Genomic DNA, 47,988 nt, shown 5'->3' on the forward strand with positions numbered 1-47,988 from the left:
CGAGCACCACCGCGTAGGGCTGCTGGTCGCCGGAGGCGACCGCCGCGGCGGCGGTGACGTCGTGGCCGTGCACCGGCCGGCCGCTGACGAAGCGGCGGTTCCCGGCGAGCAGCTCCACCAGGGCGGAGCGGGGCGTGCGCCGGCCCCCGCCGGCCGACGTTCCGTGCGGCGACGACATGTCTCCCAGCCTGGTCACCGATCCGGCCGCGCGCGGGCGGGTTGCGAATCTTCTCACCACCACGGTTGGCGTGATGTCATGACGGGTAGCCCGTGTTACCGCCGGGTACTGCCCGGGACGAGGTGACCGGGCGGCCGGGGAGGTGGCGATGTCAAAGCAACTGGAGGTGCGTCTTCCCGACGGGGTGAGCCTGCACGTCGAGGCGACCGGGCCGGCGGACGCCCAGGTCACCGCGATCCTGCTGCACGGCTGGACGCTGGACGGGCGGGCCTGGCACCGGCAGCTGGCCGGGCTGCGGGAGCACTTCGGCGACAGCGTCCGGGTGGTCACCTACGACGCCCGCGGCCACGGCCGGTCCAGCTGCATGGCGCTGCGCACCGCCACCCTGGCCCAGCTCGGCGACGACCTGGCCGCGGTGGTGGACGAGGTCGCCCCCGCCGGCCCGGTGGTGCTGGTGGGGCACTCGATGGGCGGGATGACGGTGATGGAGTACGCCCACCGCCACCCGGAGCACTTCGCCGCCCGTACCGCCGGGCTGGTCTTCGTCTCGACCACTGCGGAGGGGCACACGCACACCGCCTACGGGTTGTCCCCGCGCATCGCCCGGCTGATCCGGCTCGCCGAGACCACCGGCGCCGGGGTGCTGGCCCGGTGCGGCTCCTGGCGCCCGCCGCGGGCGCTGTTGCGCGCGCTCCGGCCGAGCATCCGCTGGATGCTCTTCGGCGACCGCTGCGAACCGAGCGACATCCGGCTGGTCACCTCGGCGGTGGCCCGGGCCTCGCTGCGTTCGATCGGCGGGTTCCGCGCCTCGATCGGCGACCAGCACCGGCTGGCGACGCTGGCCGCGCTGGCCCACCTGCCGGCGGCGGCGCTGGTCGGCGACCGGGACCGGCTCACCCCGCCGCCGTGCGCGGAGTCGATCGCGGCCGCCCTGCCGGCGACCGAGCTGACCGTCTGCCCCGGCGCCGGGCACATGCTGATGATGGAACGGCCGGACGAGGTGACCGGCGCGCTCGCCGGGGTGCTGCGCCGGGTCCTGGCCGACGTCCCGGAGGCCGCACCCGCCGCCTGAGCGGCGCCGGGCGGGGTGTCCGACGTCGCGGGACGCGGCATGGCCCCGACATGGGGCGGGACCGTGCCCGTACCCTCATTCCGCCCGACGCGCGCCCGCGTCCGGGCGACCCCGTCCCACAGGAGCCCGTACGGTGACCGACCAGACCACCCTGGAGCAGGAGATCGCCGCCGAGCAGCGGCATCTCGACCGGGTGTACGCCCGCCTCGCCGAACTGCGTCGCTCGGCCGCCCGCGCGGAGCGGGACGGCTACCGCCAGGCCCGGGTCGGCAACTTCGGCGCGCTGGTCGAACGGGACGCCATGGTCTTCCACGCCGCCCGGCGCCGGCACGTCCTGGACGCCGAGCACGAGGGGCTGGTCTTCGGCCGGCTCGACCTGCGCGACCGGCAGGTGCTGCACGTCGGGCGGCTCGGGGTGCGCGGCGAGGACGCCGAGACCCTGGTGGTCGACTGGCGCGCCCCGGCGGCCGCCGCGTTCTACCAGGCCACCCCGGCCGAGCCGCTGGGCGTGGTCCGCCGGCGCACGATCAGCTCCTCGGCCGAGAAGGTGACCCGGATCGAGGACGACCTGCTGGACCCGGGGGCGGCGCCGCCGGACATGGCGGTGGTGGGCGACGGCGGGCTGCTGGCCACCCTGTCCCGGGCCACCGGCCGGGGCATGCGGGACATCGTGGCGACCATCCAGCGGGAGCAGGACGAGGCGATCCGCTCCCCCGGCTCGGGGGTCACGATCGTCTCCGGCGGCCCGGGCACCGGCAAGACCGCGGTCGCCCTGCACCGGGCGGCGTACCTGCTCTACTCCGACCGCAGCCGGTACGCCGGCGGCGGCATCCTGGTGGTCGGCCCGTCCTCGGTCTTCGTGGAGTACATCGCGTCGGTGCTCCCGTCGCTCGGAGAGGAGACCGCCACCCTGCACTCCCTGGGTTCGCTCTTCCCGGGCATGTCGACGACCCGGACCGATCCGCCGGAGGTGGCGGCGGTGAAGGGCTCGCTGCGGATGCGCCGGGTGCTGGAGCGGGCGGTCCGCGACGCCGTGCCGGACGGGCCCGACGAGCTGCGCCTGCTCTACCGGGGGCAGCTGCTGCGGTTGGAGCGGCGGGAGCTGGACGGCATCCGGGACCGGGCGCTGTCCCGGGGCGGCCGCCGCAACGAGGTGCGCCGGGTCGGCTTCGACGGGGTGTTCGGGGCGCTCTGGGCCCAGGCCCGGCGGCTGAACATCGGCCGGCTGCCCGAGCAGCGCGCCTTCGAGGACGAGATCGTCGACCGGCCGGAGTTCCGGGAGTTCCTGAAGGCGTGGTGGCCGCGGCTGCACCCGCGGCACGTGCTGGACTGGCTGGCCCGGCCGGAGCGGCTGCGCCGGTACGCCGGCGGCATCCTCTCCCGGGCGGAGATCGCGCTGCTGGACGGGGCGTACCGGACGCTGGGCACCGAGGGGCTGACGGTGGCCGACATCGCCCTGCTGGACGAGCTGGACGCGCTGCTGGGCAAGCCGATGAAGCCGGCGAGGCAGAAGCGGGACCCGTTCCAGCTGGCCGGCGGGGTACGCGAGCTGAGCACCTTCGCCGACCGGCAGCGCGCGGCCCGGGCCGCGGCGCGGGAGCGCCCGGAGGACTACCGGGACTTCGCGCACGTGGTGGTCGACGAGGCGCAGGACGTGTCGCCGATGCAGTGGCGCATGATCGGCCGGCGGGGGCGGCTGGCGTCGTGGACGGTGGTGGGCGACCCGGCGCAGACGGCGTGGACGGGTGACCCGCAGGAGTTGGACCGGGCCCGGGACCAGGCGCTGGGGCGGCGTCGGCGGCACCGGTTCAGCCTCACCACCAACTACCGCAACTCGGCGGAGATCTTCGCGGTGGCGGCGGCGGAGATCCGCCGGCTGCACCCGGATCTGGAGCTGCCGACCGCGGTCCGCTCGACCGGCGTGGAGCCGGTGGAGCGGACGGTGCCGGCGGCCGAGCTGCCGGCGGCGACCGTCGAGGCGGTGGACACGCTGCTCGCGGAGGTGGAGGGCACGGTCGGGGTGATCACGCCGGTGCCGCGTCGGGACGAGGTGGCCGGCTGGCTGGGCGACCGCGGCTCCCGGCTCCAGGTGGTGACCAGCCTCCAGGCCAAGGGCATGGAGTACGACGGCGTCGTGCTGGTCCGTCCGGGCGAGATCCGGGCCGATCCGGGTTCGGGGGTACGGACGCTCTACGTGGCGCTCTCCCGGGCCACCCAGCGGCTCACCACGATCGACGTCGCCGGCTGACCGGCGGCGGTTCGGGGCTTACTTGCACACATAGCGATGTGAGCATAGATTGGTCCGAGGCCCTGGCGGCGACGGAAGGTGTGGGCGTGGGCGCAGGTCATGACCACCACCACGGGTCGGTCGCGAACGCCGCGCACCGCCACCGGGGCCGACTCTGGGCGGCCTTCGCGCTGCTCGCCGCCCTCATGGTGGTCGAGGCGGTCGCCGCGTTCGGCACCGGTTCGCTGGCCCTGCTCTCCGACGCCGGGCACATGTTCACCGACGTGCTCGGCATCGGCATGGCCCTGGCGGCGATCACCGCGACCCGGCGGGCCGACCGCGACCCGCAACGCACCTTCGGGCTCTACCGGCTGGAGGTGCTCGCCGCGCTGGCCAACGCGGTGCTGCTCAGCGGCGTCGCGATCTACGTGCTGGTCGAGGCGGTCCGCCGGTTCGGCGACCCGCACGAGGTGCTCACCGGCCCGATGCTGGCGGTCGCGGTGCTCGGCCTGCTGGCCAACGTGGCTGCGTTCGCCCTGCTGCGCGCGGGGGCGCAGGAGAGCATCAACCTGCGCGGGGCGTACCTGGAGGTGATCGGCGACCTGCTCGGCTCACTCGGCGTGATCGGGGCCGCGCTGCTGATCGGCGGCACCGGCTGGTGGTGGGTGGACCCGGCGGTGGCGGTGGCGATCGGCCTGTTCATCCTCCCCCGCACCTGGCGGCTCGGGCGGGCGGCGGTCCGCATCCTCGTGCAGGCCGCCCCGGAACACCTCCAGGTGACCGCCGTGCACGACCGGCTGGCCGCCGTCCCCGGCGTGGCCGAGGTGCACGACCTGCACGTCTGGACCCTGACCTCCGGCATGGACGTCGCCTCCGCGCACCTCACCATGACCCCCGGCGCCGAGGTGGGCACCGTGCTCGCCGCCGCCCGCAGCGCCCTGCATGAGGACTTCCGGATCGACCACGCCACCCTCCAGATCGAGCCCGGCGCCGCGCCCGGCGCGTGCGGCCCATCGCACTGGTAGTGCGTCCGCGCCCAAAAAATTGGGCGTTGAATGCCGGATTAGGCCACCTTTAACAGCAATCTCAGCAGTACCGTGAGTCACGAAGCGGGCGGGTGTCACACCCGTACCGGTAGGCTCGGCCCCGGCCTCCGCCCGGCGGCGCCCCAACGGTGCCGGCGGTGGCCGTCGCCTAATCGCCCGCAGGGGCGAGCCGGGGAACCATGTTCCTGGGGTGTATCCGCGTCAGCGGTAGGGATCTTCCGTCCCGAACCCGTCAGCTAACCCGGTCGGCGGCTGACGGAAGGGATGTGCATGCACGTACGAAAGACCACCGCGCGGCTCGTGGCCGCGGTCGTCGCGACGCTCGCGCTCGGCGTGTCGTCCGCGCCGATCGCCTCGCCGGCCACCGCCGCACCGACCACCCGGCTCGCCGCCCCCGACGACGAGGGCGGCACCCCCGCGCTCCGCGCCCAGCTCGAGACGGCCAGCAAGGGCTGGCTCGACGCCAAGGCGGCGCTGGAGCGCTCGACCAAGCGCCAGCAGGAGCTCAACACCCAGCTCAAGACCGTCGAGTCGGAGTTGACCGTGCGCAGCGGCAAGGTCGGCGAGATCGCCGGCGTGGCGTACCGCACGGGCCGGCTCGGGCCGATGTCCGCGCTGCTCAACAGCTCCAGCCCGGAGGGCTTCCTGGACCGGGCCGCGGCGCTGGAGACGGTCGCCACCAACGAGGACCGGGAACTGCGCGACCTGCTGCGCACCCGCGACGAGGCCAACCGCACCCGCGCCGAGCTGAACAAGGAGATCGTCGAGCAGCGCAAGCAGATCACGGTGATGGCCAAGCGCAAGCAGCAGGCCGAACGGGCCCTCGCCGTGGCCGCCGCCGACAAGCCCGCCGCCACCAGCGGCGGCGGCTCCGCCCGGGGCACCTCCACGTCGAACGCCAAGGCGGCGCCGCGCAACCCGGACGGCTCCTGGCCGTCCGAGTCGTGCAGCGTCAACGACCCCACCCCCGCCAACGGCTGCATCACCCCGCGCACGCACAACGCGCTCAAGCAGGCTCAGGCCGCCGGCTACACCCGGTACGTCTCCTGCTACCGCCCCAGCGGCTCCGGCGAGCACCCGAAGGGCCGGGCGTGCGACTTCGCCGCCCAGAAGAACGGCTTCGGCGGGGACGCCACCGGCGGCGACCGGACGTACGGCAACAACCTGGCGGCGTACTTCATCCGCAACGCCGACCGCCTCGGCGTCCTGTACGTGATCTGGTACCGCCAGATCTGGCTACCCAGCAGCGGCTGGAAGTCCTACAGCGGCGCGAACGGCGACCCCTCCAGCGACCACACCAACCACGTACACCTCTCCATGTACTGACCCCTGCCCCCGGTGTGGATCATGCGGTTGTGGTGCGGTGCGCAAGCCCCGTAGCGGGGCGGGGACGCCCACCACACCTGCATGATCCACCCGCGGGGGTGGTGGGGTCAGGTCAGGGGGTGTCGGGGGTCAGGGCGGGGCCCAGGCGGGTGGCCAGGGCCAGGTGGGCGGCGCGGGCCTGGCGGAAGGCGTAGCCGAAGAGGGGGGCCGGGGCGGCCAGGGTGATCTCCACGTCGATCCGGAGCACGCCGGACTCCTCCCGCAGCCGGGTGTGGTTGCGGACCGTCGTGCCGGGCTGCTGCCGGGCGACCGTGACGATCTCGTCCTCGGTGACCACCAGGACGTCCGCCTGGTAGGTGACCGGGAAACGCAGCGGGCCCAACTCCAACCGGTCGGTGATGGCGTAGCTGGCCCGGGCGCCGGGGCGGGCCGGCAGCCGGCGCACCCGGACGATCAACGGATGCAGCTCCCCCTGGCGGGCGGGGTCACTCAGCAGCGCCACCGCGTCCGCGCGCGAGCAGCGTGCCTGCACCGTGTAGCTGAACGTCTCCCGCCGGACCACCGCGCCTCCCCACCCTCGTCGGTCGCCCGATCGTCCCAGTACCGGGGAGGACTGGCAACGGGGACCCGCCGCGGGGCCGGGACACCACCCGCACGGTGTACGTCGCGGTGGTGAGGCGAGGCCGACCCACGGCAGTGGAGGCGGCGCCGGTCAGGCGCCGGGAAGGACCTCCGGGGTCGCGTGGCCGGCGAAGTAGGGCTCGGGGGCGCCGAAGAGGCCGAGCAGCCCGGTGACCCAGAGCTGGCGGTGCACGAAGCGGCTCGGCTCGGTGACCACCAGCTTGACGCCGCTGACCTCGGCGGTCTGGAACCCGGCCACCATGGCGCTGATGCCGACCGAGTCGATGAAGGTGACGAGCCGCATGTTCAGCTCGATCCGGGACGGCAGCCCCTTGGCGAGCACCTCGGCGATGGCCTCCCGCACTTCGTACGCGGTGTCGACGTCGACCTCACCCCGCGGGGCGATCTCGATGACACCACCCGGCATGACCGACTTCACGATCGACAGGCTCACGCGAGCACCTCCACTCGCCCGTCCACGGGCGCCTCATCAGTACGCGGGCCGCGACCGAGAGTATTCCCCCAACGGCCTCGGTCGCCACCCCTCGGGATGAGCAATTCGCGGATCCGGACCGACCGGGCCACCCTGTTCGGCATCGTTCCTGGTTCCGTCCGCTCCGGTGAGCGACCGATCCGGGCCGCTCCAACCGTCCCAGGGTACCGGGCGCCGTCCACCCGGTTCCCGATCCGGTCGCTGCGGGCGAGCCCCCTGCCGCCCGGCGCGGGCCCGGCCCGGGTTGCCCCGGCCGCCTAGCCTCGGCGGGAGAAGCGTCACCACGACGAAGGGACGTTCGATGATCAAGAAACTGCTCGGCCTGGCCGGTGTCGGCGCGCTGCTCGCCCTCGTGCTGGCCTGCGGCTTCGGCGGCGGGGGCGGGGACGACGACGATGACGACGACGATTTCGCCCGCGCGACCGCGGTGGTCGTGGTCCGCTGAGGGCACGGCGTGAGTTTGCGGCGCGGCCCGGCTGGGCACTGGCGAGTGTGAGCGGACCATGACGCGCGCCGCAGATGACGTCGAAGTCCGAAGTGGCCGCAGGCTTCGGCACCCCGAGGAGGTAACCACGATGTTCGGCAGCAACCTGCTGGAGCGCCGCAGCAAGCCGGAGCGGATCGCGGACCAGGCATGGCAGCACCTCGTGTCGGCGGTCGGCTCGGCCGGCGACAGCGTCCGGGACGCCGCGAAGTCGGTCCGGGGCGGCGGCCCCGGCCTCGGCGACGCCGGCGACCTGGTCGGCTCGGCGGCCGACGAGGCCCGGCGCCGGGCGACGCTGGCCTTCGACGCGCTGGCCGGACGCCGACCCGCCCTGCCCTGGACCCTGCTGATCAGCGCCGCGCTGGTCGGCGCCGCGATCGGCTGGGCCGCCGGCACCGCCGCGCGGGCCGCCGGCAGCCGTGACAGCCGGGCCGTCGACGACATCGAGTTCGTCGACGTGGACCGGCCGAACTCGCCGGTCGGCCTGGACGGCTGACGCTTCACCGCACGGACACGCCCCGGCCGACGGACCAGTCGGCCGGGGCGTGTCGTGTTCCCGGGCCGGCACCCCCGACCCCCGCTCCTGAGACTCAGTCGAGGTGGAAGACGATCCCGTCGCCGACCACCGTGCGCCGGATCCCCAACCCGTCCACCGGCCGGTCCCCCGCCCCGCGCCAGCGGGTGTCCGCGGCGTACCCGGGCAGCAGCACCACCGTGCGCACCCCCGCCGCGCGCAGGTACCCGACCGAGCCGACGTCCGGGAAGGTGGCGCTGGCCGCCCTGATCCGCTCCTGCGACTCGGGAGTGAACGAGGCGAGACCGTTGACCACCCGGGGGAACCCGTCGGTCGACCAGAGCATCACGTGGAACTCGCGGGTCCCCTCGCTGGGCAGCACCAGGGCCGGGCCGGTCAGCCCGCGCAGGGCCACCGGCTGAGCCGGCACCGGCACGTGCGGGGTGCGGTTGACCCCCTCCAGCAGCACCAGCGCCACCGGCAGCACCAGCACCAGCCGGGTCGCCCGCCCCCACCGCCCGACCGGCCCCGCCGCCGGCTCCCGGACGGTCAGCGCCCCGGCGGCGAGGACGCCGAGCAGCAGCGTGGTCCAGAGCACCAGCCGGCCCGGGGTGCGGATGCCGTCCCAGCCCGGCGCGTACCGCACCAGCGTCACGTAGCCCGGATCGCCGTCACCGCCCAGCGTCGTGCCGGCCGCCAGGGCCACGCTGACCAGCACCCCGGCGGCGAGCGCGATCCGGTGCCGGACCCGCCAGGCGGAGAAGACCAGGCCGGCCAGCGCCAGGCCGATCAGCACCACGCCGGGGAGCAGCGTCATCTCACCCGGGAAGCCGAGCGCCGCCCGGGCCGTACCGTGCCGCTCACCCCAGAGCCAGGACTGCGGCGGGGCGGTCAGGAAGCCGATCGGCGGCGGGGAGAACATCGCGATCTGGGCGACCGTCCGCCGCCCGGCCGGATGGCGGGCCACCACCTCGAAGTAGGGCGCCGCCATCAGCAGGGTCACCCCGACGAAGCCGACGACGCCCGCCAGGTCGGCCAGGAGCAGGCCGCGCGGGACCGCCGGCCGGGCGCGGCGCCGCCACCAACGCCAGCCGAACCCGGCCACCACGGCGAGGCAGAGCAGACCCAGCACGTACGCGAAGGGCAGGCCGATGCCGAAGCCGAGGGTGACCTGCCAGGCGGCGACCGCCCAACCGCCGGCCGCCCAGCCCGGCCGGACACGGTCCGGCCGGTGGCCGTGCCGCAGCGACCAGCCGTGCCCCCGGGCGAGCATGGCCAGCGCGAGGGCGATCCCACCGACGCAGAGCACGTGCAGGTGCCCGGCCTGGGCCAGCTTCCAGGGCGCGTACGCGAAGGACGCCCCCGCCACCGCCGACCCGGCCCGCCCGGCCCCCAGCTGCCGGCTCAGCGCGTACGCCCCGACGAACGCCAGCGCGTGCACCAGCACGTAGAGCAGGTTGTAGCGGACCACCGCCGCGACCGGCCCCTCCCCCACCATCGCGAACGGGGCGAAGCCGAGCAGGGTGTCGGAGTAGGCGTAGGTGTACGGCTCGGGGAAGAACGTGTTCGAGTGCCACACCCGCGCCGGGTCGGTCCGCAGGGCGTGCCCGCCCCAGGCGATCTGCCACGCCTGCAACGTCGGGTCCCCGGTGTCCTGCGGGATGGTGCTCGCCGGGTGACGCAGCGTCGGCCAGGTCAGCGCCGCGGCCAGGGCGAGGGCGGCGAGCCCGACGAGGCTCCACTCGTGCCGGGCCACCCGCCACGCGCCGCGGCCGACCCGCCGGATGACGACGGCGGAACGCTCACCCCTCACCCGCACGCTCCTCCCTCGCCGCTGGCCAGATCGTGCCCGAGCCAACCCCCGGTTGTCGACGCCCGACCAGCCGGCCCGCCGTGGCGTGCCCCGGGTCACCCGGCCGGGGCGAGGGCGGCTCACCCCGGCCGGCGGCAGCATCGCGCTCGGCGGGGGCGTACGCCCGCCCCGTACCGCATCCCGGGAAGGAGCGCACGCATGGCCACCGCGACCACCGTGACCCGTACCGACCAGGACATCCAGACCGACGTGCTCGACGAGCTGGCCTGGGACCCCCGGGTGAGCCCCACCGACGTCGGGGTCACCGTCGCCGAGGGGGTGGTGACGCTGACCGGCTGGGTGGACAGCTACGCCGCCAAGTGGGCGGCCGAGCGGGCCGCGCACCGGGTCACCCGGGTCCGCGCGGTCGCCAACGACCTCACCGTCCGGATCACGCCCTCCGCCGAGCGCACCGACCCGGAGCTCGCCGCGGCGGCCGGCCGGGCGCTGGAGTGGGACGCGTTCGTGCCGGTGGAGAACCTGGAGGTGACCGTCGCCGGCGGGTGGGTGACGCTGCGCGGCGAGGTGGAGTGGGAGTACCAGCGCCGGGCCGCCGAGCGGGTGGTGGGCCGGTTGACCGGCGTGCGCGGGGTGAGCAACGGCGTCACCGTACGGCCGGCCACGCCGCCCACCGGCGAGGAGCTGCCCGACCGGATCGTCGACGCCCTGCTCCGCAGCGGGGCCGCCGAGCCGGACCAGGTCACCGTCCGGGTGTACGGCGACACGGTCCTCCTCGACGGGCTGGTCCGGTCGGTGCCGGAGCGGGACGCGGTGGAGCGCGTCGCCTGGTCCGCCCCCGGCATCCGGGAGGTGCACAACCACCTGACGGTGGCCCGCTGAGACCACCCGGGCCGGGTGAACCGCGCTCACCCGGCCGGGCGGGAAGGTGGGAGACATGACTGATTCCGACGGGCTGATCCGACCCGGGCGCCGGGCCCCCGAGTTCGCCCTGCCGGCCACCCCCGACGGTCGACGGGCGCGGAGGGTGGTGGCCGGATGAGCACGCCGCTACAGGTCACCGCGAAGCTGCGGGTGCCGGTGACCGAGGCCGACCACGTGCGCGGGCCGGTGGACGCTCCGGTCACGGTCGTCGAGTACGGCGACTTCCAGTGCCGCTTCTCGGGGGCGGCGTACCCGAACCTGGTCGAGGTGCTGCGCCAGCGGGCGGAGACGGTCCGGCTGGTCTACCGGCACTTCCCGATCGCCAACGTGCACCCGTACGCGGAGCACGCGGCCGAGGTGGCGGAGGCGGCCGGCCGGCGGGGCCGGTTCTGGGAGATGCACGACTGGCTCTACGAGCACCAGGACCAGCTGGACCCGGTGCACCTGTCGCTCGGCGTGGAGCAGCTCGGCCTGCCGCAGGACGAGCTCGGCGCGGAGGTCGGCCGGCAGGCGCACGCCGACCGGGTCCGGCACGACTTCGTGGGGGGCATCCGCAGCGGGGTGAGCGGCACCCCGACCCTCTTCGTCAACGAGCTCCGCCACGAGGGCGGGTACGACCTCGCGGAGCTGCTCGCCGCGGTGGACGCCGCCGCCTCCGCCTGACCGGTCCCACACCGCCCACCGCCCCGACCCCGGCGGTGGGCGGTCGCGCCGCGGTGGCGACGGGCCGCTCAGAGCAGCCGCAGCTCCCGGGCCCGCCGGACCGCCTCCCGCCGGCGGGTCGCGTCGAGCTTGCGGTAGATGTTGCGCACGTGCGTCTTGACGGTGTTGACCGACAGGGACAGCTCGCTGGCGATCTCCACGTTGGACAGGATGCTCTGCAGGTAACGCAGGATGGTCAGCTCCCGCTCGGTGAGCGGCTCGTCCAGCGCCCCGCCCGGCCCCGTCGGCACCCGCTCGGGCGGCTCGTCGGCGCCCTGTACCAGCTCGCTGACCGTCGGCCAGTGCGCGGTGCCGGAGTCGAGGTGGGTGGCGAGCAGGTCCCGCACCACCGGCTCGGCGCGGGTGAACACCCGCCGGTAGCCCTCCGGCCCGGCCAGGTCGAGCACCCGCTCCAGCAGCCGTCCGGCCCGCCGCTCGTCGCCGCCGCGCCGGGCCAGCACCGCGTCGAGCACCCCGGCGCCGAGGCGGACCGGCAGGGGCCAGCCCTCGGCGGCCGGCGCGTCCCAGGCCGGCAGCGCGTACCCGGCCGCCCGGACGTCGCCGGCGCGCAGCTCCACCCGGGCCAGGGCGAGCGCCAGCACCGGCGGGGCGTCGGGTTCCCGGGCCCGGTCGGCGAGCAGCCGCCGGGCCGTGTCCACGTCGCCCTGCTCGCCCCGCAGGTCGCCTTCGAGGGCGAGCAGCCGGTCGGCGATCTCCCCGCCGGTGAGCTCAGCCCGGGCCCGGGACACCACCTGGGTCGCCGCGGCCGGCTCCCCGGCGTCGCGCAGCAGCGCCGCCCGGCACAGCGCCGCCGCGGCGGCGACGGTCGCCGTAGCGCCGACCGGGCCGGTGAGGGCCAGGTGCGCGGTCGCCTCCTCCGGCTCGTCGCGGTGCAGCGCCACCAGGGCGAGCGCCAGGTGCGCGTGGGCGCAGTCGGCCCGCCCCGACCAGCCCTGGCAGGGCGGCATGCCCAGCGCCTCCCGGGCGGTCCGCTCGGCGGCGCGCAGCTCACCGGCGAGGGCGTGCAGCAGCGCGAGCCGGGACACGCAGACCAGCGCGGTCCGCGACCGGCCGGTCCGCCGGGCGGCGGCCAGCGCCGCGCCGAACCGGGCCGCGGCGGCGCGCAGGTCGCCCTCGGCGAGATCGACCAGACCGAGCGCGGTGCCGGCCACCGCGCCCACGTCGGAGTCCTCCCCGGTACGCGGGTCGGGGTCGGTCGGCTCCGCCCCGCCGGCGGGCGGGCCGGTCGGCGGCCCGGCTGCCGGCTCCGGTCCGCCGGCCGGACCGCGGGTGGCGAGCAGCCGGGCGGCGGCGGCGCGTACCTCCCCGTGGTCGCCGGCGAGCCGGGCCAGGGTGAGTTCCAGCGCCACCGCCAGCCGACGGAACCGGTCCCGGCGCGGGGCGGGCAGCCCGCCGGCCTGCCCGACCGCGTCCCGCAGCCGGGTGGCGGCGGCCTCCCCGTCGCCCGCGTACCCCCGCTCGGCCGCGCACGCCAGCGCCAGCTCCGGGTCCCGCCGGACCGCGTCCACCGGCGGCGCGGGAGGCGGCGGGCCCGGCGCGGCCTCCCGCTCGTACGGGGTCAGCTCCGGCCATCGGGTGAGCAGCAGCTCGGTGGCCCGGTCCCACTCCCCGGCGGTCAGCGCGTGCCGCAGCGCCTCCGCCGGCCGGTCGTGGCCGGCGTACCAGGCGGCGGCCCGCAGGTGCAGGTCGCGCCGGTCGTCGTCGGCCAGCCCGCCGAACTCCTCGCGGAGCAGGTCGGCCAGGAGCGGGTGGGGCCGGTACCAGGGCGGGTCGCTGTCGTCGCGGTCCAGGAAGCCGCTCTCCCGGGCCAGCCCGGCCAGCACCTGCCCACCGTCGCCGCGGCCGGTCAGCGCGTCGGCAAGGTCGGCGCGGACGGCGGACGCCACCGCCGTACGGCGCAGCAACTCCCGGGCCGACGCCGGCAACCCGCCGAGCACCTCTGTCCGCAGGTACGCGGCGACGTCCGGGTGGTCACCGCCGAACCGGGCCGCCCAGCCCTCCGGGTCGGGGCGGTCCCGGGCGGCCAGCGCGGCGAACCGCAACCCGGCCGGCCAGCCACCGGTGCGTTCCCGCAACCGGCCCACCGCCGTCGCCGGCAGCGGGGCGCCGTGCGCGACCAGCAGGTCGGCCACCTCGTCGTCGGTGAAGGCCAGCTCGTCGGGGCCGATCTCGGTCAGCTCGCCGGCCAGCCGCAGCCGGTGCAGGGCCGGCGGCAGGTCGGTGCGGACGCCGACGACCAGCCGCAGCCGCCCGTCGGCGTGCCGCAGCAGGAACTCCAGCCCGGTCAGCGCGTCGTCGACCCGGTGCAGGTCGTCGAGGACGAGCAGCACCGGCCGCTCCCGGCCGGCCAGCGCCGCGGCGAGCGGCTCCAGCTGGTCGGGGCCGTCGTCCGGTGCGCCCGGCGGCGGCCCGGTCTCCCCCACCGCGCCGCGCAGCGCCGCCACCAGGTACGTCCAGAGCCGGTCGCCGGTGTCGCCCACCTCCACCGAGACCCAGGCCGGTCCGGGTGGCGGGGCCGCCCGCGCCCAGGAGGCGAGCAGGGTGGTCTTGCCCCAGCCGGCCGGGGCGCGGACCAGGGTGACCGGCCCGGTGACGCCGGCGTCGAGGCGGCCGGCGAGCCGCGGCCGGAACAGCACCGGCTCGGGCAGCGCGGGCGGGGTCAGCCGGGACGCGAGCAGCGGTGCACCGGCCTCGGCGATCCCGTTGCTGCTGCGCTGCTGCGGCATCCGTCCCACCCCCGTCGGCGCCGTTCCTCCCCCTGGCCCGGCGGCGGTTACCCGGACCGGACCGGTTCACCCCTTCCGGGGGAACCGGTTTCACCCGGGTCGCGCCGAGGCTGGTGGCACGTGGGCGACCGGCCGCGCGGAACCGGCCGCCCGTTCGACCCGGCGCGGGAGGGGCGGGTGGTACGGATGGGAAGGCTCACCGGTGGCGTACTGGCCCTGGCCGCCGCGGCGCTCGGGGCTGCCGCGCGGCGCGCGGTGGTCGTACCCGGGCGGGGTTGGCCCCGCGCGGCGGGTGCGGACCCGCGACCGGCCCGGTGGCAGGTGGTGACCGTGGACCGGCCGGCGGCGGAGGTGCTGCCCGGCGGCCGGTGGCCGGAGCCGCTGCGCCGGCTGGACGGCGCCGTGGAGGTGCACCTGCGGCCGGCGCCCGGCGGGCGCGGCACCGAGCTGGCCGCCCGGCCGCTCGGCGGGGTGGCCAGCCCGCCCGGCATGGCCGCGCACCTGGTCGGCGACGACCCGGGCCTGTTCCTGCGCGACGTGCTGCGCCGGGTCAAGCAGCTCGCCGAGACCGGTGAGCTGCTGCGCGCCGACCGGTCCCCGCCGGACGGCCGGGTGGTCCCCGGATGAGGGCGCTCTGCTGGGAGGGCGTCGACTCCCTCGCGGTACGCCAGGTGCCCGACCCGGAGCTGCGCAACGCCCACGACATGATCGTCCGGGTCCGGCGCAGCGCCACCTGCGGGGCCGACCTGCCGCTGCTCGGCGGCCGGCTGCCCTTCCTCGCCGCCGGTGACGTGCTCGGGCACGAGTTCCTCGGCGAGGTGGCCGAGGTCGGCCCCGAGGTACGCCGGCACCGGGTCGGCGACCGGGTGGTGGTGAGCGCCGCGATCGCCTGCGGCAGCTGCTGGTACTGCCGCCGCGGGCTGCACTCGTGCTGCGACAACGGCGGCACCGCCCCGGCGGTCACCGAGTCGGCGTGGGGCCAGCCGACCGGCGGGTGCTACGGCGCTCCCCGGGCGATGGGCGGCTTCGCCGGCAGCCACGCCGAGTACGTCCGGGTCCCCTACGCCGACGTCGGGGCGTTCGCCGTCCCGGAGCCGGTCAGCGACGACCGGGCGGTCTTCGCCGCGGACGCTGCGCCGGCCGGCTGGATGGGTGCCGAGCTGGGTGAGGTGCGCCCCGGGGACGTGGTGGCGGTCTGGGGGGCGGGCGCGGTGGGGCAGCTGACCGCGCAGGCCGCCGCGCTGCTCGGCGCGGACCGGGTGATCGTCATCGACCGGCACCCCGAGCGACTGCGGATGGCCGAACGGCACGCCGGCGCGGAGACGCTCAACTACGAGCAGACCGACGTCCCCGCCGAGCTGCGGGAACGCAGCGGCGGGCGGGGCCCGGACGTCTGCGTGGAGGCGGTCGGCGCGGACGGCTCCTCCCCGACGCCCCCGTCGTTGGCGCAGCGGTTCGCCGGCCGGCGGGCTGGCCCGGTCGATGATCCGTTCGCCGTCCGGGAGGCGGTGCACGCCTGCCGCAAGGGCGGCACCGTCTTCGTCTCCGGCACCTTCAGCGGCTTCGTGGACACCTTCCCGCTGGGCGCGGTGATGAACAAGGGGTTGACCCTGCGCAGCGCCCGCCAGCACGGGCAGCGGTGGATCCCGATGCTGCTGGACCGGATGGCCCGCGACGAGCTGCGCACCGAACACCTGGCCACCCACCGTCTCCCGCTGGAGCAGGGCGCCGCCGGGTACGAGCTGTTCCGGGACCGCGCGGACGGCTGCGTACGCGCCGTCTTCACTCCGCACGGGTGATCGCCGGTCGTGGATGGCACACTCGGCGGATGCGTGACGACCGCTCGTACGACATCGTCCTGTTCGGCGCGACCGGCTTCACCGGGGCGCTCACCGCCGAGTACCTGGCCCGACACGCCCCGGCCGACCTGCGCTGGGCGCTGGCCGGGCGGAACCGGACCAAGCTGGCGACGGTCCGCGACCGGCTCGCCGACATCGATCCGGCGCTGGCCGAGCTGCCGCTGCTCATCGCCGACGTCACCGACCCGGCCTCCCTGGACGCGGTGGCGCGCAGCGCCCGGGTGGTGGCCAGCACCGTCGGCCCGTACATCCATTACGGGGAGCCGCTCGTCGCCGCCTGCGCCGCCGCCGGCACCGACTACCTGGACATCACCGGCGAACCGGAGTTCGTCGACCTGATGTACGTGCGGCACCACGCCGAGGCGGTGCGTACCGGGGCGCGGCTGGTGCACGCCTGCGGCTTCGACTCGGTCCCGCACGACCTGGGCGCCTGGTACACGGTGAAGCAGTTGCCGCCGGACGTGCCAATCACCGTCGACGGGTACGTCCGGGCCGGCGGGCGGTTCTCCGCCGGGACGTACCACTCGGCGCTCACCGCGTTCTCCCGGACCGGCGAGACGAGCCGGGCGGCGAGGGAGCGCAAGGCGGTCGAGCCGCGGCCGGAGGGCCGCCGGGTGCGGGCGGTGCCCGGCAGGGTGGGCCGGTCGAGGGAGATCGGGATGTGGGCGGTGCCGCTGCCCACCATCGACCCGCAGGTGGTCCGCCGCTCGGCGGCGGCCCGCCCCGAGTACGGCCCGGACTTCCGCTACCGGCACTTCGCCGCGGTGAAGCGGCTGCCGACGGTGCTGGTCAGCGGCGCCGGGCTGGCCGGCCTGGTCGGTCTGGTGAAGCTGCCGCCGACCCGGCGTTGGCTGCTCGGCCGGCTCTCCTCCGGCCAGGGGCCGACCCCCGAGCAGCGGGCGAAGTCCTGGTTCCGGGTCCGCTTCGTCGGCTCCGGGGGCGGCCGGAAGGTGTTCACCGAGGTCTCCGGCGGCGACCCCGGGTACGACGAGACGGCGAAGATGCTCGCCGAGTCGGCGCTCTGCCTGGCCCTCGACGACCTGCCGCCCACCCGCGGCCAGGTCACCCCGGTCACCGCGATGGGCGACGCGCTGCTGGACCGGCTGGTGAAGGCGGGGATGACTTTCCGGGTGCTGGACGCGCCCCGCTGACCGGTCAGCCCGGCTCGTCGCCCGGTGGCGGGTTGTAGGTGTGCACCCGCTCCTGCCCGGAGAGGGCCGCGATGGCGTCCATGATCTCGTCGGTCACCTGGCGACGGGCCCGGGCCGAGCCGGCCATCCCCCGGTGCGCGGGGAACTCCAGCGGCCGGCCGAACCGGACCGCCGGCTGGCCGGTGCCGGGCAGCACCGCGGCCGGTGAACCGAGCCGGTCGGTGCCGGCCACCGCCACCGGCACCACCGGGGCGCCGGAGGCCAGCGCCAGCCAGGCCACCCCGGTCCGGCCGCGGTGGAGCCGGCCGTCGCGGGAGCGGGTGCCCTCCGGGTAGATGCCGAACGCGCCGCCGGCCTCGAGCACGCCGAGGGCGGCGTCGAGCGACGACTGGAACTCGCGGTTGGCGCCCCGCCGCACCGGGATGGCGCCGAGGCCGGTGAAGAACTGCCGACGCAGGAGCCCGGTGACGCCCCGGCCGTCGAAGTACTCCGCCTTGGCCAGGAACGCCACCGGGCGGGGTGCGGCCAGCGGGATGAGCACGCTGTCCTGGAAGGACAGGTGGTTGCTGGCGAGGATGACCGGGCCGGTGGCGGGGACGTGCGGTGCGCCGTCCACGGTGGGCCGCCAGGCCAGCCGCATCAGCGGGCGCAGCACGGCGCGGGCGGTGACGGCGGCTCGGGGCACGGCGGGTCTCCTGGGATAAGGGGGCTGCGGGCACTATAGCGAACGAACGTTCGGACGCTATGCCCCTTGATCGTGACTACACTGTGCCGATGAGTCCGCGCTCGTCCCTGGCCGAAGCAGCCCGCACCCGCTCCGCCATCCTGGCGCGCGGCGTCGCCGTCGCCTCGGTGGAGGGGCTGGCCGGGCTGACCATCGGCCGGCTCGCCGCCGACCTGGGGATGAGCAAGTCGGGGCTGCTCGGCCCGTTCGGCAGCAAGGAGAGCCTCCAGCTCCAGGTGGTCGAGGCCGCCGCCGACATCTTCTGGCGGGAGGTCTGGGAACCGGTGGCGGACCGGCCGCCCGGGCTGGCCCGGCTGGCCGCCGTCTGCGGCAGCTGGGTGGGCTACCTCGCCCGCCCGGCCTTCCCGGGCGGCTGCTTCTTCGTCGCCGCCGCCAGCGAGTACGACGACCGGCCCGGCCCGGTCCGCGACCTCGTCCTCGGGTACGCCGACCGGTGGCACCGGGAACTGCGCGATCAGGCCCGCCGGGCGGTGGCCGACGGTGACCTGCCCGCCGGCACCGACCCGGAGCAGCTGGTCTTCGAGCTGACCGGGCTCACCCTGGCCCTGCACCAGGCGCTGCGGCTGCGCCACGACCCGCACGCGGTGCCGCGCGCCTGCCAGGGCATGGCGCGCCTGCTCGGCGTCCCGGTCCACGCCGCGGCTTGACCCTCGACCAGGTTGAGACATCAGGATCACCGGCGTGGAGAGCGAACTGCGCAGCATCGGCGAACTGGCCCGGGCCAGCGGCCTGACGGTCAGCGCCCTGCGGTTCTACGACCGCTGCGGGGTGCTGACCCCGGCGCTGGTCGACCCGGTCACCGGCTACCGCTGGTACACCGACGAGCAGGTCGCGCCGGCCCGGCTGGTGGCCGGCCTGCGCCGGGTCGGCATGCCGCTGGCGGAGATCGGCACCGCGCTGCGGCACCGCGCCGAGCCGGCGGTGGTCGGGCGGCTGCTCGACGCGCACCTGCGCCGGCTGGAGGACGGCCTGGCCGACGCCCGCCGCGAACTCTCCCGGATCCGCACCCTGGTCGACCCCGAGGAGAACCCGATGACCACCCGACTCGTACTGTCCCGCGTGGAGCTGGCCGCCGCCGTGGACGCCGTCCGCTTCGCCGTCGGCGACGATCCCGAACTGCCGGTGCTGTCCAGCGTGCTCTTCGACGTCGCCCCGGGCGGCGTCGAGCTGGTCGCCACCGACCGGCACCGGTTGGCGGTGGCGCGTACCGCTGCGCGGGTGGACGGCCCGGCGGCGCGGGTGGTGGTCCCGGTGGCGGCGGTCGACGAGATCCGCGCGCTGCTGGACACCGGCGGCGGGACCACCGCGGAGGCGGAGCTGACGGTGGCCGGGGCGCGCGTCACCGTCACGGTCGCGGGCCACGACGTCACCACCACCGCCCTGCCGTACGACTTCCCCGACCACCGCCGGCTGCTGCGGCGGGCGGCCGGCGACCCGCCCGGCCGGCAGGTCCCCGTCGACGCGGCCGCCCTGCGGGCCGCGCTACGGCACGGCGGCGCCCCCACCGTCACCCGGGAGTACAACGGCGCACCGCTGGCGGTGACCGTGCTCGGCCTGGACGACCGGGACGGGTTGCGGCTGCTCGGGCCGGACGACCTGGCCGCGGACCCGGGCGAGCTGCGGATCGGGGTGAACGGCGGCTTCCTGCTCGACGCGCTGGACGCCGCCGGCGGTTCGCAGCTGCTGCTGGAGCTGGACGGCCCGATCGCCCCGCTGGCCATCCGCCGCCCCCACGACGAGGACGCCTTCTCCATCCTGATGCCCATCCGGCTCTGACCACCCACCCGGCGCTGCCGCTGCCCCGGCTCCGGCCCGCACCCCAGCTCTGGCTCCGCCCTTCGCGGCCGGCCGCTCCACCGCCGCGCCCCGCACCCGGCCGCGCATCTCGTGACGCGTGGTCACCGTCCGCCGGGTGCCAGAAAGGCAACGCCCCGATGGCCGGAGCGGCGACACGCGAGCCACCCGGCACTGCGACCGACGGGCACCAGACCCGGGGCGCCCCCGGCGAGCGCCGCCGCCAGGAGCACCAGCGGCGGCGGCTCTTCCGGGCCGGGCCGGGCGCGGGGGGCCGCGACGGTAGCATCTGTGGGTCCCACCTGAAGTCCCCGGACGGAGGCGTACGGAGCAGCATGCTCGACATGGAGTTGATCCGGAAGGATCGCGAGGCGGTGGCGACCGCGCTGGCGAAGCGTCTGGATCCCGCCGAGGTCAACCGGGCCCTGGACGAGATCCAGCGGCTCGACCAGGAGCGCCGCGCCCTGATCAGTGCGATCGACGGCGAGCGGCAGCGCCGCAAGGCCGAGGCGCGGGCGTACGCGCAGGCGAAGCGGTCCGGCGTCGAGCCGGAGGTCTCCGCGCCGGAGGCCGGCCGCAAGCAGCTCGCCGATCTGGAGTCCGAGCTGGACGAGGTGCAGTCCCGGCTGCGCACGACGATGAGCGAGCTGCCCAACCTCCCCGCCGACGACGTCCTGCCGGGCGGCAAGGAGGCCAACCGGGTGGTGAAGACCTTCGGTGCGCCGCCGGCCATCGAGAAGGTCCGCGACCATGTGGAGCTGAGCCGCGCGCTGGGCCTGGTCGACCACGAGCGCGGGGTCAAGCTCGGCGGCTCCGGCTTCTGGATGTACACCGGCATGGGCGCCCGGCTGGAGTGGGCCCTGATCAACTGGTTCATCGACGAGCACGTCAAGGCCGGCTACGAGTTCCTGCTCCCGCCGCACCTGCTGCTGGACACCGCCGGCTTCGCCGCCGGCCAGTTCCCCAAGTTCTACGACGACGTCTACCACCTGGACCGGGAGTCGGCCCCCCGCGGGCAGTTCCTGCTGCCCACCTCGGAGACGGCGATCCTCGGGGCGTACCAGGACGAGATCCTGGAGACGGCGAAGCTGCCGTTGAAGGCGTTCGCCTACACCCCGTGCTACCGGCGCGAGGCGGCCGGCTCGCACTCCGACGAACGCGGCACCGTCCGGGGCCACCAGTTCAACAAGGTGGAGATCTTCCAGTTCACCCTGCCGGAGCAGGCGGACACGGCGCTGGAGCAGATGCTCGCCCACGCCGAGAGCCTGGTCGAGAAGCTGGGGCTGCACTACCAGCGCACCCTGCTCTCCGCCGGTGACGCCAGCGCGTCGATGAAGAAGACCCTCGACATCGAGGTCTGGATGCCGAGCACCGGCAAGTACAAGGAGGTCTCGTCGGTCTCCTGGGCCGGCGACTACCAGGCCCGCCGGGCGGCCATCCGCTACCGCGAGCCGGGTGGCAAGCAGACCCGCTTCGTGCACACCCTCAACGGCTCGGCGCTGGCCACCAGCCGGCTCTTCCCGGCCATCCTGGAGCAGTTCCAGCAGCCCGACGGTTCGGTGCTGCTGCCGGAGGTGCTCCACGACCGGCTGGGCACGGACCGGCTCACGCCGGTCCGCTGACCGTTCCGGCGTCGGCGGGGGTCGGGTTTCCCGGCCCCCGCCGCGTCGTCTCCGCCGCCGGCTCCCGGTCCGCCCCGGCCGCCGCCGCAGCGGCCGGGGACCTCCACCGCGCCAGGGGCGTCGGCAGGCGACCCCCGGCCAGCAGGAGGAGGGCGAGCAGGGCGACGGCGAGGACGGCCGGGCCGGCCGTGTCGAGGGCCGTGACCAGGGCCTGCTGGACCCGGGCCGCGCCGGCCACCACCGGGTCGCCGAAGGCGTCCCGCCGACCCTGGGCCAGCCGGACCTCGTACCAGCCGTACCAGGCGACGTAGCCGCCGGCGAGCAGCAGCACCAGGCCGCTGAGCCGGGGCACCCACGCGCCGGCGCCCCGCAGCCGGGCCACCACCCGGCCGCGCAGCAGCGCCACGGCGAGCGCGGCCACCGCGACCACCAGGCCCATCCCGATCGCGTACGCGACGAAGAGCGCCAACCCGCGCAGCGTCGAGCCGGCCTGCACGCTGGTCACCACGATCGCCAGGAACGGGGCGATGGTGCAGGTCAGCGACGCCAGCGCGTACGCCATGCCGAACAGCGCCATCGACGCCCAGGAGCGGGTCAGCCGGGGCGCCCGGGTGAACCCGCGCGGGCCGGGCAGCCGCCGGCCGGCCAGCAGCCAGCAGCCGAGCGCCACCAGTCCCAGCCCGAGGGTGAGGGTCAGCCAGGGCAGCCGCGGCCGGAGCCAGCCGCCCAGCGGCGCCAGGGCCAGCCCGAACGCGCCGAACACCACGACGTACCCGGTGGTCAGCCCGGCCGCGGCGGTGAGCGCCCGGCCGACCGCGCCGCGGGTGTCGGGCGCGCCGGCGACCAGCAGCGACAGGTACGCCGGCAGCATCGCGAAGCCGCACGGGTTGACCGCGCCGAGCATGCCGGCGGTCAGCGCGAGCAGCAGCGGAGTGGTCATCAGCCGGCCAGCGCGGCGACCCGGCGGCTGAGGTCCTCGCCGTCCAGGAAGCCCTGGTGGATCAGCTTGCCGTCCCGGTCGACGATCAGGAAGGTGCTCTGCTCGACCACCTCGAAGCGGCGCCAGAGCGCCCCGGCCCGGTCGTCGAGCTGCGGGGTGCCGGCCAGGTCGAACTCCCGCACGAAGTCCTTCATCGCCTTCTGCTCGCCGAGCCCGGCCACCCCGACGATCGGCACGGTGTCCCGGTACTTCGGGGCGAGTTCGGCGACCGTCCACGCCTGGCTGGCGCAGGTGGCGCACCAGGGGGCCCAGAACCAGAGCACCACCGGCTTGCCGGCGAGGTCGGCGGCGGAGAACTGCGTACCGTCGAGGGTCCTGGCGGTGAAGCGCAGCGTGTCCGGCACCCGGGCCGGGGGCGACGCGACGGCGCTCGGCGTGGGGCCCGCCGGGGTGGCGCCGGCGGGCGACGCCGACCCGGTCGGGACGACGACCTCGGCGGACGGGTCGGCCGGGTCGGCGTCGACGGCGCAGGCCGTGCCGGCCAGCAGGGTGCCGGCCAGCGCGAGGGTGACGGCGGCCAGCCGCGCGGGCGGCCGTCCACCCCACCGGTTCCTCCGGTACGACGACCGCATCCGCGTCTCCTCTCGGTGGTGGTGCGCTACTCGGCCTTCGCCAGCCGCAGGGCGAGTTCGGGGCAGACCTTGACCGCCTTCATCGCGCCCTCCTTGAGCCAGGTCGGCACGGGGGTGGGCGGGAAGGCGGGGTATCCGTTGGAGTCGAGCCGGATGAAGTCCGGGACGACGTGCGCGCAGAGCCCGTGGCCGTCGCAGCGGGACCAGTCCAGGGTGAGCTTCTGCGGGTCGGCGTCGGGCGCGCCCGGGAGCCCCATGACGCCCCTGGTCCGCTTGCCGCACCCCTCGCCGGTGGTGTGCAGCCGCAGGTCCTCGGCGAAGACCTCCATCGCGGAGAGCGCGAACCGGGCCGTACCGTCGGGGTGGCTGCACGCGCCGCGGCCCTTGACGTTGCCGGCGGCGGCCCGGACGACCTCCACCGGCGCGCTGCCGGAGACCGCCAGGTCGAGGGAGCGGGCCAGGTCGGGCAGGCCCATCCGGCACGGCCCGCACTGGCCGGCGGACTCCCCGGCGAGGTAGCGGACGACCTGGGCGGCCTCGCCGAGTGGGCAGGTGTCGTCGCCGATCGGCACGATGATGCCGGCGCCGAGCGTGCCGCCGACCTTGGTGAGCCCCTTGCGGGACACCTCGGCCCGGTTTGCCGCGTCCTGGGTGATCCACTTGCCGTGGTAGCCGCCCATCAGGATGCCCGGTGAGTCCGGCACCTCGCAGAGGTCGAGGATCTCCCGCAGCGGGGTGCCGGCGGCGCACTCGACCACGGCCGGTCGTTTCGCGGCACCGGTGACGGTGAGCAGCAACGTGCCGGGCTCCTCGTCGGTGCCGAGCGCCGCGTACTCGTAGGGCCCGAGCCGCGCGGCGACGGCGAGCTGGGCGTACGTCTCGGCGTTGGAGAGCAGGGTGGGCAGCCCGCCGACGCCGGAGTCGCTGGAGCGCTTCTTGGTGCCGGGCGGGATGTGGGGCAGCCCGTTGATCCCGTTGACCAGCGCACCGCCCTCACCGGAGATGAACCGGTGCGGCACGGTGACGATGCTGGTCGGCACCGGCATCCGGCGCTCCTGGAGGGCCTCGGTGAGGGAGTCCCGGCCGACCACGTCGTCGGCGAGCCCGATCACGATCTCCTCGGCGTCCAGTGCGTACGCCGCCAGCGCGGCGCCGTCGAGGATCAGGTGCGGGGCCCGGGTGAGCAGCACCTTGTCCTTCCAGCTGGCCGGCTCCCCCTCGCTGGCGTTGACCACCACCACGGCGGAGAGGTTCTGCCGCTCGCAGGACTCCAGCACCGCCTTCAGCTTCCGGTGGAGCGGGAAGCCCGCGCCGCCCTTGCCCTTGAGCTGGATGGCCTCGGCCAGCCGGAGCAGGTTGCCCGGCTCCATCGGGCCGATCGGGCCGTGCACCTCCTCGTGCGCCAGCAGGTCGAGCCGGCCGAACTCGGCGAAGCCGGCGGTGAGCCGGGGCTCGCCGACGCAGGCCACCGGGGGCACCTTGGTCCGCATCACTTCGCCTCACCCCGCAGCCCGGCCCAGTACGCGCCGTCGACGGCGTCGGCGTCGGCCCGCCGGCGCTTGCGGCGACTGTCGCTGGAGGCCTTCAGCTTCCGGCGGGAGGCGAGGTCGACCAGGGTCGGGGTGTCGTCGACGGGCAGGTCGTCGGCGACGTAGCGGGCCGGCGGGCGCCAGTAGTCCGGCTCCTCCGGCACCTCCTCGTCGACGCTGTGCCGACCGGCTCCGCTGCGCGGGGTGGCGGAGATCGGCTCGGCGGAGACCGGCAGCGCGTTCTCCCAGCGGCGCGGGCTGTCCCACGGCTCCTCCGGCTCGGCATCCCGGGGTGGCGAGGAGTAGCGGGCGACCAGGTCGTCGTCCTCCCGTCGGGCCCGGCGTCCCACGGAGACCGGGGCGACGTCCTCGTCGGACCGGTACCGCCGACCACCGGAGACCGGGGCGACATCCTCGTCGGACCGGTACCGCCGACCACCGGAGACCGGCGCGACGTCCTCGTCCAGCCGGGACCGGCGGCCACCCGAGACCGGCGCCACGTCCTCCTCCGACCGGGACCGCCGGCCACCGGAGACGGGAGCGACGTCCTCGTCGCGCCGGCGGCGGCTCGACCGTTCCCCGTCCCGGCGCGCGGGCGGCTCGGCGTCGCGGCGGGCGGCCGGTTCCAGGTCGGCCTCACGGCGCCGGGCGGGTTCGGCGTCGCGGCGGCGGCCACCGCGGACGGGTTCGCGCAGGGTGCCCGGCTCGGGCACCACCGGCACGGTGAACCGCTCCGGGTCGCGCCGGCGGGCGGTGCCGGTGGGGGTGCTCCACGAGGTGGCGGTGGTCTCGGCCCAGCCGCCCCGGCTCTCCCGCTCCTCAGTCTCCGCCTTCCTGCGGCCGAGCCCGGCGAGCAGCGTCCGGCTCTTGCCCTCCTCGGTCGCCCGGGCCGTCATCGCCTTGTTCAGCACGGCGGCCTGGTGCTGCTCCCGGCTGCGCTTGCCGAGGTGGACCGAGAGCCGGACCAGCAGCGCCAGCACCACCAACAGCACGCAGACCAGGTAGCTCAGCGTCACCCAGGGCGCCGCGGCGCGGCCGGCGTTGAGCCCGTGGACCAGCGCGAACGGCCAGGAGAGGTACGCCATCGAGTGCAGCGCCCGCCAGACCCACTTCGGGCCGACGCCGGCGAAGCGGGCCCGGATGATGCCGGTCCAGAGCACGCTCACCAGGAGGAAGGCGGCCACGGTGCCGAGCCCGACGTAGAGCCCGCTGCCGCCGACGAAGGGCACCAGGGCGTCGGTGGGTCCGGCCCGCCCGATGGCGACCTTGGTGATGACGTGGAAGACCAGCCCGGCCACGCCGAGGATGCCGGTGGCCCGGTGCGCCGACTGGAGCAGCACCCGGTGCGGGATCTTCAGCACCAGCCGGTCGGTGGCGAGCAGCCCCATCATCACGGTGAGGCTGAGCGAGACCAGGGCCACCACCCCGGCGAAGAACTCGGTGAAGAAGAAACCGTACGCGTACATCGCCCCGCCGGCGCCGGTGAGTTCCACGCCCGCCCACAGCAGGGCGAGCGCGGACACGCTCAGCAGCACCACCGCGGGCTTGGACGGGGTCCGGACACCACGGCTGGTGCTGGTGGTCCGGACGGCCGGCCCCTTCTGGTTCTCCTTTGCCCGGGCCATCTGCTCCTCGATCATGTCTCACGGCGGCGCACCACCGGCCGACCCTGCTCCCTCATCCAGTACGGACGGTCGGCACGTACGGATCAGTGTGGGTGGGAATTTCTCGGGCGAACCGTCGAACCGTCCCGGTCCGGGGTGCGTGTAGCGCCCTACGCAACGATGCATATCCATCCGTTGACAGTCGCTGCAACACGCTTGTAATGTTGCCGAAAATTTTCAGCCTGACTGCAAGAACCCGTCAGCTGAAGCCCTCCCCCGCGCTGCCACCATCCCCCGACCCTCAGGAGTACCGATGCATCGACGTCGATGCCGCGCGGCGGTCCTCGCCCTCGGCCTGATCGCCAGCCTGCTGGTGCCCACCGCCGTGGCGGCGCCCCCGGCCGCCGCGGCTCCCGCCGGCACCAAGAAGGTCATCGCCAACCTGTTCGAGTGGAACTGGCCCTCGGTGGCCAGCGAGTGCACCAACGTGCTGGGCCCCAAGGGCTACGGCTGGGTCCAGGTCTCGCCGCCGCAGGAACACGTCCGGGGCAACCAGTGGTGGCTGGCCTACCAGCCGGTCAGCTACCGGATCGAGTCCCGCAAGGGCACCCGGGCGCAGTTCCAGTCCATGGTGAACACCTGTCACGCCGCCGGGGTGAAGGTGATCGTCGACGCCGTCATCAACCACATGTCGGGCCAGAGCAACGGCGGCACCGGCTGGGCCGGCTCCTCGTACGGCCACTACGACTACCCGGGCATCTACCAGACGCAGGACTTCCACCACTGCGGCCGCAACGGCGGCGACGACATCGCCAACTACAACGACCGGTACGAGGTGCAGAACTGCGAGCTGGTCAACCTGTCGGACCTGAGGACCGAGTCGGACTACGTCCGGTCGAGGATCGCCGGGTACCTCAACGACCTGCTCTCCCTCGGCGTGGACGGGTTCCGGCTGGACGCCAGCAAGCACATGCCGGCCGCCGACATCGCCGCCATCAAGGGCAAGCTCTCCCGCTCGGCGTACCTCGTGCAGGAGGTGATCCACGGCGCCGGGGAGCCGATCCAGCCCAGCGAGTACACCGGCAACGGTGACGTGCACGAGTTCCGCTACGGCAAGGACCTGGCCCGGGTCTTCCGGTCGGAGAAGCTGGCCTACCTCAGGAACTTCGGCGAGGGCTGGGGCCACCTGCCCAGCGGCTCCGGGGCGGTCTTCGTGGACAACCACGACACCCAGCGCGACGTGGGCGGGGTGCTGACCTACCGGGACGGTGGGATCTACGCCCTGGCCAACGCGTTCATGCTGGCCTGGCCGTACGGCTCCCCCACGGTGATGTCGAGCTACACCTTCACCGACCGCGACGCCGGCCCGCCGTCGGACGCCAACAACAAGACCCTGAACACCACCTGCTACTCGGGCTGGCAGTGCGAGCACCGCTGGCGGGTGATCGCCAACATGGTCGCCTTCCACAACGCCGCGCAGGGCGTCGGCATGACCAACTGGTACGACAACGGCAACAACCACATCGCCTTCAGCCGTACCGGCAAGGGCTACCTCACCGTCAACGACGAGGACTCCGCGATCAGCGGTCGCTCCTACTACACCAGACTGCCCGCCGGCCGGTACTGCGACGTGATCCACGGCGACTTCGCCAACGGCTCGTGCACCGGCCCGGTGATCACCGTCGACTCCGCCGGGTGGTTCGCCGCGACCGTTCCGGCCCACGACGCGATCGCCATCCACGTCGGTGCCCGACTCGCCTGACCCGTACTCGAAAGGGGTCCCGCCCGGCGAAATCCGCCGGGTCGGGGCCCCTTCACCTTTGCACCCACTTACAGTTGGTTTCGTGCTCTTTGACCGATTGACCTCCCGCTTCGGTATCGCCTGGCTGGCCACCGCCGTCGGCGTCCCGGCACTGCTCGCCCTCGCGCTACTGGTCCACTCGTCGCTGCAACCCGCCGCCGCCCCGTCGACGCCCCGACCGGTCGCACCCACCGACACCCCGAGCAGCACTCCACCGCCCGTCCCCGACGAGACCATCCCGGCGGCGGCGCCCGCCCCCAGGAACCTGCCGGTGGTCGACTACAGCCCGGCGCCGGCCGGCTTCCCGGCCGACCCGCGCCCGCTCTCCACCACCCCGCTGACCGAGGGAGTCGCACCGGCCAGGAACATCGCCGCGTACGACGCGCCCGGCGGACGGCCGCTGGCCTTCCTCGCCCCCACCATCAGCGGCGTGGAGCTGACCATGCCGGTGGTGGAGCGCCGCACCGGCTGGACCGCCGTGCTGCTGCCCTCGGCCAACCGGCGGATCGCCTGGCTGCCCCAGGGAGGCTGGACCACCGTCGCGCTCCGCGACCAGATCGTGGTGGAACGCACGCCGCACCGGCTGACCTGGTACCGCCACGGCCGCGCGCTGCACACCTGGCCGGTCAGCCTCGGCATGCCCGGCCAGTCCACCCCGCTGGGCCGGACCTTCATCCTCGGCCGCACCGAACCGCCCGAGGCCGTCTACGGCGGCGTCGACATCTTCGCCCTCGGCTCGGTGCCCGACGACCCGGACGCGGTGCCGACCGGCCTCAAGGGCGCGCACATCGGCCTGCACAGCTGGCACAACGACGACACCCTCGGCGAGGACGCCACCAACGGCTGCATCCGGCTGACCCGCGTCGCGCAACGCAAGCTCCTCGCCGAGGTGCCCGCCGGGACCGCCCTGATCGTGGTCGACGAGCTGCCCACCCCGCCGGCGACCGCCTGACCGCCACTTCCAACCCTCAGCGGCGGCCTTCGAGGCCGGCCCGCTCGCCCGCATCGATCGGCGAGCCCTGGCGTGGCACCGGGTGGTGCGGTCGTCCGGCCAGCTTCCGCCACAGGAACTCCAGCGTCAGCGCCCAGACGAACGCGCGTTGCTCGCTGTTGGCCGCCGCACCGTGCCCTCCGTCGACGTTCTCGTAGTAGGACACGTCGTGGCCGTGCTCGCGCAGTCGGGCCGCCATCTTGCGGGCGTGCCCCGGATGCACCCGGTCGTCCCGGGTGGAGGTGATGAGCAGGACCGGCGGGTACGGCCGGTCGCCGCGGACATTGTGGTACGGCGAGTACTCGCGCAGGTAGGCCCAGTCGGTCGCCTGGTCCGGGTCGCCGTACTCGGCCATCCACGACGCGCCGGCCAGCAGCCGGTGGTAACGCCGCATGTCCAGCACCGGCACGTGCGCGACGACCGCCCCGAACAGCGAGGGGTAGCGGGTCAACATCACCCCCATCAGCAGCCCGCCGTTGCTGCCGCCCTCGACGCCGAGCTGCTCCGGTGTGGTGATCCCCCGCGTCACCAGCTCGGCCGCCACCGCCGCGAAGTCCTCGTACGCCCGGAGCCGGTTCTCCCGCAGCGCGGCGCGGTGCCACCCCGGACCGTACTCCCCGCCGCCACGGATGTTCGCCACCACGTAGCTGCCGCCCCGGGCCAGCCAGCCCCGGCCGATGAGCCCGCTGTAGTAGGGGGTCAGGGAAATCTCGTACCCGCCGTACCCGGTGAGCAGCGTCGGGCCGGCGGGCGCCTGCGGGTCCCCCACCACGAAGTACGGCACCCGCGTGCCGTCGGCCGAGGTGGCGAAGTACTGGCGTACCACCAGGCCGTCCGCGTCGAAGAACGCCGGCTGTCGCTTGAGCGTCTCGACCGGACCGCCGACCTGCCCGAGCCGCAGCGCCGCCGGTTGCAGGTACCCGTCGGAGGCGAGCAGGTAGGCGTCGCCGTGGTCCGGGTCGGTGTCCACGATCTCGCTGTGCGCGAAGTCCGGCACCCCGGCGAGCGGCTCGCGCCGCCAACCCGGTTCGCCGGGCGTCAGCACCACCAGGCGGCTGCGCACGTCGGCGAGGGTGGCCAGGATCAGGTGGTTCCGGGTCCAGACGTGGTAGCTCAACGCGGTGTGGTCGTCCGGCTGGAACAGCACCGTCAGCTCGCGCCCACCGGCCATGAACGCATCGAACCGGGCCGCCAGCAGCGCGCCCGCCGCATGGGTCACCCCGCCGACCGTCCACGGCGAGCGCAGCCGGATCAGCAGCCACTCCCGGTGTGCGTCCCACTGGGCGTCGTCCGGGACCTCGAGCCGGGTCAGTTCACCCGATCGGTTCAGCAGGTAGTTCTCCGAGCGGTAGAAATCCAGCCTGCGGCCGACGAAGTCGCGCTCGAAGCCGGGCGTCGGGTCGTGCGCGGCGTACACGGCCGTGTCCTCCGCCCGCCCCTGGTGGACGATCTCCGCCTCGGACAGCGGTGTTCCCCGCCGCCACCGCTTGACGACGCGCGGATAGCCGGACGAGGTCAGCGACCCGGGGCCGAAGTCGGTGGCGACGTAGATGTGGTCCGCGTCGATCCAGCACACGTCGCTCTTCGCCTCCGGCAGCGCGAAGCCGTCCTCGACGAAGGCCCGGCGGACCAGGTCGAACTCCCGCACCACGACCGCGTCGGCGCCGCCCCGGGAGAGGCTGATCAGGCAGCGCTCGTAGCCGGGGCGCAGCACCGTCACCTCCTGCCAGACCCAGTTCTCCCCCTCCTCGGCGGCCAGCGCGTCGACGTCGAGCAGCACGTCCCACTCGGGTTCGGGCTGGCGGTACCCGTCGAGCGTCGTCCGCCGCCACAGCCCCCGCGGATGCGCCGCGTCCTGCCAGAAGTTGTAGTAGAGGCCGTCTCCGCGCCATCCGGGGTAGGGGATGCGGTCCTCGGCGTCGAGCACCTGCCGGAGCTCGGCTCGCAGCTCGGCGAACGCGTCGCCTGCGGTCAGCGCGGCGACGGTCGCCGCGTTACGGTCCCGCACCCATCCGGCGGCGTCCGCACTATCAAGATCCTCCAGCCAGAGGTACGGGTCAACGCCCTCATCGATAAGTCTCGCCACCTCGCCACTATCCCGGACGGGTGTGTCGGTACGACCAACACGCCACCGCCGACGCCTTGCTCCAGGACCAGCCAGCCCAGTCAGGTCAGTCCCAGGTCTGGCTGATGTCGAGGATCTCCAGTCCAGGGGGCACTGCCGGCGACACAATCTTCGGGTCTCGGGTGACCAGGTAACAGCGGTAGAGCGCGGCGGTGGCGACGGCGTGTGCGACATCCAACGGCACCTGCGAACGCGCGGCGATGCGGGCAACCCGCCGGCTCGTGCCAGCGTCGTAGACCGCCACCTGAATGTCGCGGTCTTCCGTGAGCAACAGGTCGAGCATGGTGGCGGCTGCGGTGCCCGCCAGTTCGAGCTGCGCCTGCCCGAGGCAGAGGGCGGGAATCCACACCTGCTGGTCCGGGTCCTCCTGAGCGAGAGTCAGCATGGCACCCGGCTCGACGCCCGTCCCCGAGGCGTAGGCGAGCAGAGCGGAGGTGTCGAGTACCAGGCCGTTCATGCGGCGGTGGTTCCGTCGTCGTCGAACTGGCGAAGCCATTCGAGGTTGCGGGCATGCTGCTCGTCACTGATAGGAGGAAGAGCGGCCAGGCGAGCCCGGGTCCGCTCCACGTCCTCGTCGGTAACCACGTATCCGAGCTGCGCCCACCTCGCCCGGAGACTGTCGGCGCGCATCTTGCGGCGGAGGATCCCGGCGATGAAACCGGACGTGTTTCCGTGCGTGCGCTCGACGTAGGCGGCCACGTCGTCGGGCAGGCTGATCGTGATGCGGCGCGTCATACTCTGAGCATACCTGTTGCATACTGACGTGCTGTCACCGAGTGGTCACGCATTAGTGCCACCCCATGGCATGGCGGACGCGTGCGGGGGTATGACGGGGTCATGAGGGCGAGCTTCCGGCTTGGCCGGATCGCGGGGGTACCCGTCGGGGTCAACTGGAGCGTCCTGGTCATCTTCCTGCTGATCGCCTGGGGGCTGTCGGCCAGCCAGTTCCCCCGGGCCTACCCGGACCGCCCCACCTGGGCGTACTGGCTGGCGGGGCTGGCCGCCGCGGTGGTCTTCTTCGTCGGCCTGCTGGCCCACGAGGTCTCCCACGCGGTGGTCGCCAAACGCAACGGGCTCCAGGTCCAGGGGATCACGCTCTGGCTCTTCGGCGGGGTGGCCGAGCTGCGCGGCGAGGCGAAGGACCCGGGCGCGGAGCTGCGCATCGCCGGCGTCGGCCCGCTGGTGAGCCTCCTGCTGGGGCTCTTCTTCGGCGGTATCGCGGTGGTGGTGGCGCTGGCCGGCGAGAACGGGCTGCTGCTCGGGTCGCTGGCCTGGCTGGCCGGCATCAACGTGCTGCTGGCGGTCTTCAACATCCTGCCGGCGGCGCCGTTGGACGGCGGGCGGCTGCTGCGGGCGGCGGTGTGGAAGGCGACCGGCGACCGGACGAAGGCGTCCGTGGTGGCGGCCCGCGCCGGCTGGGTGCTGGGCGCGCTGCTGATCGGCCTGGGGCTCGTCCAGTTCCTGGTGGGCGCCGGGGTGGGCGGGCTCTGGCTGGCGCTGATCGGCTGGTTCCTGATCGGGGCCGCCGGGGCGGAGGAGCGCCAGGCCCGGATGGGCACCGCCCTGCGGGGTGTCCGGGTCGCCGACGTGATGACCCCGCAGCCGCAGACCGCGTCGGCGGAGATGACCGTCGCGGACTTCGTCGACCACTACCTCTTCGCGTACCGGCACTCGGCGTTGCCGCTGGTCGACGAGGGTCGGCCGGTCGGCCTGGTCACCCTCGACCGGGTACGCGGCATTCCCGCCGAGCGCCGGGCGGCCACCACCCTCGGCGAGGTGTCCTGCCGGGCCGACCAGCTCGTGCTGGCCAGCCCGGAGGAACAGCTCAACGACCTGCTGCCCCGGCTCAGCGAGTGCGCCGACGGCCGGGCGCTGGTGGTGGCCGACCAGCGGCTGGTGGGCATCGTCTCGCCCAGCGACATCAGCCGCGCCGTCCAGCGCGGCAGCCTTCGCGACCAGCCGGTCGGCAGCCGGCACTAGACCGCCGCGCGCTCCACCGGGATCCACAGCTCGGCGTCCACGTGCGTGCCGTCCGCGGAGATCCGGTTACGGGACATCTCCGGTCCCGGCCGGCTGCGGTACGCGTTCGACGGGAACCACTGGGTGAAGACGTCGCGCCACAACTCCTGCACCGCCGCCGGGAACTCCCCGGAGGTCTCGAAGACCGCCCACGTCCCCGCCGGCACGGTGACCGCGTCCAGGTCGGCCGGGGCGTCCGCGCCGGTCACCACCGCGTGCCAGTAGTCCAGCTCGACGCCCTCCGCCCGGTCGTCGCCCAACTGGTCGCTGACGTTGACGATGCCCGCCGGCTCCTGGTCCGACAGGGCCTCGATCCGCCGCACGGTCTCCTTCGGGATGCCCCGGACGAACTCCACGATCGCCGGGTTCATCCCCTGGTGCACCAGGGGCACCCGGGCCCGTCGGCCGACCAGCCGGAACTCCGGCTTCTCCACCACGCGATAGCGCATGCTGCCACTCCCTTCGACGACGAGACGGAAGGACAACCGTTGCTGGGAGCGCAGCGCCGCGCCGGTGCGCCGGGCTTCGCCCGGCCCCACCCCGTGCACCGCCCGGAACGCCCGGGTGAACGCCTCGGTCGAGCCGTACCCGTAACGGACGGCGATGTCGAGCAGCGTCCGCTCGCCGGCCATCACCTCGGCCGCGGCGACGGTGAGCCGCCGGCGCCGGAGGTACTCCGACAGCGGCATCCCCGCCAGCGCGGAGAAGAGCCGCCGGAAATGGTGCTCCGAGGTCACCGCGATCCGGGCCAGCTCGGCCACCTCGACCGGTTGGTCGAGGTGACGCTCGACGTACGCCATGGCCTCGTTGAGCCGCTCCAGCACCCGATTCCCCTTCCCTTTCTGCGAGGTCGACGCTAGGCGGCCGGGAGCGGGCCGACCCGACCTCAGCGGGTCGGTCCCGGTCGGGTCAGGCGCGCGGGAAGTAGCGGTCCAGCAGCTCGGTGCGGAACTTCCCCGCCGGGTCCAGCTCGGCCAGCAGGGCGGCGAAGTCGGCGTGCCGGGGGAAGGCGGCGGCCACCGCCGACGGGTCCAGCGTGAAGACCTTGCCCCAGTGCGGGCGGGGCCCGAAGGGGGCGAGGGCCTGCTCCACCTGCGCCACCACCGGCAGCACCGCAGCCGCGTCGTCGACCCAGGTGAAGTGGATGGCGAGGCTGTCCCGTCCCTGGTTGGGGCTGAGCCACAGCTCGTCGGCGGCGACCGTGCGCAGCTCGCAGACCTGGAGCACCCCGGCGATCCGGTCCCGCATCCCGTCCAGCGCGGCCAGCGCCCCGGCCGCGGCCTCGCGGGGCAGGTGGTACTCCGACTGGAGCTCGTCGCCGCTGCTCGGGGTGAAGCCCATCCGGAAGTGCGGCAGCCGCTCATGGGCGGGCCCGGGCACGCCGAGCTGGAGGGTGCAGTTCACCGGGTCCAGGCCGGGCACCGGGTGCACCGGCCCCTCGGCCGCCGTGGTGCCCAGCCAGTCCGCCGGCGGGGGCGGCTGGTCGGCGAGCTGCTTGCGCCAGACGTGGTCGATGGTCGACGACCGCCAGGAGGTGAACCCGCTGACGCTGTACGCCGAGCCGAACGCCGCGTCGAGCGCCTCCACCGGCAGGTCCCGGCGGACGTACTGGCGCAGCTCGAAGGCCGGGACCACGTCCAGGGTGACCCGGGTGACGACGCCGAGTGCCCCGAGGGAGACCACCATGCCGGCGAACCGGGCGTCGGCCCGGTCCACGGCCAGCCGGGAACCGTCGGCGGTGACCAGTTCCAGCGCGGCCACCGCGGCGGCCAGGTTGCGGTGGCCGTCCCCGGAGCCGTGGGTGCCGGTGGCGACCGCGCCGGCCACCGAGATGTGCGGCAGCGAGGCGAGGTTGGCCAGGGCCAGCCCCTCGGCGTGCAGCCGGGTGGCCACGTCGCCGTAGCGGAGGCCGGCGGCGACGGTGACCGTGCCGCGCTCCCGGTCGATCTCGACGGTGGGCGGCAGCCCGGCCAGCGAGACCAGGTCGCCGGTGGTGTCGCCGAGCCGGTTGAACGAGTGGCCGGTGCCGACGGCGCGGAGCCGTTGGCTGCCGGCCACCAGCCGGCGCAGCTCGTCGAGCGTCGAGGGCCGGTGGAAGCGGCGGGCCGCGTAGGTGACGTTGCCGGCCCAGTTGCGGCGGGGGACGTCGGTCATGTGGGCTCCCGGTCGGAGGGGTCGACGGCGAGGGCGGCGTCGAGGGCGTCCAACGCCTCGTCCACCTGGAAGGTGTCGTAGCCGCGAGCGGCGACGACCAGGCTGTGTTCGCGGCCCAGGGCGATCGCCCTGCGGGCCGCCCGGCGCTCGACCGGGTCGTCCGAGCCGAGCGCCTCCCGCCCGATTCGGATCAGGTCGTCGACCACGTCGGTACGGTAGCCGCGCAGGCCAACGGTGAAATCAGGGGCCCCGACCGGGGCGGCGCGCAGCGTACGGGCGTCGAGGAAGCGCTCGCGTACGCAGCAGCCCGCCCTCCCCACCGATGGCGAGCAGGGTGACTCCCGCCAGCAGGCAGACCACCGGTAACACCTGCCGCCCGGGGCTGCGGTGCAGCTCCATGTCCCACCTCCGTCCGTGCCCGTCGTCCGCTGCATATCCGGCACGATTGTCGCCGCCGATTACGGGGAACCCTCAGTCGATGAGCAGCTACCGCGACCCCACTCTGCACGGCGACGTCCACCCGTCGGAGGAGGAGATCGACCCGACCGGTGTCGGGCCCGACCCGACGGACGAGCCGTCGCCGGCGTACCGGAAGCTGACCACGCCGGTGCCGGCGCCCACCCCGGAGCCGGAGCCCACGCCGAAGCCGACCCCCGGCCCGCCGCCGCGGACGGCCGACACCGGCGCGCACTCGATCGTCACCCACCACCTGGACGGGTCGACGCAGGTCGTCACCGACCTGGACGGCGACGGCATCGCCGACGTGGTCCAGTTCGACCTGGACGGCGACGGCGTACCGGACATCACCTACCTGGACAGCGACCGGGACGGCCGGCTCGACACCGTGCTGCGCGAGCCCGGCCGCACGGTCCCGCGGCGCTGAACGGCGACGCCCCGCCGACCGGAGGCCGCCGGGGCGCGGCCGGCCGCTCACAGCTGCGGCATCACCTCGGCGGCGACCAGCTCCAGGTGGTCCAGGTCTGCCAGGTCGAGCAGCTGGAGGTAGATCCGCTCGCTGCCGACCCCGGCGTACCGGCCGATCTTGTCGACCACCTCGGCGGGCGTGCCGGCGAGGCCGTTCTCGCGCAGCTCGTCGGGCTCCCGGCCGATCGCCGCGGCCCGGCGGGCCACCTCGGCGTCGTCCCGGCCACAGCAGAGCACCAGCGCGTTGGACCAGCGCATGGTGGCGCTGTCCCGGCCGATCGCCGCACACGCCTCGCGCACCCGGCCGAACTGGGCCGCCGAGTCCTCGACCGAGGCGAACGGCAGGTTGAACTCGTCGGCGTACCGGGCGGCCAGCCGCGGGGTGCGCTTCGGGCCCATGCCGCCGAGCAGGACCGGGGGGCGGGGCTGCTGCACCGGCTTGGGCAGCGCCGGCGAGTCGGTGACCGGGTAGTACGTGCCGGGAAAGTCGAAGGTCTTCCCGGACGGCGTCTCCCAGAGGCCGGTGATGACCGCGAGCTGCTCCGCCAACCGGTCGAAGCGCTCACCCAGCGACGGGAACGGGATGCCGTACGCGGTGTGCTCCTCGGCGTACCAGCCGGTGCCGATGCCCAGCTCGACCCGGCCGCCGCTCATCTGGTCGACCTGCGCGACGGTGATCGCCAGCGGGCCGGGCAGCCGGAAGGTGGCGGCGGTCATCAGCGTGCCGAGCCGGATGCGGGAGGTGTCGCGGGCCAGCCCGGCGAGGGTGGTCCAGGCGTCGGTCGGGCCGGGATCGCCGCTCACCGCCCCCATCTTCAGGTAGTGGTCGGAGCGGAAGAAGGCTCCGTACCCGGCGTCCTCAGCGGCGCGGGCCACGGCGAGCAGCTGGTCGTAGCTGGCGCCCTGCTGGGGTTCGGTGAAGATCCGCAGTTCCATGCCCCCGAGCATATGGAGCCCGTCGGGGCGCCGCTCCCGGACGGTCCGCAGCCGGCCGCCGCCGCACCGGCAACCCATTCATTCCTTGACGGGCATATGAACAGCGGGCAGCAGCGCATCTACCGCGTCGACGTGCAGCCGTTCCGCGCGGTGGAGAGCTGGCTGGAACCGTACCGGCAGCTGTGGCACGCGCACCTGGACGCCCTGGAGCGCCATCTCGACAAGGAGTGAGCATGGACCGCGAATCGTTCCGCCCCGGGCCCCCGGCCCAGGTCACCGCCGAGGCCGACGGCGACCGCTGGGCCCTGCTGTTCGTCCGGGAGCTGCGGCACACCCCGGAGCGGGTGTGGGCGGCACTGACCGACCCGGCCCGGCTGCGCGAGTGGGCGCCGTTCCTCGCCGACCGTGACCTCGGCACCCCGGGCGCCGCGGTGCTCACCCTGGTCGACGGCGACGCCCTCGCCGCGCAGCCCGCGACCGTACGCCGGGCCGAACCGCCGCAGCTGCTCGAGTACACCTGGGGCGGGGATCTGCTCCGCTGGGAACTCACGCCGTCCGGTGAGGGGACCCGACTGACCCTGCGCCACACGCTCGCCGACCGGGCGACACTGCCCATGGTGGCCGCCGGCTGGCACCTCTGCCTCGACGTCGCCGACCTGCTGCTCGCCGGCGACCCGGTGGGCCCGATCCGGGGCGCGGAGGCCAAGGACTTCGGCTGGGCCGAGCTGCGCGACGCGTACGCCGAACGGCTCGGCGACGCCTGACCCTCCGGGCCGATCGGCGGCGCCGGGCCCCGACCGGCCCGACGCCGCCGACCCCGGAATCAGACGTACGGCCTGGTCGCGTACGCCGCCCGCAGCGCCGCCAGCCCCGCCGCCTTGGGCGAGAGCGTCCCCCAGCTGGAGTTGAAGTAGTTCGTCCGGACGATCCTCGGCCCCCGCTCGGCGTTGAGCTGGGCGATGGCGGACGGCACCGTGGCGATCCAGGCCGCCTGGTCCGGGAACTCGGCCACCCGCACCCCCCACTCGGCGATCAGCACCGGGCGGGACAGCGCCACCGGTCCGAGGTCGGCGACCGCCCAGTCCTTGGTCCGGCGGAACCGGGCCAGCGCGGTGTGGCTCGGGTCGGTGGCGTAGACGTTCCACTGGAGGAAATCCAGCTTGGCCATCAGCGACTCGGGGTGGGTGCGCTGGAAGCAGGCCCGGTCGAACCCGCCGGAGCCGACCGAGAAGGTGGTGCCGGCCGGCAGCGCCCGGGCCTTGAACCAGTTCACGATGTAGGTCATCGCCTGCACCGCGCGGGCGTCGGACGCCGCCCAGTTGTACGACACCCCCGACTCCGTGGTGCCGAACTCGTGGTCGGTGTCCAGTTCGGAGGCGAGCTGGATGTTCACCCCGAAGCCCATCGTCCGGTACTGCGACAGCGCCCGGGCGAAGAGCCCGTCGCACTGCCCGGCGAGCACCTGGCCGTACCCGTACGCCTTCGGCCAGGTGGTCCCCGGGCGTTGCTGGATGGCCATCGCCGGCGCCGGGACGGTGTAGCCGACCCCGTCGACGGTGAACGTCTGCGCTCCGATGGTGGCGGTGCCGTACTGCTTCAGCTCCAGCACCATGTTGATCGCGAACCCGTTCCGCCCGAGGTCGAGCAGCCAGGACTTGTTGTAGCCGGGCAAGGTGTAACCGTCGGCGAAGCTGCGGTACTGGGTCAGCGAGCGGAAGTTGCCGCCCGCCATGTCCGCCGTCGGGTCGCCGTTGCCGGAGAGGTAGTAGCCGCCCAGCACCGGCTGGGCGACGCGGTACTCGGCGGTCGCGGTGGCGGTACGACCACCGTTGTCACGGACCGTCACGGTGACGCGGGGCATCACGCCACCGCCCGGTAGACGGCCACGGCGCCGGTGTCCGACGCCTTCGTCCAGGTGCGACCGGAGTCGTCGGTGACGCCGAGGGTGAGCGGGTCGATGACGGCGGTGACCTTCACCGGGGCGCTGCTGTTGCCCTGCGCGTCGGTCACCACGATCGTGACGGTGACGGGCCGGGTGTCCGGGTCGCCGTAGGTGACCGTGAGGGTCATCTGGTCACCCGGCGAGTAGGTGGATGCGTTCAGACGGGCGGTGACGGTGGGAGCGGCCATGTCCGCCCCCTCCTTCCCTGTGCTCGTGCGTCGGCTCTGGCCGGCGCCCGGTCGAGGCACGCGGGGCTGCCGCCGATGGAAGCGGATGGGGCCGCCCACGGCGTCGACCGGAGGTGGGGACGTCCTTGTCCTTCGGGGGCGGACACCGTGCCGGGCGCCCGGGACGGTGCGGACCGAGTCGCGGCGAGGCCGGGAGCGGTCGGATCGGCCGGGCCGTGTCCGCCGCGGCGCCGGGCCGGGCTCGGTGGCGGCGTCCGGCGGTGACACTGCTGTCACCGCCGGGCCGGGAGGAAGGGACGGGGCCCGCCGTCCGCAACCTCTCCACCTGCATAAACAGTGCTCCGGAAGGGGGCCCGGCGTCCTGTCCGCTATCCGTCCCCGACGATGTCCGCCCGGATGATTGCGGTCACGCGGGCGATGTGCGGGGCGCTTCAGGCCCGGCGTCGGCGCAGCAGGTGCGCGCCCACGCTCACCACGGTCGTCCCGACGCCCGTCCCGACCAGGACCAGGACCGCCCCCACCGCCCACAGCCCGCTGTCGTCGGTCGAGGCGGCGTGCGCCGCCCAGGCGACGGTGAAGGCGACCGCCATCACCGGGGCCACCAGCCACGGAGAGAGCCACCACCCCGCGGCGGCGGCGAGCAGAGCCAGGGTGAGCACACAACCGGCGACCTGCCACGGCTGGTAGGGGCCGGTGGTCGCGCCGGTCCGCGGGTCGGTGGCGTACCCGCTGTCCCAGCCCAGCCAGGCCCACCAGGCGCCGACGGTCGCCGCCGCGAGGATCAGGCCACCGACCAGGGTGCGGGTACGCGTCGTCGTGGTCACGGCTCGATCCTGCCCGCTCCGGCGCGTGCGGCCCTGAGCACCGGTACTCACGATCCCTGTGCCGGGGCCGACCCCGCCGCCGTGCCGCGGACCGCCCAGGCCCGCGCCGTGAGCCGGATCGATCCGTCCGGTTCGGCGGGCACCCGGTCGGCGAGCCGGTCCCGGAGGGCGGCCCGGTCCGCCTCGGCGAGGGACCTGACGTAGCCGGGGGCCGCGCCCTGACCACCCAGGAACGGCGTCCAGAAGTCGGCGAAGTCGGCGAAGACCGTGGGCACCTCGACGGCCCGGACCGAGACCGTCCGCAGGCCGGCGTCGACCCAGAGCGTGCGCAGCGGCTCCGGTGCGCACACCGGGAAGCGGCGCCCCTCGTCCAGTGCCGCCGCGGCCGGATCGAGCTCGGCGGCGACGTCCCAGAAGTGGCGCATCATCGCCATGCCCCCGGCGTAGTCCCAGACGTAGGCGGCGGCCACCCCGGCCGGTCGCAGGACCCGGGCGAACTCGGCAACCGCGCGCGCCGGATCGGGTACGAAGTTGAGCGCCAGTCCGCTGACCACGACGTCGACGCTGCCGTCGGGCAGGGGCAGCGCGCGGGCGTCACCGACCTGGAAGGAGGCCGGAGCGGTCCCGGCCCGGGCGTGCCGGACGAACCCCTCGGACCGGTCGACGCCCGCGACGTGCGCCGGCGCCGCCCCGGCGAGGACCATCGCGGTCAGCGCGCCGGTGCCGCAGCCCACGTCCAGCCAGCGCCGCCCCGGTGGCACGTCCAGCCAGCGGAGGAACTCCGCCGCGACCGTCCGGCTCCAGCGGCCCACGTACGCCTCGTACGCCGCGCCGTCGGCCCAGATCTCGTGCCCCATCCGGTGACCATACGCCACCGTCGATCCTCGACGGACCCGCGCGGGGTCGCCGGACCGACGCCCGGGAACTAGGGTCCGGTGGCAGGTGTGGTCGCGGCTCCCGCCCCGCCACCAAGGAGAGACGGAGCGACCATGGCTGAAGTGCTGCTCTTCCACCACGCGCAGGGACAGACCCCGGGCTTCCTCGCGTTCGCCGACGAGCTGCGGGCGGCGGGACACACCGTGCACACGCCCGACCTTTTCGACGGCCGCTGCTTTCACGACCTCACCGAGGGGGTGGCCTACGCGAGGAAGGTCGGCTTCGACGAGCTCCTCGAGCGTGGCGTCCGGGCGGCGGACGGTCTCCCGCACGAGCTGGTCTACGCGGGCTTCTCCCTCGGCGTGCTGCCGGCGCAGAAACTGGCCCAGACCCGGCCCGGGGCCCGCGGCGCGCTGCTGATCGAGTCCTGCATCCCGCCGTCGGAGTTCGGCGGGCCCTGGCCGGCCGGCGTACCCGTGCAGGTCCACGGGATGGACGCGGACCCGATCTTCAGCGGCGAGGGGGACCTGACGGCGGCCCGCGAGCTGGTCGAGTCGACCGGCCAGGCCGAGCTCTTCGTCTATCCCGGTGACCGGCACCTGTTCGTCGACGCCAGCCTCCCGTCGTACGACAAGGACGCCGCGGAGCTGCTGACCTGGCGGGTGCTCGACTTCCTCAGCACCCGCTGAGAGGGGCGCAGCTCCGCAACTGAGGCGGCGCCGGTAGCCGGGACGCGCCGCGCCCCTCTGCCGACATCAGCACAGATATCACCATCAATCCCACGAACTTCCGTACGCGTCGATCGAACTTTCGCAGATATCGACGGAAGATATGGTCGTTCTAATCGAACTTTGTTAATCTCAGCCATCAGTTCGCAGCTTCGGGCAGGTCACTCGTCGGCGTCGAGGGCCGGCCCGGGCTCGGAACGGCGGCTGCCGTCTCACCGCTGCCCGCGGTCAGCCGCCCCTACCCCGACCTCCCAGGAGGAACCATGGGCACACGGCTGCTGCGCCGATTCCGCAGTCCTGTCCTGACCGCCGCCACCGCCGCACTGCTCGTCACCACCGGCCTGTTCGCCACCCCCGCCCAGGCCGCCCCCGCCCAGGAGCCCGGCGTCACGCTGCGCGTCTTCGACGTGCAGGTGCCGCTGAACGAGATCTGCACCCTCAAGTCCGGGCAGACGCCCAACGTGGACAAGTTGATGCCCACCATCAACTGGACGTCCAGCACCGACTTCGGCTTCGAGGACTACTTCGTCAGCCAGGTGCTCGGCAACCTGAACGTCACCACCGCCGGCAGCTACAGCTTCCGCCTCACCAGCGACGACGGGTCCCGGCTCACCCTCGACGACAAGGTCGTCATCAACCACGACGGTCTGCACGGCCCCACCCCGCCCAAGGAGGGCAGCGTCACGCTGACCGCCGGCCTGCACCCGCTGCGCATCGACCACTTCGAGCGCACCGGCGGGCAGCAGATCACCCTGGAGTGGAAGACCCCCGGCTCGTCCTCCTTCGTCCTGGTGCCCAACTCGGCGCTGAGCACCGACGCCGGCGTGGTCCGGGTGACCGCCCCGGGCAAGAAGGAGTGCGAGGGCGTCGCCGACTCCCCCGGCGACGGCCTGCCGCTGACCGGGGTGCACCCCGGTTACACGCTGACCAACCTGCGGCCCAACGGCTTCCAGCCCAAGGTGACCGGGATGGACTGGCTGGCCGACGGCCGGATGGTCATCTCCACCTGGGGCGGCAGCGACCAGTCCGGCTCCTCCCAGGACGGTGAGGTGTACATCCTCAGCAACACCGGTGGGTCCACCGGGCCGGGCAGCGTCACCACCAAGAAGATCGCCGGGGGCCTCAAGGAGCCGATGGGGCTCAAGGTCGTCGACGGCGTGGTCTACGTCTCGGAGAAGCAACGCCTGACCAAGCTGGTCGACACCAGCGGCGACGAGGTCGCCGACCGGCTCGACACCGTCGCCACCTGGCCGTACGGGGGCAACTTCCACGAGTTCGCCTTCGGCCTGCTCTACCAGAACGGGTTCTTCTACCTGAACCTGTCGGTGTCGATCAACTACGGCGGGGCGACCACGGACCCGCAGCCGGCCGCCAACCGGGGCACCACCATCAAGGTCAACAAGGACACCGGCGCGGTCTCGTACGTCGCCGGTGGTCTGCGTACCCCGCACGGCATCGGGTGGGGGCCGGAGGACGGCATCTTCGTCACCGACAACCAGGGCGGCTGGCTGCCGTCGTCCAAGCTGGTGCACGTCAAGCAGGGCCGGTTCTTCAACCACTACATGAACCCGGCCGGCCCGTTCGACGCCAACCCGGTCACCCCGCCGGTGCTCTGGATGCCGCAGAACGAGATCGCCAACTCCCCCAGCACCCCGAAGTACCTGACCTCCGGTCGTTTCAGCGGCCAGTTCGTCATCGGCGACGTCACCTACGGCGGCCTTCAGCGGGCGTACGTGGAGAAGGTCAACGGCGAGTACCAGGGCGCCCTGTTCCGGATGACCCAGGGCCTGGAGGCCGGTGTCTCCGAGGTCAACGTCGGTCCGGACGGCGCGATCTACGTCGGCGGCCTCGGCGCCGGCGGCAACTGGGGGCAGAGCGGCAAGCTGTCGTACGGCCTGCAGAAGCTGACCCCGAACAGCACCAGCACCTTCGAGATGCAGGCGATGCGGGCGACCGCCACCGGCTTCGAGGTGGAGTACACCGAGCCGCTGTCGACGGAGACCGCGACGAACCTGGCCGCCCGCTACAAGCTCAAGCAGTGGCGGTACGTGGCGACCGCCGGCTACGGCGGGCCGAAGGTCGACGAGGAGACGCTCACCGTCACCTCCGCCACCCTCTCCACGGACCGGAAGAAGGTCACCCTGGCGGTCAGCGGTCGTAAGGCCGGCCACGTGGTCTACCTCCGCTCGCCCCGGCCGTTCAGCTCGGACAGTGGAAAGTCCCTGTGGAGCACCGAGGCCTGGTACACCCTCAACGCCATCCCCGGCGCGGCGGCCAGTGGCACGATCACCGGGATCGGCGGCAAGTGCCTCGACGTGAGCAACTCCGGCACCGCCGACGGCACGAAGATCCAGCTCTGGACCTGCAACGGCACCAACGCGCAGAAGTGGAGCCGGGTCGGCAACACCTACCAGGCCCTGGGCAAGTGCCTCGACGTCGACAACGGCGGTAGCGCCGACGGCACCAAGGTGCAGCTCTGGACCTGCAACGGCAGCGGTGCCCAGAACTGGGAGCCGCAGGCGAACGGCACCATCCGCAACCCGCAGTCCGGCAAGGTCCTCGACGCGGCCGGGAACTCCAGCGCCAACGGCACCCAGATCCAGATCTGGACGGCCACCGGCGGCGCGAACCAGATCTGGCAGATCAACGGCTGAGCAATGCGCTGAGCCGGCCGGCTGACCGGTACGCGGCCACCATCGGGATCACGGTCCCGGTGGTGGCCGCTCGCTCGTCGCTGTCGCGGCGCGTCCGCGCACCTAATCGGTTGGCGCCGCACCGTCCGACCGCACTACCGTGCCCGCCGTGCCCATCCATGAGGACGAGGTCCGAGCGACCGTCGGGCAGGTGCGCCGCCTGGTGGCGGCCCAGTGCCCGCAGTGGGCCGGCCTTCCGGTGACACCGCTGCCCGACGAGTTGGAGGGCACCGACCACGTGCTCTTTCGGATCGGCGACGAACTCGTCGCCCGGATGCCCAAGATCGCCGGGGCGGTCGACCAGGCCGATGCTGACGCGCGGTGGCTACCCGTGCTGGCGCCCCACCTGCCGGTGCGGATTCCGGTGCCGCTTCATCTGGGCGCGCCGGGCGCGGGGTACCCGTGGCGGTGGACCGTGGTGCCGTGGGTCGTGGGCGGCACGCCTCCCAGGCTCGGCTGCGACGACGTACTCCTGGCCCGCGAGCTGGCAGCCTTCGCTCGTGCCCTGCACCGGGTGGATCCGGCCGGAGGTCCGGTGAAGCCACCGGGATCGCGCGGATCCGCCCTGCGCCATGTCGACGACGACGTCCGCCGCGTCCTGCCCCGGCTCGCCGAGCATGACGACGGCTTCGACGTGTCCGCGGCCGAGGCGGCCTGGGACGCCTGCCTGGCTGCCCCCGACTGGGACCGGGACCCGGTATGGATCCACGGTGATCTACAGCCGGGCAACCTGATCACCGACCGCGGCCGGCTGGCCGCGGTCATCGACTTCGGCGCACTCGGTGTCGGCGATCCGGCACCGGACGTGGCTCCAGCGCTGTGGACCTTCACCGGCGCGGCCCGGGATGCCTATCGGGAGGCGATCGGGTACGACGACGCCACCTGGCGCCGCGCCTGCGGCTGGGCGCTCGCACCGTCGCTGACCGGTATCGACTACTACCGGCACACCTTCCCGCGCATGGCCGAGCACGGGCGCCGAATGGTCCGCGCGGTGATCGCGGAACTGGCGTGAGTGCCACTCGGCGGGGTGGTTGCGCGTTCAGCGGCGAGGCGGTCGACCTGGGCCGGGAAGGGCTCCCGGCTTCGATCAGGGCTGGGCGTCTCACTCACGCCATCCGCAACTGGTTGGCCGGTCAGCTGGCTCGCCGCAGTTCGCCGAACCGTACGCCGGTGGCCTGTTCGGACAGCTCCCAGAGGCGGCGGCCGTGGTCCGGGTCGGTCGCGGCCGCGGACAGTTTCCCCGGCGCGGGGTGGCCGCGCAGCTCGCCCGGCCCGCCGGGGGCGACGAGCTGACCCGACCGCGCCGCGGGGTCGGTGGCGGCGAACAGCTGCGGCCATGCGCCGCGGTCGACCGGCTGGGCGAGCAGGGGGTTGCCGATCCGGCCGAGCAGCATCCGCCAGATGGGGGTGGTGGTGCTGGTCTGGAGGTTCGTGGCGGTGTAGCCGGGGTGGGCGAGGACGCTCCGTAGCGGGCTGGCCGCGGCGCTGAGCCGGCGGTGCAGCTCGCAGCCGAAGATCGCGTTGGCCAGCTTGGACGTGTTGTAGCAGCCCATCGGGGAGTAGCGCTGCGCGCCGGGCGGGTCGGCGAAGGGCAGCTTCGCCCGCCGATGGTTGACCGAGGTGACCGTGACCACCCGCGGGTCACGGCCGGCCAGCAACAGCTCGAGCAGGAGCCCGGTGAGAGCGAAGTGTCCGAGGTGGTTGGTGGCGAACTGCAGCTCGTGTCCCTGCGGGCTGAGGGTGCGCGGCGGGGCCATCACCCCGGCGTTGTTGATCAGTACGTCCACCCGGCGATGCCCGGCGTGCATCCGGTCGGCGAACTCCCGCACCGAGTCGAGGTCGGCCAGGTCGACCCGGCGTACCTCCAGGTCGGCGCGGGGACGGGCGGCGGCGATGCCGGCAGCCACCCGGCGGCCCTTCTGCTCGTCGCGGACGGCGAGCACCACGCGCGCGCCGTGGGCGGCGAGCGCCCGGGTGGTGACCAGGCCGAGTCCGCTCGTGGCTCCGGTGACGACGAAGGTGCGGCCGCTCAGGTCGGGGATCCGTTCCGCGGTCCAGCCATCAGCAGTCATGCGGCCCACTGTGCTACTGGTGGCACTGTGTGTCAAGGCGTGCGTCAGGTGTCAGGATAGGCATGACGTAGCATCGGCGAATGGGATCTCGTGCGGACAGCAGCATGGCCGAACGCAAACGCCAGCTCGTCGCCGACGAGCTGCGTGACGCCGCCCTGATGCTGCTCGCCACCCGGGGCTTCGACGTGGTGACCGTCGACGACATCGTGGCCGCGGCCGGCATGTCCCGGCGCACCTTCTTCCGCTACTTCGCGTCGAAGGAGGACGTGGTCGTCCGGTTCCTGGCCGACATGGGCGCGGACATCGTCGCCGAACTCGCCGCCCGGCCCCGCGCCGAGCCACCGTCGGTCGCGTTGCGCCACGCCGTCTGGGTGCCACTCGCCGCCTGCACCGACCACGCCGACCACGCCGAGCGCGCCCGCGTCGTGGTCCGTCTGATCCTGGACACCCCTGCCCTGCAGGCCCGCTGGCTGGAACGTCAGATCCAGTGGCGGGCCGGTCTGGCCGCCGAACTGGCCGCCCGCCACGGCCTCGACCCGGACACCGACCCCTACCCCCGGATGGCCGCCGGAATGGCCCTGCTGGCCTTCGACACGGTGCTCCAACAGTGGCAGGCGGGCGACGACGATCAGCACCTGGCCGAGCTGACCGACCGGGCGTTCGCCGTCGTGGCGCCGGCCCTCGACGCGCCCACCGCGTAGAGCCATCGCGAGCTCGGGAACGATGTTCGCTTCGAGACCACTCACCGCGGCCACACGACGCTACGGCTCAGCCTCGCTCACGTCCGCCGCGACGTCTTCGCCCCGAACGTCGTCGGGCGCCTGGATGCCGGCCCCGGCCGGTCGTGATCGCACGCCGCCGGTGGCGACTTCGGAGCGGGTCCGGCTTCGTCCACGTGGTCCGGCCGCGGGCCGCCGCCGACCTCGAAGTCACTGGCGAGACCGAGCTCCGCGCGGGCCGCCCGCATGAACTGGCGCTCGGCCGACCAGAGATCCTGGAATCGCGCCGGAGGAACCGAGCCGATGTCGTGACTCGCCCGGTCGGAAGCGAGGAGACGGGCATGCCGCACCATTGCGTTGCACGCGTGCACGACGTCCGGGCCGCCGGAGACGAGCCGCACCGCGGTCTTGGACGCCTCCAGGCGCTCCCGGTACGCGCTGCCCTGCGCGTCGAAGAACGGCATGAGGTCGTACGGCTGCACGGGCCTCGGCACGGCGACGACCTGGGCGGTCGGCTGGAGCACGTATGCGACGAACTCGCGAAGTGCGCTCAGGTACTCGGAGTAGGTGGCCAGCCGGATGTCCCGCCACTGCCTCTGATGGTCACGCCGCCAGTGCCGGTCCTGCGAGCGCACGGTGAGCCAGCCGCCCAGCATGACGGCGAGGAGGGTCGCGGTCGCCGTGACGCTTACCTAGACGAGACTCACGGGCAGCCTCCCTGCTGACAGATGCATCGAGTACGGCCCATTTCACAGGTGGTTGTCAAGTTCGACGTGAGCCGCTCGCCCGGCTCTTTGCGGCGAGCGGCGGTCTCGCCGCTGTGCTGCTCGGTCGGGGACGCCTCCGGGAGTCGCAGGACCTGCAACAGGCTGCTGCGGCGGTGCGGGATTATGAGATCAAGATGGGCAACCCTGCAAGCTGCCCGGATGGCCTTCTAGCAGCGGAGATATTTCTCGGCACCTCTCACCACTCCCCC

Annotated in this window: 47 protein-coding genes, 1 pseudogene and 1 riboswitch (1 of these 49 only partly in view); of the genes and pseudogenes, 24 read left to right on the forward strand and 24 right to left on the reverse strand. The window is 74.2% G+C overall.

Going from position 1 to position 47,988, the window contains the following annotated elements; genetic code table 11:
• Positions 1-178, reverse strand: partial view of a carbonic anhydrase gene (locus V6U79_RS23210; protein WP_334615806.1) — the beginning only. The gene continues 449 nt to the left of window position 1, outside the view; the window shows 178 of its 627 coding nt (coding positions 1-178); its start codon is at positions 176-178; its stop codon lies beyond the left edge, outside the window.
• Positions 179-326: 148 nt separating this feature from the next.
• Here V6U79_RS23210 and V6U79_RS23215 point away from each other — a divergent pair, with 148 nt between their 5' ends.
• From V6U79_RS23215 to V6U79_RS23230, 4 genes are all read left to right on the forward strand, one after another.
• Positions 327-1,250, forward strand: coding sequence for an alpha/beta fold hydrolase (locus V6U79_RS23215; protein WP_334615807.1), 924 nt, complete (start codon positions 327-329; stop codon positions 1,248-1,250).
• Positions 1,251-1,383: 133 nt separating this feature from the next.
• Positions 1,384-3,498 (forward strand): HelD family protein, encoded by a 2,115-nt coding sequence (locus tag V6U79_RS23220; protein WP_334615808.1) that lies wholly within the window; start codon positions 1,384-1,386, stop codon positions 3,496-3,498.
• A gap of 86 nt (positions 3,499-3,584) precedes the next feature.
• Positions 3,585-4,502, forward strand: coding sequence for a cation diffusion facilitator family transporter (locus V6U79_RS23225; protein WP_334528695.1), 918 nt, complete (start codon positions 3,585-3,587; stop codon positions 4,500-4,502).
• 156 nt (positions 4,503-4,658) lie between these two features.
• A riboswitch (cyclic di-AMP (ydaO/yuaA leader) is annotated at positions 4,659-4,789 on the forward strand.
• Positions 4,790-4,793: 4 nt separating this feature from the next.
• Complete coding sequence (locus V6U79_RS23230) at positions 4,794-5,849, forward strand: coiled-coil domain-containing protein (protein WP_334528698.1); 1,056 nt, start codon at positions 4,794-4,796, stop codon at positions 5,847-5,849.
• A 112-nt stretch (positions 5,850-5,961) separates the two neighbouring features.
• On the opposite strand, the gene V6U79_RS23235 is transcribed toward V6U79_RS23230, so the two are convergent.
• Together V6U79_RS23235 and V6U79_RS23240 are read right to left on the reverse strand one after the other, a co-directional pair.
• The gene (locus tag V6U79_RS23235; RefSeq protein WP_334528701.1) at positions 5,962-6,411 is read right to left on the reverse strand and encodes an SRPBCC family protein; all 450 of its coding nucleotides are present in this window, start codon (positions 6,409-6,411) and stop codon (positions 5,962-5,964) included.
• A gap of 150 nt (positions 6,412-6,561) precedes the next feature.
• Complete coding sequence (locus tag V6U79_RS23240; protein ID WP_334528704.1) at positions 6,562-6,924, reverse strand: STAS domain-containing protein; 363 nt, start codon at positions 6,922-6,924, stop codon at positions 6,562-6,564.
• 340 nt (positions 6,925-7,264) lie between these two features.
• Here V6U79_RS23240 and V6U79_RS23245 point away from each other — a divergent pair, with 340 nt between their 5' ends.
• Both V6U79_RS23245 and V6U79_RS23250 read left to right on the forward strand, forming a co-directional pair.
• On the forward strand, positions 7,265-7,408 hold the full coding sequence (locus V6U79_RS23245; RefSeq protein WP_334528707.1) for a hypothetical protein: 144 nt from the start codon (positions 7,265-7,267) through the stop codon (positions 7,406-7,408).
• Positions 7,409-7,538: 130 nt separating this feature from the next.
• On the forward strand, positions 7,539-7,943 hold the full coding sequence (locus V6U79_RS23250; RefSeq protein ID WP_334528710.1) for a hypothetical protein: 405 nt from the start codon (positions 7,539-7,541) through the stop codon (positions 7,941-7,943).
• A 94-nt stretch (positions 7,944-8,037) separates the two neighbouring features.
• Here the strand turns inward: V6U79_RS23250 and V6U79_RS23255 are convergent, their stop codons facing one another.
• Positions 8,038-9,774, reverse strand: a complete 1,737-nt coding sequence (locus V6U79_RS23255) for a hypothetical protein (protein WP_334528713.1) — start codon at positions 9,772-9,774, stop codon at positions 8,038-8,040.
• Between the two features lie 198 nt (positions 9,775-9,972).
• On the opposite strand from V6U79_RS23255, the gene V6U79_RS23260 reads away from it, so the two are divergent.
• Complete coding sequence (locus V6U79_RS23260; protein WP_334528716.1) at positions 9,973-10,653, forward strand: BON domain-containing protein; 681 nt, start codon at positions 9,973-9,975, stop codon at positions 10,651-10,653.
• Between the two features lie 156 nt (positions 10,654-10,809).
• On the forward strand, positions 10,810-11,358 hold the full coding sequence (locus tag V6U79_RS23265) for a DsbA family protein (RefSeq protein WP_334528719.1): 549 nt from the start codon (positions 10,810-10,812) through the stop codon (positions 11,356-11,358).
• 68 nt (positions 11,359-11,426) lie between these two features.
• Here V6U79_RS23265 and V6U79_RS23270 read toward each other — a convergent pair.
• Positions 11,427-14,214 (reverse strand): annotated as a pseudogene (locus tag V6U79_RS23270) (helix-turn-helix transcriptional regulator).
• A gap of 116 nt (positions 14,215-14,330) precedes the next feature.
• Here V6U79_RS23270 and V6U79_RS23275 point away from each other — a divergent pair.
• From V6U79_RS23275 to V6U79_RS23285, 3 genes are read left to right on the forward strand one after another with little or no spacing between them, the layout of a single operon-like run.
• Positions 14,331-14,771, forward strand: coding sequence for a hypothetical protein (locus V6U79_RS23275; RefSeq protein ID WP_442933352.1), 441 nt, complete (start codon positions 14,331-14,333; stop codon positions 14,769-14,771).
• Positions 14,768-15,943 carry a zinc-dependent alcohol dehydrogenase gene (locus V6U79_RS23280; protein ID WP_334528722.1) on the forward strand — a complete coding sequence of 392 codons (1,176 nt, stop codon included), beginning with the start codon at positions 14,768-14,770 and terminating at the stop codon, positions 15,941-15,943. Before V6U79_RS23275 ends, V6U79_RS23280 begins: the two co-directional genes overlap by 4 nt.
• Positions 15,944-15,972: 29 nt before the next feature.
• Positions 15,973-17,154 carry a saccharopine dehydrogenase family protein gene (locus tag V6U79_RS23285; RefSeq protein ID WP_334528725.1) on the forward strand — a complete coding sequence of 394 codons (1,182 nt, stop codon included), beginning with the start codon at positions 15,973-15,975 and terminating at the stop codon, positions 17,152-17,154.
• Between the two features lie 4 nt (positions 17,155-17,158).
• Here V6U79_RS23285 and V6U79_RS23290 read toward each other — a convergent pair whose 3' ends face one another.
• A complete protein-coding gene (locus V6U79_RS23290) occupies positions 17,159-17,839 on the reverse strand; it encodes a lysophospholipid acyltransferase family protein (protein WP_334528728.1) in 681 nt (226 codons plus the stop codon).
• Between the two features lie 89 nt (positions 17,840-17,928).
• On the opposite strand from V6U79_RS23290, the gene V6U79_RS23295 reads away from it, so the two are divergent.
• From V6U79_RS23295 to serS, 3 genes are all read left to right on the forward strand, one after another.
• A complete protein-coding gene (locus V6U79_RS23295; RefSeq protein ID WP_334528731.1) occupies positions 17,929-18,546 on the forward strand; it encodes a TetR/AcrR family transcriptional regulator in 618 nt (205 codons plus the stop codon).
• Positions 18,547-18,592: 46 nt separating this feature from the next.
• Positions 18,593-19,675, forward strand: coding sequence for a DNA polymerase III subunit beta family protein (locus V6U79_RS23300; protein WP_334615837.1), 1,083 nt, complete (start codon positions 18,593-18,595; stop codon positions 19,673-19,675).
• Positions 19,676-20,028: 353 nt separating this feature from the next.
• Positions 20,029-21,315, forward strand: a complete 1,287-nt coding sequence (gene serS, locus V6U79_RS23305) for a serine--tRNA ligase (RefSeq protein WP_334615809.1) — start codon at positions 20,029-20,031, stop codon at positions 21,313-21,315.
• Here serS and V6U79_RS23310 read toward each other — a convergent pair.
• From V6U79_RS23310 to V6U79_RS23325, 4 genes are read right to left on the reverse strand one after another with little or no spacing between them, the layout of a single operon-like run.
• Complete coding sequence (locus tag V6U79_RS23310) at positions 21,299-22,255, reverse strand: cytochrome c biogenesis CcdA family protein (RefSeq protein ID WP_334528737.1); 957 nt, start codon at positions 22,253-22,255, stop codon at positions 21,299-21,301. The two genes, serS and V6U79_RS23310, sit on opposite strands and share 17 nt — an antisense overlap.
• Positions 22,255-22,887 carry a TlpA family protein disulfide reductase gene (locus V6U79_RS23315; RefSeq protein ID WP_334615810.1) on the reverse strand — a complete coding sequence of 211 codons (633 nt, stop codon included), beginning with the start codon at positions 22,885-22,887 and terminating at the stop codon, positions 22,255-22,257. Before V6U79_RS23315 ends, V6U79_RS23310 begins: the two co-directional genes overlap by 1 nt.
• A gap of 26 nt (positions 22,888-22,913) precedes the next feature.
• Positions 22,914-24,380, reverse strand: a complete 1,467-nt coding sequence (locus V6U79_RS23320) for an NADH-ubiquinone oxidoreductase-F iron-sulfur binding region domain-containing protein (RefSeq protein WP_334528743.1) — start codon at positions 24,378-24,380, stop codon at positions 22,914-22,916.
• Positions 24,377-26,056, reverse strand: coding sequence for a hypothetical protein (locus V6U79_RS23325; RefSeq protein WP_334615811.1), 1,680 nt, complete (start codon positions 26,054-26,056; stop codon positions 24,377-24,379). The genes V6U79_RS23320 and V6U79_RS23325 overlap by 4 nt, the downstream gene beginning before the upstream one ends.
• A gap of 277 nt (positions 26,057-26,333) precedes the next feature.
• Between V6U79_RS23325 and V6U79_RS23330 the strand changes: the two genes are divergently transcribed.
• Positions 26,334-27,782 (forward strand): alpha-amylase, encoded by a 1,449-nt coding sequence (locus tag V6U79_RS23330; protein WP_334615812.1) that lies wholly within the window; start codon positions 26,334-26,336, stop codon positions 27,780-27,782.
• 82 nt (positions 27,783-27,864) lie between these two features.
• Complete coding sequence (locus V6U79_RS23335) at positions 27,865-28,773, forward strand: L,D-transpeptidase family protein (protein ID WP_334615813.1); 909 nt, start codon at positions 27,865-27,867, stop codon at positions 28,771-28,773.
• Positions 28,774-28,789: 16 nt separating this feature from the next.
• Here V6U79_RS23335 and V6U79_RS23340 read toward each other — a convergent pair whose 3' ends face one another.
• From V6U79_RS23340 to V6U79_RS23350, 3 genes are all read right to left on the reverse strand, one after another.
• The gene (locus V6U79_RS23340; RefSeq protein ID WP_334615814.1) at positions 28,790-30,898 is read right to left on the reverse strand and encodes a prolyl oligopeptidase family serine peptidase; all 2,109 of its coding nucleotides are present in this window, start codon (positions 30,896-30,898) and stop codon (positions 28,790-28,792) included.
• An 85-nt stretch (positions 30,899-30,983) separates the two neighbouring features.
• Positions 30,984-31,394 (reverse strand): type II toxin-antitoxin system VapC family toxin, encoded by a 411-nt coding sequence (locus tag V6U79_RS23345; RefSeq protein ID WP_334615815.1) that lies wholly within the window; start codon positions 31,392-31,394, stop codon positions 30,984-30,986.
• Positions 31,391-31,672 carry a hypothetical protein gene (locus V6U79_RS23350; RefSeq protein ID WP_334615816.1) on the reverse strand — a complete coding sequence of 94 codons (282 nt, stop codon included), beginning with the start codon at positions 31,670-31,672 and terminating at the stop codon, positions 31,391-31,393. The genes V6U79_RS23345 and V6U79_RS23350 overlap by 4 nt, the downstream gene beginning before the upstream one ends.
• A gap of 102 nt (positions 31,673-31,774) precedes the next feature.
• On the opposite strand from V6U79_RS23350, the gene V6U79_RS23355 reads away from it, so the two are divergent.
• Positions 31,775-32,917, forward strand: a complete 1,143-nt coding sequence (locus V6U79_RS23355; RefSeq protein ID WP_334615817.1) for a site-2 protease family protein — start codon at positions 31,775-31,777, stop codon at positions 32,915-32,917.
• On the opposite strand, the gene V6U79_RS23360 is transcribed toward V6U79_RS23355, so the two are convergent.
• The 4 genes from V6U79_RS23360 to V6U79_RS23375 form a co-directional block, all read right to left on the reverse strand.
• Entirely contained in the window at positions 32,914-33,780 is an 867-nt protein-coding gene (locus V6U79_RS23360; RefSeq protein ID WP_334615818.1) for an AraC family transcriptional regulator, read from the reverse strand. The genes V6U79_RS23355 and V6U79_RS23360 overlap by 4 nt on opposite strands.
• 85 nt (positions 33,781-33,865) lie before the next feature.
• Complete coding sequence (locus V6U79_RS23365; protein ID WP_334615819.1) at positions 33,866-35,110, reverse strand: FAD-binding protein; 1,245 nt, start codon at positions 35,108-35,110, stop codon at positions 33,866-33,868.
• Complete coding sequence (locus tag V6U79_RS23370; RefSeq protein ID WP_334615820.1) at positions 35,107-35,316, reverse strand: hypothetical protein; 210 nt, start codon at positions 35,314-35,316, stop codon at positions 35,107-35,109. The genes V6U79_RS23365 and V6U79_RS23370 overlap by 4 nt, the downstream gene beginning before the upstream one ends.
• A gap of 34 nt (positions 35,317-35,350) precedes the next feature.
• Positions 35,351-35,509: a hypothetical protein gene (locus V6U79_RS23375; protein WP_334615821.1), complete on the reverse strand. Its 159-nt coding sequence runs from the start codon at positions 35,507-35,509 to the stop codon at positions 35,351-35,353.
• Positions 35,510-35,588: 79 nt separating this feature from the next.
• Here V6U79_RS23375 and V6U79_RS23380 point away from each other — a divergent pair, with 79 nt between their 5' ends.
• Positions 35,589-35,993: a hypothetical protein gene (locus tag V6U79_RS23380; RefSeq protein ID WP_334615823.1), complete on the forward strand. Its 405-nt coding sequence runs from the start codon at positions 35,589-35,591 to the stop codon at positions 35,991-35,993.
• A gap of 47 nt (positions 35,994-36,040) precedes the next feature.
• Here the strand turns inward: V6U79_RS23380 and V6U79_RS23385 are convergent, their stop codons facing one another.
• Positions 36,041-36,970 carry an LLM class F420-dependent oxidoreductase gene (locus tag V6U79_RS23385; protein ID WP_334615824.1) on the reverse strand — a complete coding sequence of 310 codons (930 nt, stop codon included), beginning with the start codon at positions 36,968-36,970 and terminating at the stop codon, positions 36,041-36,043.
• A 96-nt stretch (positions 36,971-37,066) separates the two neighbouring features.
• Between V6U79_RS23385 and V6U79_RS23390 the strand changes: the two genes are divergently transcribed.
• The gene (locus V6U79_RS23390; RefSeq protein WP_334615825.1) at positions 37,067-37,201 is read left to right on the forward strand and encodes a hypothetical protein; all 135 of its coding nucleotides are present in this window, start codon (positions 37,067-37,069) and stop codon (positions 37,199-37,201) included.
• Between the two features lie 2 nt (positions 37,202-37,203).
• Positions 37,204-37,734: an SRPBCC family protein gene (locus tag V6U79_RS23395; RefSeq protein ID WP_334615826.1), complete on the forward strand. Its 531-nt coding sequence runs from the start codon at positions 37,204-37,206 to the stop codon at positions 37,732-37,734.
• A 59-nt stretch (positions 37,735-37,793) separates the two neighbouring features.
• On the opposite strand, the gene V6U79_RS23400 is transcribed toward V6U79_RS23395, so the two are convergent.
• From V6U79_RS23400 to V6U79_RS23415, 4 genes are all read right to left on the reverse strand, one after another.
• A complete protein-coding gene (locus V6U79_RS23400; protein ID WP_334615827.1) occupies positions 37,794-38,831 on the reverse strand; it encodes a hypothetical protein in 1,038 nt (345 codons plus the stop codon).
• Positions 38,831-39,100: a hypothetical protein gene (locus V6U79_RS23405; protein ID WP_334615828.1), complete on the reverse strand. Its 270-nt coding sequence runs from the start codon at positions 39,098-39,100 to the stop codon at positions 38,831-38,833. Before V6U79_RS23405 ends, V6U79_RS23400 begins: the two co-directional genes overlap by 1 nt.
• Before the next feature lie 431 nt (positions 39,101-39,531).
• Positions 39,532-39,924 carry a hypothetical protein gene (locus tag V6U79_RS23410; RefSeq protein WP_334528787.1) on the reverse strand — a complete coding sequence of 131 codons (393 nt, stop codon included), beginning with the start codon at positions 39,922-39,924 and terminating at the stop codon, positions 39,532-39,534.
• Positions 39,925-39,971: 47 nt separating this feature from the next.
• Positions 39,972-40,781 carry a class I SAM-dependent methyltransferase gene (locus V6U79_RS23415; protein WP_334615829.1) on the reverse strand — a complete coding sequence of 270 codons (810 nt, stop codon included), beginning with the start codon at positions 40,779-40,781 and terminating at the stop codon, positions 39,972-39,974.
• 132 nt (positions 40,782-40,913) lie between these two features.
• Here V6U79_RS23415 and V6U79_RS23420 point away from each other — a divergent pair, with 132 nt between their 5' ends.
• From V6U79_RS23420 to V6U79_RS23430, 3 genes are all read left to right on the forward strand, one after another.
• Complete coding sequence (locus V6U79_RS23420; RefSeq protein ID WP_334615830.1) at positions 40,914-41,489, forward strand: dienelactone hydrolase family protein; 576 nt, start codon at positions 40,914-40,916, stop codon at positions 41,487-41,489.
• Positions 41,490-41,791: 302 nt separating this feature from the next.
• Positions 41,792-44,182, forward strand: coding sequence for an RICIN domain-containing protein (locus tag V6U79_RS23425; RefSeq protein ID WP_334615831.1), 2,391 nt, complete (start codon positions 41,792-41,794; stop codon positions 44,180-44,182).
• A gap of 148 nt (positions 44,183-44,330) precedes the next feature.
• Positions 44,331-45,233, forward strand: a complete 903-nt coding sequence (locus tag V6U79_RS23430; protein WP_334615832.1) for an aminoglycoside phosphotransferase family protein — start codon at positions 44,331-44,333, stop codon at positions 45,231-45,233.
• Positions 45,234-45,354: 121 nt separating this feature from the next.
• On the opposite strand, the gene V6U79_RS23435 is transcribed toward V6U79_RS23430, so the two are convergent.
• Positions 45,355-46,293, reverse strand: a complete 939-nt coding sequence (locus V6U79_RS23435) for an oxidoreductase (protein ID WP_334615833.1) — start codon at positions 46,291-46,293, stop codon at positions 45,355-45,357.
• An 80-nt stretch (positions 46,294-46,373) separates the two neighbouring features.
• Here V6U79_RS23435 and V6U79_RS23440 point away from each other — a divergent pair, with 80 nt between their 5' ends.
• The gene (locus V6U79_RS23440; RefSeq protein WP_334615834.1) at positions 46,374-46,994 is read left to right on the forward strand and encodes an acyl-CoA-like ligand-binding transcription factor; all 621 of its coding nucleotides are present in this window, start codon (positions 46,374-46,376) and stop codon (positions 46,992-46,994) included.
• A 77-nt stretch (positions 46,995-47,071) separates the two neighbouring features.
• Here V6U79_RS23440 and V6U79_RS23445 read toward each other — a convergent pair whose 3' ends face one another.
• Positions 47,072-47,668 carry a hypothetical protein gene (locus V6U79_RS23445; protein WP_334615835.1) on the reverse strand — a complete coding sequence of 199 codons (597 nt, stop codon included), beginning with the start codon at positions 47,666-47,668 and terminating at the stop codon, positions 47,072-47,074.
• Between the last annotated feature and the right edge of the window lie 320 nt (positions 47,669-47,988).

The sequence above is a fragment of the Micromonospora psammae genome, assembly GCF_036902725.1.
In the GTDB taxonomy this organism is placed as follows: domain Bacteria; phylum Actinomycetota; class Actinomycetes; order Mycobacteriales; family Micromonosporaceae; genus Micromonospora.

Coding starts and splice junctions, on each gene's coding strand:
- V6U79_RS23415 (WP_334615829.1), bottom strand. CDS start 40,781: ATGGGGCACGAGATCTGGGCCGACGGCGCGGCGTACGAGGCGTACGTG.
- V6U79_RS23265 (WP_334528719.1), top strand. CDS start 10,810: ATGAGCACGCCGCTACAGGTCACCGCGAAGCTGCGGGTGCCGGTGACC.
- V6U79_RS23390 (WP_334615825.1), top strand. CDS start 37,067: ATGAACAGCGGGCAGCAGCGCATCTACCGCGTCGACGTGCAGCCGTTC.
- V6U79_RS23380 (WP_334615823.1), top strand. CDS start 35,589: ATGAGCAGCTACCGCGACCCCACTCTGCACGGCGACGTCCACCCGTCG.
- V6U79_RS23260 (WP_334528716.1), top strand. CDS start 9,973: ATGGCCACCGCGACCACCGTGACCCGTACCGACCAGGACATCCAGACC.
- V6U79_RS23440 (WP_334615834.1), top strand. CDS start 46,374: ATGGGATCTCGTGCGGACAGCAGCATGGCCGAACGCAAACGCCAGCTC.
- V6U79_RS23230 (WP_334528698.1), top strand. CDS start 4,794: ATGCACGTACGAAAGACCACCGCGCGGCTCGTGGCCGCGGTCGTCGCG.
- V6U79_RS23295 (WP_334528731.1), top strand. CDS start 17,929: ATGAGTCCGCGCTCGTCCCTGGCCGAAGCAGCCCGCACCCGCTCCGCC.
- serS (WP_334615809.1), top strand. CDS start 20,029: ATGCTCGACATGGAGTTGATCCGGAAGGATCGCGAGGCGGTGGCGACC.
- V6U79_RS23405 (WP_334615828.1), bottom strand. CDS start 39,100: ATGGCCGCTCCCACCGTCACCGCCCGTCTGAACGCATCCACCTACTCG.
- V6U79_RS23365 (WP_334615819.1), bottom strand. CDS start 35,110: ATGACCGACGTCCCCCGCCGCAACTGGGCCGGCAACGTCACCTACGCG.
- V6U79_RS23215 (WP_334615807.1), top strand. CDS start 327: ATGTCAAAGCAACTGGAGGTGCGTCTTCCCGACGGGGTGAGCCTGCAC.
- V6U79_RS23435 (WP_334615833.1), bottom strand. CDS start 46,293: ATGACTGCTGATGGCTGGACCGCGGAACGGATCCCCGACCTGAGCGGC.
- V6U79_RS23310 (WP_334528737.1), bottom strand. CDS start 22,255: ATGACCACTCCGCTGCTGCTCGCGCTGACCGCCGGCATGCTCGGCGCG.
- V6U79_RS23275 (WP_442933352.1), top strand. CDS start 14,331: ATGGGAAGGCTCACCGGTGGCGTACTGGCCCTGGCCGCCGCGGCGCTC.
- V6U79_RS23445 (WP_334615835.1), bottom strand. CDS start 47,668: ATGCTGGGCGGCTGGCTCACCGTGCGCTCGCAGGACCGGCACTGGCGG.
- V6U79_RS23395 (WP_334615826.1), top strand. CDS start 37,204: ATGGACCGCGAATCGTTCCGCCCCGGGCCCCCGGCCCAGGTCACCGCC.
- V6U79_RS23400 (WP_334615827.1), bottom strand. CDS start 38,831: ATGCCCCGCGTCACCGTGACGGTCCGTGACAACGGTGGTCGTACCGCC.
- V6U79_RS23345 (WP_334615815.1), bottom strand. CDS start 31,394: ATGAACGGCCTGGTACTCGACACCTCCGCTCTGCTCGCCTACGCCTCG.
- V6U79_RS23280 (WP_334528722.1), top strand. CDS start 14,768: ATGAGGGCGCTCTGCTGGGAGGGCGTCGACTCCCTCGCGGTACGCCAG.
- V6U79_RS23375 (WP_334615821.1), bottom strand. CDS start 35,509: ATGGAGCTGCACCGCAGCCCCGGGCGGCAGGTGTTACCGGTGGTCTGC.
- V6U79_RS23355 (WP_334615817.1), top strand. CDS start 31,775: ATGAGGGCGAGCTTCCGGCTTGGCCGGATCGCGGGGGTACCCGTCGGG.
- V6U79_RS23245 (WP_334528707.1), top strand. CDS start 7,265: ATGATCAAGAAACTGCTCGGCCTGGCCGGTGTCGGCGCGCTGCTCGCC.
- V6U79_RS23330 (WP_334615812.1), top strand. CDS start 26,334: ATGCATCGACGTCGATGCCGCGCGGCGGTCCTCGCCCTCGGCCTGATC.
- V6U79_RS23285 (WP_334528725.1), top strand. CDS start 15,973: ATGCGTGACGACCGCTCGTACGACATCGTCCTGTTCGGCGCGACCGGC.
- V6U79_RS23250 (WP_334528710.1), top strand. CDS start 7,539: ATGTTCGGCAGCAACCTGCTGGAGCGCCGCAGCAAGCCGGAGCGGATC.
- V6U79_RS23420 (WP_334615830.1), top strand. CDS start 40,914: ATGGCTGAAGTGCTGCTCTTCCACCACGCGCAGGGACAGACCCCGGGC.
- V6U79_RS23425 (WP_334615831.1), top strand. CDS start 41,792: ATGGGCACACGGCTGCTGCGCCGATTCCGCAGTCCTGTCCTGACCGCC.
- V6U79_RS23325 (WP_334615811.1), bottom strand. CDS start 26,056: ATGATCGAGGAGCAGATGGCCCGGGCAAAGGAGAACCAGAAGGGGCCG.
- V6U79_RS23385 (WP_334615824.1), bottom strand. CDS start 36,970: ATGGAACTGCGGATCTTCACCGAACCCCAGCAGGGCGCCAGCTACGAC.
- V6U79_RS23315 (WP_334615810.1), bottom strand. CDS start 22,887: ATGCGGTCGTCGTACCGGAGGAACCGGTGGGGTGGACGGCCGCCCGCG.
- V6U79_RS23350 (WP_334615816.1), bottom strand. CDS start 31,672: ATGACGCGCCGCATCACGATCAGCCTGCCCGACGACGTGGCCGCCTAC.